We start from the raw sequence: 57,403 nt of genomic DNA on the forward strand, positions 1-57,403 counted from the left end.
GCTCAGGCGTTGAGGGACCACAATGTTTCACTAAGTGTTTCACAATGGGACACAATGTTTTTCCTTCGACAAGCTCACGTACCAGCTTTTATAGCGCAAAGAAAACACCGAATTTCACAGATTATCACGAAATATAGAACTGTTGAGGAAAACATAGAACGTGTCAAGCCACCAAAAAATCGCACCAGCCTTCGTCAGGCTCAGGCAACGACGATTCGTGGGTTCGAGCGGTAAAACGATACGTAAAGTGGTGAACGTCACGAAGTCTTAATACTTAATACTCTAATCTTAATACCTACTCAAAAATATGCGGAAAACCCGTAATGGTATGTCGATTTTTTTTCAAAACTTCGCCTCGATGGGGGCGGGCGGGATGGGGAGCGATTCCCACGTACGAAATTCCCAGAAATAAATTTTACGGAAAAACCGTATTTTTCAAAGATTTTGAGATTGAAAGATTGAAAGATTGAAAGATTGAAAGATTGAAAGATTGAAAGATTGAAAAAAGGAGCTATTTCCCCTTTGCGACCATTGCGTAGATCTTTGCGAACTTTGCGGTTAGCGTTCGATTGGGCGACTTCGACAAGATCAAGCACTAGCTTTTAATCGCACAGAAAACGCAGAAATGCACAGAATTTGGTGGAAAATTTAGCTGTTGAGGAAAACACAGAACGCGTCGATACTTATAATTCGGACCGGCCTTCGACAGGCTTAGGCACCCACAATACGTGGGTTCAGTAGGGCAAAACGATACGTAAAATGGTAAACGTCGCGATCCCGATAGCTATCGGGTCTATCTTCTAACTTCTAGCTTCTAAAAAAGCCTTCGATACGATCAGGCATCAGCGATACGTGGGTTCAGGCGGGCAAAACGATACGTAAGGTGGTGAATTAATAGATGCTAATCGCTAACTGAACTAGTTTTCAGAACGCATGAAAAAGTTTCAAAAAGGTGCGGACAATCTTCCGCACAATCGTTCCAAAAAATTAAAAATTTGTCTAAGTAAAACTGCTTTGAAAATTCGACTGCAAATCTATTTTGCTTAAAATGCAAAGCGTATCTTTGCCCGATTTTAAAAAACACACGCCATGAAAGCCGGAATCGTAGGATTACCCAATGTTGGAAAGTCAACTTTATTTAACTGTTTATCGAATGCGAAAGCACAAAGTGCAAACTTTCCGTTTTGTACGATCGAACCCAATGTGGGAGTCGTAAACGTTCCGGACCCTAGAATTAACAAACTTGAAGAATTGGTGAAGCCCGAACGTGTGGTTATGGCAACAGTCGACATTGTTGACATTGCAGGATTGGTAAAAGGCGCGAGTAAAGGCGAAGGTCTTGGAAATCAGTTTCTTGGAAACATTCGCGAATGTAATGCCATCATTCACGTATTGCGCTGTTTTGACAACGATAATATTGTTCACGTGGACGGAAATGTAAATCCGATTCGCGACAAAGAAACGATCGATATTGAGTTACAGCTGAAAGATTTAGAAACTGTTGAAAAGCGTTTGGAAAAGGTAAAACGCGCGGCTAAAACTGGAAATAAAGAAGCACAAGTTGAGGAAGCTTTGCTAAATCGCATTCGCGAAACACTATTGCAAGGAAAATCGGCACGTACAGTTTCAGCGAACAACGACGACGAAGCTAAACTTTTAGAAGATTTTCAATTAATTACCACCAAACCGGTGTTGTACGTTTGTAACGTTGATGAAGGTTCAGCGGTTTCGGGTAACAAATATGTGGAGCAAGTTCGCGAGTTGGTTAAGGAAGAAAATGCCGAAGTTATTGTACTTGCGGTTGCTACAGAAGCCGACATTACTGAATTAGAGACCTACGAAGAACGTCAGATGTTTTTAGAGGATTTGGGTCTGAGTGAGCCTGGCTCGTCGGTATTGATTCGTGCAGCATACAAATTACTAAAACAACAAACCTATTTTACAGCTGGCGTTAAAGAAGTACGTGCCTGGACTATAAACATTGGCGCTACAGCGCCACAGGCCGCTGGCGTGATACACTCCGACTTTGAAAAAGGATTCATTCGCGCCGAAGTAATTGCGTTCGACGATTATGTAACCTACGGCTCGGAAGCGAAGGTAAAAGAAGCAGGTAAATTACGTGTTGAAGGAAAAGAATACATTGTTAAAGACGGCGATGTGATGCACTTCCGATTTAACGTGTAACTATTCGGCAAGATTTTTGCCACTATTTCGGCATGAAAAATCTTTTTTATTTCCTTTTGCTGACTACAGCATTAAGTTTTGGACAAAGCGCCGACAGTTTATATGCAGAAGTCGACAGCCGTGTTGCCAATTATCCCAAATCGTTTTCATCGGTTAAAGCTTTCGCTGAGCGGATTCAAAGCGATTATAAGATTCCAGAACTTCAAGCACGAGCTGCGTTTACATGGATTTCTAAAAATGTTGTCTACGATTTAAACTTGATGCGAACAGTAAAGCAAAAAGCTCCGGCTAGCTTTTCTTTTCGTACGGAAGCCGAGAAATTACAAAAGCAACGCGAACGAATCACCGCCGATGCCGTTCAAACATTAAAATCAAAAAAAGCGGTATGCCAAGGCTATAGCAGTTTGTTTTATGAGGTTTGTGATCAGTTGGGCATACCCGTGAAAATGATACCCGGCGCTTCGAAATCGATGTTAACTCATATTGGAAAACTTCCCGAAGACGAAGATCATGTTTGGAACAAGATTTATATAAACGATAAGTGGGAATTGGTTGACGTAACTTGGGCAGCAGGGATTATAACCGGGGAAAAACCAAAGTTTGAGTTTCGCTTTAATCCGGCGTATTTTTGTACTCCAGCAGAATTGTTTGCCTACACGCATTTTGCTGCTGCGCAAGCAGATCGAGATACCGAGCTCACAGCCCAAGAATTTGCTGATTTGCCTTTATACTACGGTTCCTACTTACTGGCAAATTTTGATTTAGAAACACCATCGACAGCTTTTTTAAAACCGCGAAGCAAAGACACCACGCTCCGACTCAATTTCCTTCCCGAAAATGCAAAAGTGGGCTTACGCTACTCGATGGGCAACGAATTTATTCCGCTTGAACTCACCTACTCCGACGATTACGCAACCACAACCCTACCGCAAACACCAACGGGCGGCTATGCTACTTTATATGTTAACGGCCGATCGGTAGTAAGTTGGCGGATTAAATAGATTATCTGCGAATTTTATACCCTTTTCATGAATGGGAAATCGGCGATTGGATGGAAAGTTAATAGATAATAAACACTAAACCTTTTTTCAAAATTTTTTTGTCTTTGCACTCACTTCCGCAGCACGGATTGCAGCAGAAAGACTTAACGAAAACGGCTACAAAACAACACCGAAAGCGGCGACCAACGGAAGCCCGTTTTCGGTGATTTGTTTTGAGACGGAGGCGGAAAAGGCTTGTCGCGGAAAGCCGGGTGCCGGCGCTGCTAAACTCATTTCAATGACGCACGAACGTCGCCGGCAGCTGCCCAAAAAACCTCCATTAACCTGAACTCGATTTAAAAATTAAAGTCAGAAAATATTTAAATGCTTGAATACGAGGCGCACGTTATTTGGGATACTGTAGTATCGCAAATAAATGCAACGAAGTAAGCGACCGTTTAAATATTTAGCGACCGCGATTCACACTGATTTTATACTGGTCAAAATCTAAATAAATTATGAAACCGCGATCTGACAAAGATTTTTAATCGAGCTCAGGTTATTTCTGTCAATATCGTTATTAATAACTTCTGAATTTTGAGATAAAATTTAGCAAGGCTTTCTAGTATATTAGCTATCTATCAGAAGTAACACATGTCAGAATCTACGCTTTATAACGAAGACAATATACGCTCGCTCGATTGGAAGGAACACATTCGAATGCGTCCGGGGATGTATATTGGAAAATTAGGCGACGGTTCCTCGCCCGACGATGGGATTTACATCTTACTTAAAGAGGTGATCGACAACTGTATAGACGAGTTTGTGATGGGCGCCGGAAAAACCATTGAGGTAACGGTGCGCGACAAACAGGTAACCGTGCGTGATTACGGTCGCGGTATACCTCTCGGAAAGGTTGTCGACGTGGTTTCGAAGATGAATACCGGCGGTAAGTACGACTCGAAAGCGTTCAAAAAATCGGTTGGTTTGAACGGTGTGGGTACCAAAGCGGTAAATGCCTTATCGAATTATTTTCGTGTAGAATCGGTTCGCGACAACCAACAAAAAGCAGCGGAATTCTCTGCCGGAAACTTGGTTTTAGAAGAAGAATTGCAAGAAACCACAAAACGCAAAGGAACCAAAGTATCGTTTGTTGCCGACGAAACCATCTTTAAAAACTACAAATACCGCCACGAATACATTGTTCGGATGTTGCGCAATTATTGCTACCTCAACACCGGACTCACTATTTATTTTAACGGTGAGAAATTTGTTTCGGAAAACGGACTAAAAGATCTTTTGGAAGAAGCTATTGGCGAAGAAGATCAGGTATATCCGATTATTCACTTGCAAGGCGACGATATTGAAGTGGCGGTAACGCATTCGAAAACACAGTATTCGGAAGAATATCACTCGTTTGTAAACGGACAAAACACGACGCAAGGCGGTACGCATTTGGGTGCTTTTCGCGAAGCCATTGTAAAAACCATCAAAGAGTTTTACAACAAGAATTTTGAAGCTTCGGACATACGGAAATCGATTGTTTCGGCCATTTCAATCAAAGTTGAAGAACCCGTTTTTGAATCGCAAACCAAAACCAAGCTCGGAAGTACGGATATTGGTCCGAATGGCCCATCGGTTCGCAGTTTTGTGAACGATTTTATTAAAACGAAACTCGACAATTTTTTACATAAAAATCCAGAAGTTGCCGACGCCTTACTGCGCAAAATCTTGCAAGCCGAGCGCGAGCGAAAAGAATTATCTGGCATTCGAAAATTAGCCAAAGAACGCGCTAAGAAAGCTTCGTTACACAACAAAAAATTACGCGATTGTCGGGTGCATTTAACCGATACCAAAAATCCGCGTTGTTTAGAAAGTACGTTGTTTATTACCGAGGGAGATTCGGCTTCAGGTTCGATAACCAAAAGTCGCGACGTAAACACACAAGCCGTTTTTAGCTTACGCGGAAAGCCTTTAAACTCGTACGGCATGACCAAAAAGATCGTGTATGAAAACGAGGAATTTAACCTATTGCAAGCAGCGCTGGATATTGAAGAAGATTACGAAAATTTACGCTACAACAACATTGTGATTGCCACCGATGCCGACGTGGATGGTATGCACATTCGCTTGCTGTTGATAACCTTCTTTTTGCAGTTTTTTCCAGAATTAATCAAAGAAGGGCATTTGTATATCTTGCAAACACCGTTGTTTCGGGTGCGAAATAAAAAAGAAACGATTTATTGCTATTCGGACCAAGAACGCATCGATGCCATTGAAAAGTTGAAACCAAAGCCGGAAATTACCCGATTCAAAGGATTGGGGGAAATCTCGCCAGACGAGTTCAAACATTTTATTGGGCAGGATATTCGTTTAGATCCGGTGATGTTAGATAAAGCAACGACCATCGAAACTTTATTGGAATTCTATATGGGAAAAAACACACCCGATCGACAAGAATTTATCATCAATAATTTGAAGGTTGAGTTGGATGTGGTGGAGTAGATTTAGTTGCTTGAATTGTAACACAAAGTGCCACAAAGTCGACACGATGTTGCACTATGAAATTTTAAATATCCGTAAATTATAATAGAATTTGGATATAGCCAAATGGAACAAGAAAACGAATTGAGCAATATTATTCTAGATTGTGCCTATAAAGTACACTCAAAGCTAGGTCCAGGTTTATTGGAAAACGTTTACAAGAAATGTTTGGCCCATGAATTAAGTAAACGTGGATTAAATGTTGTTGTTGAAAAACCCTATCCAGTTGTTTATGATAGTATAAAAATGGAGTGCGGCTATCGAGTTGATATTATAGTTAATAATATAGTTATAATTGAATTGAAAGTAGTGGAAGATTTTTCAAAAGAACATATCGCACAATGCTTAACATACTTACGATTGTCAAATTGTAAATTAGCACTACTCCTAAACTTTTATAAATGTTCGCTCAAAGATGGAATAAAGAGAGTAATCCTTTAATTTAAAAACTTTTACGGAATAGAACGTAAAAACATTGTGAAACATTGAGTAAACTTAGCGAAACTTTGCGCTACAAAAATAAAAATGAAAGACGAAGAAGAAGAAAAAAACCTAGGATCTGAATCAAACGAATCAGCCGGAAATGAATTAGAAACCAATGAAAATACTGGTTTTGAGGATATTCGCCCAGCTGTAAGTCCTCATTTTTACGAAAACAACGAAAATCCGGAAGACACGATTACCAAAGTCACCGGCATGTATAAAGACTGGTTCTTGGATTACGCCTCTTACGTAATTCTCGAACGCGCGGTGCCAGCCATTGAAGACGGTTTTAAGCCCGTTCAGCGCCGTATCATGCATTCGATGAAAGAACTCGACGACGGGCGTTACAACAAAGTAGCAAACATTGTTGGACATACCATGCAATACCATCCGCATGGCGATGCAAGTATTGGCGATGCCATCGTACAAATTGGTCAGCGTGATTTATTGATCGACATGCAAGGAAACTGGGGAAACATCCTCACCGGCGACGGCGCCGCAGCATCGCGATACATCGAAGCGCGAATTTCAAAGCTCGGACACGAAATTCTGTACTCGCCAAAAATCACCCAATGGCAATTGTCGTACGACGGACGGAAAAACGAACCCGTTAATTTACCCGTAAAGTTCCCGTTACTGCTCGCACAAGGAGCCGAGGGTATTGCCGTAGGTCTTTCTACGAAAGTGCTTCCGCATAATTTCAACGAGTTAATCGACGCTTCGATAAAAATCCTCAAAGGAAAACCGTTTACCCTCTTCCCCGATTTTCCGACAGCGGGAATTGCCGACGTTTCCAATTACAACGACGGTATGCGCGGCGGACGTGTGCGTGTACGTGCCAAAATTAGTCAGCTCGACAAGCAAACACTGGTAATTACACAAATTCCGTTTTCCACAAATACCTCTACCTTAATCGATAGCATCCTTAAAGCCAACGAAAAAGGTAAAATCAAGGTTAAGAAAATCGAAGACAATACGGCTGCCGAAGTCGAAATTCTGATTCATCTACCGCCGGGAGTGTCGCCAGACAAAACCATCGACGCGCTGTATGCCTTTACGGCCTGCGAAACTTCGGTTGCGCCTTTGGGCTGCGTTATTAGAGACAACAAACCTCTTTTTGTGGGCGTTTCGGAAATGTTGCGCGTATCAACTGCGCGAACAGTCGATTTGCTGAAACGCGAACTCGAAATACAACTCGACGAACTCGAACAAAAATGGCATTTCTCAACCTTAGAGAAAATCTTTATTCGCGAAGAAATGTACATTGATTTCAAATTGTACCAAGACCGCGAATCGCTATACCAATACATGTATAAACGCTTCGAACCGTTTCGAAATATGTTGGTACGCGACATAAACGACGATGATTTGCAAAAACTAACGCAAATTCCGATGATTCGTATTACCCGTTTCGATTCAGACAAAGCCGACGAACTTATCGCGAAACTTGAAGCCGAAATGGAACAAGTCAAATACGATTTGGAACACATTATCGATTTCGCCATCGCGTTCTTTACCCGATTAAAAGAAAAATTCGGAAAAGGTCGCGAACGCCAAACCGAATTGCGCAATTTCGATACTATTGAAGCCACAAAAGTAGTTTTGCGAAATACCAAATTGTATGTCAATCGCGAGGAAGGATTTATCGGCACCGGATTGAGAAAAGACGAATACGTTGGCGATTGTTCGGATATCGACGACGTAATTGTTTTCTTGCGCGACGGGAAAATGCTGGTCACTAAAGTCGACGAAAAGAAATTTGTTGGTAAAGACATCATTCACATAAGTGTGTTTGATAAAAACGACAAACGAACGATTTATAACTTGATTTATCGCGATGGTAAATCGGGTTCTGCCTTTGTGAAACGTTTCAATGTTTCGGGCGTAACGCGCGACAAAAACTACGATTTAACGCAGGAAAAGCCCGGATCACAAGTCTTGTATTTCTCGGCAAATCCGAATGGCGAAGCCGAAGTGGTTACTGTTTTGTTACGTCAAGTGGGCAGTATCAAAAAATTGAAGTTCGACCTCGATTTTGCAACGATTGCCATTAAAGGACGTGCTTCTAGAGGAAATACAGTAACAAAATATCCGATCAAAAAAATCGAACTCAAAGAGAAGGGAATTTCAACCTTGCGTCCGCGTAAAATCTGGTTCGACGAATCGGTGCAACGACTAAACGTCGACGGTCGCGGTGAATTATTAGGCGAATTCCGTCCGAATGACAAAATTCTGATTATCACGCAAAGTGGAAAATTGAAGGTTATAACTCCTGAACTAACCACGCATTTTGAGGAAGATATGATTGTTTTGGAGAAATGGATTCCCAAAAAACCGATTTCAGCGATTTATTTCGACGGCGAAAAAAGTAAGTATTTTGTGAAGCGTTTCTTGGTTGAAACTGAAAATAAAGAAGATAGTTTTATCAGTGATCATCCGAACTCGCAACTGGAGTTGGTCGCAACAGATTGGCGTCCTATGGCAGAGGTAATTTTCGCTAAAATAAAAGGCGTTCAAAAAGAACCGATTATGTTGAATTTCGAAGAATTTATTTCCGTGAAAGGATTTAAAGCGCTTGGAAATCAACTAACAACCGACAAAATTAAACAAGTAAACTTGCTTGAATCATTGCCGTACGAACCAGAGCCAGAACCCGAAGAAGAAACAAAAACTGCAGATGAAAGTTTGTTCTCAGAAGATATTAAAACCGATTTAGATGACGACGGGCAAATTATTTTACAGTTAGAGTGATGTTTTTTAGTAGCTAGTCCCGCCTTTCGCTCTTAGTCCTCAAAAAATACGGTTTGTTCAAACGCTATCCGAGCGGCTTCTGAGGTCGCCACCCGCCTAGCGTTTCACAATACCGTATTTTTTTGCGGGCTAACCACTGCAGTCGGGGCTATGAAATACGTGCACAAACGTTTCGTTTCTAACCTACCGATCGTTTAAAGTTTTTAAAAAAGCTATCAGTTGTTTTTGTTCCTGAATCGTTAAATTTAAAGGATCCGAAGGCAACGTTTGGTTATCTACTTTTAAACCCACTCCTACTCCACCGCCCCGATTGTAAAAATCAACCACCTGCTCCAAGCTGCTGTAAACGCCATTGTGCATGTACGGTGCCGTTTTAGCAACATTGCGAAGTGTCGGCGTTTTAAACGCATTTCGAAGTTGTGGTAACTGATGGATGGCATATCTTCCTAAATCCGGACTTAATTGCTTGTTCGCAGCTGTTGCTGGCGTTCCGATTACTTCCTGCTCTGTTTTTGCAAATACCGGCGGTACCGTACCGTTAAAAACGGGAATAAAATGACAGGTTGCGCATTTTGCCTTTCCTGCAAAGACATTAAAACCAGCACGTTCCTCGGCATTCATGGCAGTCGTTTCACCTCGAAAATACCGATCGAAAGCACTGTTAAAAGCCGTTAAGCTGCGCACGTAACTCGCAATGGCAACTTGTATTTTTGCTGGATCTAGTTGCTCTTCCTTAGGAAATGCCGCCTTAATAAGCTTTGCATACTTTTTCGAAGCATTTACCTTCTTTGAAAATACAGCTAAATCGCCGTGCATTTCGTCTTTATTGGTAATAACATCCTTACTTTGCTTTTCCAAATCGCTCTGACGCAAATCCCAAAACTGTGCATTTTGTAATGCTGCGTAAGTCAATGTCGGCGTATTTCTTGGCAGCGATTTACCGTGTAAACTTACATTTGTTTTCAAACCGTCGGTAAATGCGCGTTCGGGCTGATGGCAAGAAGCGCAATTCCGATTTCCGTTTCCTGCGAGATCGGTATCGTAAAACAATGCTTCGCCTAACTGTGCTTTCGCTTCGCTGTACTTATTCTGTAAATCCGGAATAAATGCATCGACATTGAAAGCGTTTGGTGCCAGAAAACTTGCTACCGATTGATTTACGGCGGCGTTTCTATCGACATCGGCAACGCGTTGCTCCATCTTTAATTGCTGCAGTAGAACACCTATTGGTTGTACAAAACGCAGTATGAATTCGGCACGATCAAAGGAGTTAAAATCGTTGTGTGCACGACAGTAACTCTGCGATTCACGCACCTTCTTTTCCAACGCAGTAAACGTAGGCGAATCGAACTGTTGTTTTAAAACCAAAAACGATTGTAGAGTAGCCGCTGCTTCGGGAATCGAGTGCTGTGCAAGTGGCGAATCGAATCCCGTAATACCAAGAGCAATCAACCGATTTACATTTAATTGGTGCGCATCAAACAACTGCTCTTTCGTAATCGGAATTTGTTCAAACTGTCGCTTCAATTGCAATAAATTTCCATTCAGGATTTTTAATTCGGCAATCAAGGCTTTTCTGTTTTCAGCCAAATACTGTGGAAAAATCAACTCTTCAATTACTTGAAAACCGTTTGGTGGTAAAAATTTATTTTCTTCTACTTCAAGTTCGTCGAGCGCTGGCCCGTTTATAAATCGTGCCGTATCTGGAGCAAAATACTCTATTGCCCACTCCACTTTTTTATAGAGCAGTCGGTTTTTCTTAAACTGCGCTTGAAACTCTTTACTGCTGTTATTTGCAGTCTCGACCAATTGTAAAAATCGCTGGTTGGCCTCAATCAATTGCGTCAGTTGAGCAACCAATTCGGCGTTGTTTTGCGGTTCCGACTTCTCACAACTCATACTCATTACGAGCAAGAAAAGCGATAAATACTTTAAAAAAAGTACAACTGTCTTTTTCATGTTTAAAATTGAAAATACGTTTGAAAATCTAAGTAATTGCAATCGGAACCTGCTTGTAAGTCCATTTAACATTTGTTAATACTTTTCAAGCACCATCCGATTAAATGCAAAAGCGGACCACTTTTTACAAGTCGTCCGCCTTTTTTTCACAACAAGTTCCTACTAATATTCCACATTTCGGATAATCACGGTTTGTCCACCTTCTTTATTGGTGTTCGTTCCGCTGCCATCGGCATTCAAAAATGCATCTTTTTGCCAAGTGTGTGGGTGAATGTTTACGAAAAATGTATTTGGAACACCAATAACATCGCTAATGTCTTCCATCGCACCGTATTCCCATGAGCCAAAACGCATTTCGCCCGATTGGTTGTAGGTGGCGTTCCAAGCTGCGTCGGTACGCTTGTGATTCATGGTTAACCAAGGTTTGTTATTTTTTGTTCTGATGTTGTATTGCCAGATGTACGAATCGTGCTGAGCTGCAGCATAATAACTGTCGCCATCTTCTTGGATGTAAACATAGTTCTCGGTAACGCAGATGTTATCCGGATTGATGATGCCAGTGCCCGGCGTGCTATCGCCTTCCACAACCAATTCTAGCTTACCTTTTAATGGATCGTTATCATTCAAAACGATTTTATACACACGTCCCCACATGGTGTATCCTTCAACTGGATTTCCGCCACTGGCTTGTCCGGTTGCGGTGAAATAAATTTCGCGGTTGTTCTTCGCACTTCCTTTGCGGTAATCAACGTCTTCCACACGAGAAAAACGAATGGCGCCCAACTCGTTTACCTTGGTGTTAATTTGTGCACCGGTTAACGTACGTGCGTTTGGAATTTCCACGAAGCTTACATCGTACGAATTTCCTACAGTCATCGACATTTCCACTTGGTTGCCGTCGTTTCTTTTCAAGGCGTACAATTTTCCGTTTACTAAATCGCCCACTGTGTTAGAAACATACATGATCACCTGACCTGCCGAGGCATGGTTTGTTCCGTACGACTGATCTTCGCCGATGACAATCACGGTTCTATTCGGATAAGCACGTTTGGTTAAAGGCACTGCATTTTCCATAGAAGCACGTCCTAAAGCAGGCAAAACACGGTCTTGACGACTTTTCTCGCTCGATGGACTAAAAGGATTGATACCGTGTACTAACGATTCTTCGCCACTTTCTCCAGCGGTTAAGAAAATCGGACCGAAACCGTGCAATTCTGGAGTAGCCAAAGTTGCCGAACACAAGCGCGTAATTCCGCCAACGCCATCAACAATGTATTCGCCTTTTACGGGTTTCAAAGTTTCGTCGAAGGTAACGCGCGAAACCGATTTCAAAATTTCGTGGTTTGTAATCATTAAATACCCCGTTCCGTTTGGGTCTTTCATAAAACCAGCACCGTCGGGTTGTGCACCATACACAAACGTTGGTGATTGTGCTAATTGATCTGTACTGGAAATCAACGAAGTAATTTCTAGATTTTCGAATCCGGGCATTGCAGTAACCAATGGTGGCGTGGTAGATTCGTAGCTGAAATCAATTTTTCTGTTAACCGATTTACCGTTGTCATCATCTTGACAAGACGTAATAGCCAGACCTGTAAGTAGGGCAAGACTTGTAATTTTTACTGTTTTCATAGACTTATTTGAATGTTTGCAGCAAAACTACTTCGCGGATTGTGGGCGGGAGTTAGCGCGATATTTTAAAAAGTTTAAGAAAACACCACTTTTATATTTGGATAAGGTTAAGATGTAATGAAAGAGTTAAGAAGATGGAGAAGAAAAAAATGAGGTAAAAAGTACTAATCCAAAAAATAAATTGTACTTTTGGGTATGGAAGAACGTTTGAAAGATAGTGGTTTAGAAGTGCATGAACCGGCAGCCGTTTACAATTATATGCAAACACGCCTGCCCGATTTTAATTTCATGGAACGTTTATACAATTTAGTTAGCTTAACTGAAGATACGCTAGCTTATTGGTTGAGCATTACGCCAAAAACCATTCGAACCTATCGGAAAAATCGAGATTTAAAATTAAAAGCCAACACCAAAGAACAAATCGTGATGTTACTCTTGCTTTACAAACACGGCGAAGAACTTTTTGGAGATGTAAAAACCTTCGAATCGTGGCTGGCTGCACCTAACATTAGCTTGGGAGGAGTGGCGCCGCAGCAGTTCTTGAACACTGTTAATGGCATTCGCCTTATCGATAACAAACTCACAGCGCTTGCCTTTGGCGAAAATGCGTAATGATTACGGTTTACAACATTCGTTTAGAGAAGTACGCGGGCACTTTAGAGGCTTCGGGTCGTGCTAACAGATGGAACCGACAAGATGAATTTGTTTTATACGGCGCTTCGCATATTTCGTTAGCCGCATTAGAACTACTGGCGGGAACATCGTTGAAACCGCTAGCAGGAAAATACGTTGTTTTAGAAATTGCCATAGATGTAACCGATTATGCGCGAGTAGATCCTAAAAAACTACCTGAAAATTGGCGTCATGTTGATGCTTACGCCGATTTACAAAAGCTCGGGAGTCGGTGGTATCAATCCAAAAAAGATTTGGTTTTACAAGTACCTTCGGCCGTTGTACCTTACGAATACAACTATTTAGTTGATACAAAACATCCGGATTTTAACATGCGTTGCCAAATACTGCGCCAATTGCCGTTTGATTTCGATAACCGATTTGTAGCGAAGAACGAGAATAAGTAACGCAACTGAAAACGTATTTCGGGATTGCTCGTTACAGGGCGAACGATTGCCGCATTAGGTATTGCAGCGGTTACAAGTGACTGCAAAAACCGATGGCAGCCCGAAAAGCGAGCGGCGACTAAAAGAAGCCGATTGCTTGACAGGCTGCCACGGTTTTTGAAGTTGCTTGTTTGAGCGAAAAGACCGACGGCGCTTTACGTATTTCCACCTAACGTCTGGCGCCGGAATGCCTAAATAACTATTCTTCGTCTTTGCTAACCGATTTTTTACTGCGATTCATCTTCATGTTTAGCACTTCAACGAGCAGTGAAAATGCGATGGCAAAATACAAGTATCCTTTAGGAATTGGTGTTACGTGACTTCCGAAAAACTCGGCGTTGGCTAAGTGTGCCGCTTCGGTAACGAGCATGAAACCGATGAGCACCAAAAACGACAAGGCCAAAATTTGGATTGATGGATGTTTGTTGACGAAAGTCCCGACGGGAACTGCGAACTGCATCATGACCAAAACTGAGATTATTACGGCGGTTACCATGATGTAAAGTGCCCCTTCGACGCCGTTTGTCATACCAACAGCGGTAAGAATTGAATCGAACGAGAACACAATATCGATCATGATGATTTGAAAAATAACGTTGCCAAACGACTTGGCTGCCGACTTTTTCAACTCTTTTTCCTCCTCGCCCTTTTCATCTACTTTTTCGCGAATTTCGTTGGTTGATTTATACAGCAGGAAGAGTCCGCCGAGCAATAAAATGATGCTTTGGCCAGTGATACTCATGCTGATGTGTTCGGTATTTATTGTGAACCACGGCTCTTTCATGGCAATGAGAAAGCTGATTCCGAACAACAAGGTGATACGCATAAACATGGCGAGAAACATACCGATTTTCGTAGCTTTTTTACGCTGCTCGGCAGGTAACTTTCCGGTGGTTATGGAAATGAAAATGATGTTATCGATACCGAGGACGATTTCGAGAAACGTTAGTGTTAACAGGGCAATCCATGCGGCCGGATTCGAAAGTAATTCTAGAATCATTAAAGCAAAATTTAGTTTTAGTTATCAAGTAAAATAGCGGTTCCGATACTTTTGTTTTGGCTACCTACGAGACCGAATTCAAAGGTATAGGAATTTTTGGTAGTTGAAAGAATACGAATGACTACGCCTTTTTGTTCTTGGCGATTTTTGGGATTCTTCTTTTGCAGGATGTACTCGCAATCGTTCACCCAGCGCACCGACGAGGTATCGGTTTTTCCTTTGTAGGTCTCGATTTCGATACTGTCTTTACGCACAAAAACAGTGGTTTGTTTTTTTCCGTTCTCTTCGTAGGTAAATGAAAATTTACCGTTTTTGAAGTCGGCACAATTGCGTTCGGCGTTGTAACAGCTGCTGAACAGGCAAAGAATAAGAAGGAGTACAATACAATTAGTTTTCATTCTTTTTGTGTTTTTCTATTTCGGAATCGGTGAAATGTTTGACGGCTTTTTCGCGTTCAAACTTCTCGGCGTTGTATGATTTACTTGCGTTTTTAGCGATGGAAAGCGTTTGCCAAGAATCGGAAACAAGCATTTTTGCCAAAAAAACGATTTGCCCGATGTGATACGGATAATGCGCAAGTTGTCTCAGCAAGGCTTCTTCGACGGTATGCCCTTCGTTTCTGATGTACACAATGCGTTGCATGTCGGCGCTTGACAGTGCGTTTACCGTATTGAAAAACACATCCCAACCTTGATTCCACGCTTCCCAGAGTTCGGAAGGCGAGGTAATTTGCGATTCAAATTCGGCATCGCGGTTGCGCCACGGTTTTTCGCCGTCGGATTCAAGAAAATCGGTAAATCGCGATTTCATATTTCCCGACAAATGCTGCACAATGATAGCAATGCTGTTCGATTCGGGTGTGGGTACACTGAAAAGAGCTGTTTCGGGAATTTGGTTCATTGCTTTCTCTGCCAGCGTTTTGTAATAGAGAAATTGCTTTTTAAGGGTGTCGAGTGTTTGCATCAGTCTAAACTTTTAACGATGGTCATAACCCCTTTAAAAATAAGAAACATTCCAACAACACAAATGATGCATCCTACAGCTAAAATAACGGGAAACAGGGGTTGTTGTTGATTTTTGAACGAAAAGTGAATAACTGTTGGACCGACAAACAGGCACGGAAGCGACCACAAGAGTTTCCCGACTCCTTTGTACAGAATTTCTTTATTTACTGCCATTTTCTTTGGTATAATCGACAGCTTTACGCACGCTGCCTTTGGTTAGGAGTAAGTCTTTTGCTTCATCGTACGAAATACCGGTTTCTTCGACGATCATTTTGGTGCCGCGATCAACGAGTTTGTCGTTACTCAATTGCATATCTACCATTTTATTTCCGCGAACACGTCCGAGTTGAATCATGCTGGTGGTCGACAACATATTGAGTACTAACTTTTGTGCAGTCCCGGCTTTCATGCGCGAGCTGCCGGTAACTACTTCTGGTCCGACAACCACCTCGATCGGAAATTGGGCTGCACGTGCTAACGGACTTCCCGCATTACAAGTGATGCAAGCCGTTATCAATGCGTTTTCGGCGGCTGTTTTTAAGCCAGCAATCACGTAAGGTGTGGTTCCCGAAGCGGCAATTCCTACCACTACATCTCCGGGTTTAGCACCTTCTTGCTGTAAATCGATCCAAGCCTGCGAGGTATTGTCTTCGGCGTTTTCGACAGCTCGACGTATGGCCTGATCGCCGCCGGCAATGATCCCATTAACTAAATCGAACGGAACACCAAACGTTGGCGGACACTCGCTGGCATCAACAATACCTAATCGCCCGGAAGTTCCGGCACCGATGTAAAACAAACGACCACCGTTTTTCAAGCTTGTAACTATTTGTTCGACTACTTTTTCAATTTGTGGAAGAGCTTTGGCAACAGCGGCTGGAACCGACTGATCTTCTGCATTAATAATCTGCAAAAGTTCGGCAACCGACTTTTTTTCGAGGTCGGAGTATTTGGAGGATCGCTCGGTTACTTTATCGAAATCCATAACGGTTGTTATTTGAGTCGGAGTTGTTTTCTAATCTTCTACTTCAATGTGATTTTTGGCATATCCGCGCCACTTTTCGATACACAAACGCATATCTTCGGGTAACTCGGTGTCGAAACGCATCATTTCGCCGGTAGTTGGGTGCACAAAACCGAGCGTTTTTGCGTGTAGTGCTTGTCGCGGCAAGATTTTAAAACAATTGTCGACAAACTGCTTGTATTTTGTAAAGGTCGTTCCTTTTAAAATCAGATTTCCGCCGTAGCGCTCATCGTTAAACAGCGTATGTCCCAGATGTTTCATGTGCACCCGAATTTGGTGTGTCCGCCCCGTTTCGAGTGTACACGATACCAAGGTTACATACGTTAAACGTTCAATTACCTTATAATGTGTAATGGCTGGTTTTCCGATTTCTGGATCGGCGTAAACCGACATTTGCATGCGATCGCGCGGATGTCGAGCAATATTACCAACTATGGTGCCTTCGTCTTCTTTAACAATTCCCCAAACCAAAGCGATGTATTCGCGCTCGCTAGTTTTTGCTTCAAATTGCTTGGCCAGATGTGTCATAGCCGTTTCGGTTTTGGCAATAACTAGGAGTCCGCTGGTATCTTTATCAATTCGGTGCACGAGTCCAGGTCGTTCGCTGCTGTTGAGCGGTAAATTTTGGAAATGAAACGCCAAGGCATTTACTAGAGTTCCGGTGTAATTTCCGTGTCCGGGATGTACTACCAGGCCAGCTGGTTTATTAATAAGTAAAAGAGCATCGTCTTCGTAAACGATATCGAGCGGAATATCTTCCGGGTCGATACGGTTTTCAAATGGTGGATGCGGTAACAAAATGCGAACCACATCGAGTGGTTTTACGCGATAGTTAGACTTTACGGGAATATCGTTAACGTAAATATCGCCGTTATCGGCTGCTTTTTGAATTTTATTTCGGGTCGTATTGGCTACGACTTGCATCAGAAATTTATCGATGCGCAATAATTCTTGTCCTTTTGGGACTTCAAATCTGAAATGTTCGAATAAACTATCTTCTTCTTCGATTTCAGCTATTTCGTCTATACTCATGGCAAGCTATCTATTTGTTCCTGAGTATCTTCTTCGTCTTCAAAACCACCGCTTCCATCGCCAAGCACGAGGTCGATTTTACTTCCTTTGAGAATTTTCTCTCCAGCTTTCACGATTTTTCCGTTGCATTTCACTTCCAGAACCATGTCTTTTCCGATGTACGGTTTGTAAGTGAGTGAACCTAATGTAAGTCCGGCAGACTGGAGCGTACTTTCGGCGTTACGCAGCGTTTTCTCTACCAGTTCGGGCATACGAATGGTGCTGTAACCTCCGGAATTGATTTTTAAATAGATTTTACGATCCGACTTTACCTTCTCACCAGGCGCGGGATCTTGTTGAACAACTGAGAACTTAGGAAAATCTGGATTAAAGTCGACTGTATCGAGAACCACGTAATCTAAATCGGCATCGTCTAGTACTTCTTCTGCTTGTTCGGTACTCATTTTAGATAAATTGGGTACAGCAATTTCTTCGCCGTGATTGGTGGAGAAATCCAGGTATTGCAGCAAGAGAAATCCGACAGCTATGGTGATGATAAATGCCAGAAAAAGCTGACCGAAAAACGTTTTTGAAGTTAAATATTCCCGAAGGGTCATGCGCCAAATTTTAGTTGCAAAGATACAGAATGAACTACTGAAACGGATGTGAAAAAAATGATATTTTTGTTTACGCGTTTGGAAGAAAAAATTGAGCGTTTAACACGTATTTTCCGAATCGTAGCGCAGCGTTTTTGTTGTGTTTTTTTTAAGCGTATTAATCTTCAATTACAGACGAATGAAAAACATCGCCGTTATAATGGGCGGATATTCAAGCGAATACCAAATCTCAATAAAGAGTGGCAACGTAGTTTACGAAACCTTAGATCGACAGAAATACCGGCCGTACCGGATAGTAATCACTGCCGAACGTTGGTATCATATTACCGATGACCATAGAGAGATTGCTGTAAATCGCGGTGATTTTAGTGTGGAAATAGACGGGGAAACGATTTTTTTCGACGCTGTTTTTAACGCCATTCACGGAAGTCCGGGTGAAGATGGGTTGTTGCAAGCGTATTTTGAGTTGTTGGGCATTCCGCAGAATTCCTGTAACTATTATCAGGCGGCACTCACGTTTAACAAGCGTGATTTATTAGCCGTTTTGCGTCCGTACGGAATTAAAATGGCAAAATCGTTTTATGTAAACAAAGGCGATGATGTTGATTATGAAGCGATTGTTGACACGGTTGGCCTACCTTGTTTTGTAAAACCGAATAAATCGGGAAGTAGTTTTGGAATATCGAAAGTTAAGGACAAAGCGGCTTTGCCAGAGGCGCTTGAGGTTGCTTTCGCAGAAGATCACGAAGTTTTAATCGAATCGTTTTTAGATGGAACGGAAGTTTCGATTGGCGTTTTACGAATTGATGGCGAGGTAAAAGCTTTGCCGATTACTGAAATTGTTTCAGAAAACGACTTTTTTGATTACGAAGCTAAGTATGAGGGAAAATCGCAAGAAATTACACCGGCGCGCATTTCTGAAGAAGTTGCCGAAAAAGTACGCGCTGCTGCTATAAAAGCGTATACGATTTTAGGAATGAAAGGATTTTCAAGAAGCGAGTTTATTTTGGTGAATGACGAGCCGTATATGCTGGAAATGAACACCATTCCCGGACTAACGAAAGAGAGTTTGATCCCGCAACAGGCTGCTGTAGCTGGCATTTCGTTACAAGATTTATTTACAAACAGCATTGAAGATTCGATGCGTTAACTGATTCACAGCCATGAGAAAAGCTATTTTTCCGGGATCTTTTGATCCGATAACGCTCGGACATTACGATATCATAAAACGGAGTTTGCCTTTGTTTGACGAAATAATTGTTGCCATTGGTGTAAATGCAGAGAAAAAGTACATGTTTTCGTTAGAACAACGACTCGATTTTATTCAAATAGCGTTTGCAGACGAACCAAAAGTGCGCGTAATTACGTACGAAGGTTTAACGGTATCGCTTTGCAAGAAAGAAAAAGCGGGTTTTATTTTGCGTGGACTCCGCAATCCGGCTGATTTTGAATTTGAAAAAGCGATTGCACATACGAATCGGAAGTTATCTAAAATAGAGACAGTTTTTTTATTGACTGCTGCAAATACTTCGTACATCAGTTCGAGTATTGTGCGAGATGTTATTCGAAATGGCGGCGATTATTCGGTACTAGTACCCGATTCGGTACGGGTTTAAATATACGTTAGGTGGTAACGATTGCCCGCAGCAGGGATTGCAGTGAAAAGCCTTTTTAGGCCGCCGCGGTTTCGCGGGCTAATAACCTGAGTTCAATTAAAAATCTTTGTCAGATCGCTTGAAATCAACAAATTGTAAAATAAAACAGCAATCTAAATGAACAGCTGCCACGCTAAACAGATAAACGGCTGCCTACTTCGTTTGATTTTTTTGCGATACTACAGTATCCCAACAAAAATCCGCCTTGTATTCAACCATTTATCTGTTTTCTGACCACAATTTTTATATCGAACTCAGTTTAAAAAGCTTGTAGCGGAAAGCCCGGTGCCGACCGCTATGAATTTGTGTTGAAGAAGGATTGTTTGGGAGGCAGCTGCCCTACTCTTCAAAAAGTAATTTAATATTTTCGTAGGAATTTTTTAAGGCTTCGGCGCAGGCTTGAGCGTCTAACCAGGCTACTTTTTCAATGCCTTCTTCGGCTTGCGGAATAAGTTTCTGAACGCTAGAACTTCGCATTTCGTACCACTGCGTAACTTTGAGTTTATAGCGTCCGTTTCGCTTAAAAATGTGATAGGTTTTTTGAAGTTTATCGGTGATAATGAGGTTATCGATTCCGGTTTCTTCTTGCACTTCGCGAATGGCGGCAATTTCGTTGGTTTCGCCCTTTTCGAGTCCGCCTTTAGGTAAATCCCATTTGCCGTTTCGGAAGATGAAAAGCACTTCATTTTTTTTGTTATACACTAAACCACCTGCGGCTTTATGCACAGGTAATTTCGATTTCAGGGTTTTGAGCATTTCTTTTTCGTCGGGATGATATAGAAAGGCTTTATCGACTTTACCTTGAAAGAGTTTTACGATAAGTTTTTTAATATCAACGCTTTCCAGCAAAAACAGATCGAAATCGGTTTCTTTTTGGGTTTGGTTTGTCAAAAAAAGAGGTTTATCGTTGACAAAAACTTTATACATTTGTGCTATGGTTTTTAACAAAGAAACAGCCGCCAAGACAGCCGAGCTTTTGCTGCAAATTAATGCAATTAAATTGAATCCGGGAAATCCGTTTTTATGGTCTTCGGGATGGAAATCGCCTATTTATTGCGACAATCGTGTGACTTTATCTTTTCCTCCGATTCGGAATTATCTAAAAGAGGAGTTCGCTAAAAACATTGAAAAGCAATTTGGAAAACCTGACGTGATTGCTGGGGTTGCTACGGGAGCCATTGGCATTGGTTTGTTGGTTGCCGAGGCATTAGCGTTGCCTTTTGTTTATGTGCGTCCGGAGCCAAAAAAGCACGGCAGACAGAACCAAATCGAAGGATTTTTGCAGAAAGGGCAACATGTGGTTGTTATTGAAGACTTGATAAGTACGGGAAACAGCAGTTTAATGGCTGTTGAAGCTTTGCGCGAAGCGGGAGCTCAGGTAAAGGGAATGGCTGCGATTTTTGATTATGGTTTTGATGTTGCGAGAGCAAATTTCAAAAAATCGAATGTCGATTTATTTACCTTAAGTAATTACGAGCATTTACTACCCTTGGCAGTTGCCAAACGATACATAACTGAAACCGAAGAACAAACTTTAGTCGAATGGCGCGTTAATCCTGCCGGCTGGGGAATGGAAGTGGAATAAAAAATACCTTTATGAAATTAGAAAGCCCTAGAACCGAAGTTGGAAAATCAGCTCAATATTTGTTTGATTCGTTAACCGACATTAAAAATTTTGAAAAATTAATGCCTGAGAGCATTGCAAAATTTGAAGTTACCGATGCCGATAGCTTTATTTTTGGATTGAAGGGCATGCCTGAGATAAAGTTGCGTTTGAAAGAAAAAACGGCGCCTAGTCATATTGTTTTAGGTGCTGCGAGCGACAAATTGCCTTTTACTTTGCGTGCAGCCATCGAAGACTTAGGTGCTGATAAAGCAGGCATTCAACTGTTTTTTGAAGGCGAATTCAATGCCATGATGGCGATGATGGTTAAAGGACCGATTCAGAAGTTTATCGATACATTGTCGGAAAACATGTCGAAACTTTAGTACATCATTTTTACTTCTTTGATACCGTAGGCCCGAATTTCGTCGTTTTCGTGCTTAAGTACTAATTTACCTTCGGGAGAAACCCCTAGTATAAGTGCGTTAAAAAGATGGTTGTTTACTTGGTAAACGGCCGGCTTCTGGTATTTCATCAAAACACTGAGATATTTAGTTCGAATTATGGCTTGCGATTCTGCATTGCTGTTTTCGAATAGTTCGATTATTTGATCACGTATTTCAAGCATCAATACCGTATCGTCTTCAATGTCAACACCATTTAGCAGCAAAGAAGTGGCAGAAGGCAGCTCGTTGAAATTGCTTTGTTTGACGTTTATTCCGATTCCCACGATAAAAGTCGGATTTCCTTGATTGTCGTTTAGCTGTTCGATTAAAATGCCACCGAGTTTCCTGCCGCCTGCCATAATGTCGTTTGGCCATTTTATTTCACTTGCTAGACCGAATTTGTTTAAGCTTTGATGAATTGCAACAGACACGAGCATTTGAAATTCGAAATCGTGTTCAAATTTTTCGACAGGCTTTCTTACCAACAAACTAAATGTTAACGACTTACCGGCTTCGGCCAGCCAAGTTGCGCCCATTTGCCCGCGTCCGGCGGTTTGTTCTACGGTGTAAACTAGCGTAAAGTTGCCAACAAAAGTTTGTTTGGTTTGTTGTTTTAAAAAGCTGTTGGTCGAATCTATGGCATTTAGTTTGATAACTGTTAGCTTGTTGCTCATGAACGTCGTTTAATCTTGTGTTAACGACCGAAAGTAACAACAAAAATTGGTAAATTTGCGCACTTACACTTAAAGAATAGATGGCGAAAAAAACTACGGGTAACGACGAATTACTAGCAGAGATTATTAAAGGAATCGAAGAGGTTAAAGGAAACGATATTGATATTTTGGATTTGCGCGCAATAGACAACTCGGCCTGCGACTACTTTGTAATTTGTAATGGAAACTCAAACACACAGGTAAACGCCATTGTAAACTCAGTTCAAAAAACGGTATCTCGTGCTTTGAAAGACAAGCCTTGGCATGTTGAAGGATCAGAGAATGCCGAATGGGTGTTGATGGATTACGTGAGCATAGTAGTTCATGTTTTTCAGAAGCACATTCGCGAGTATTACAACATTGAAAGTTTATGGGGCGATGCCAAGATTACTTCTATTCCCTCTAATTATTAAAGAAAAAAAGGCTTATGTCTAAGGAAAATAATTCGCAGCCGCGAAAAATTAAGTTTAACCCTATGTGGCTATATGCCATATTAGTTGGGTCTTTAGTTTTTGTCTACGTAACGGGTAATACTAGCGTTAAAGATCCATCAAAAATTAGTACTTCTACATTCCGTCAATACCTAGAAATGGGGCTTATTGATCGCGTTGTAGTTTACAATAAAACCGAAGCAGAGGTGTATTTAAATGCAGCAGCCTTAAAGCAGGCCGCATTTAAGGATGTAGCCAAAGGAGTTTTTGGTGCACCAAACGGACCGCATTTTTATTTGGACGATATTGGTGATGGGGAAACATTCCAAAAAAATCTGGAGAATGCAGTTGCAGCGAAAAAGCTTAAGGATTACAATTTTGAAGTACGCAGTGACTGGGGAGAAATTCTATCTATACTGTTCCCAATTCTTATAATCATTATTTTTTGGTTATACGTTATGCGCCGGATGTCGGCTGGTGGTGCTGGCGGACCGGGCGGACAAATTTTCAACATTGGAAAATCTAAAGCGCGTTTGTTCGATGAGAAGAGCGATATTAAAATCACATTTAAAGACGTTGCTGGTTTAGAAGGCGCGAAGGAAGAAATTCAAGAAATCGTTGAATTCTTAAAAAATCCAGAACGCTATACAAATTTAGGAGGGAAAATTCCGAAAGGTGCATTATTGGTTGGACCTCCGGGAACCGGTAAAACCTTACTCGCGAAAGCAGTAGCTGGCGAAGCTCGTGTACCGTTTTTCTCGCTTTCAGGTTCAGATTTTGTGGAAATGTTTGTTGGCGTAGGTGCGTCGCGCGTTCGAGACTTGTTCAAACAGGCAAAGGAAAAATCGCCCGCAATAATCTTCATTGATGAAATCGATGCTGTAGGTCGTGCTCGAGGAAAAAATTCATTTAGTGGCGGAAACGATGAACGTGAAAACACGCTGAATCAGCTCCTTACGGAAATGGACGGTTTTGGAACAAATAGCAACGTAATTGTTTTAGCAGCTACAAACCGCTCCGACGTTTTGGATAAAGCTTTGATGCGCGCCGGACGATTCGACCGACAAATCTTCGTTGATTTACCGGATATCCGTGAGAGAAAAGAAATTTTCGAAGTGCATTTGAAGCCTTTGAAAAAAGTTGAAGATTTGGATACTGATTTCCTTGCCAAACAAACGCCTGGTTTTTCAGGAGCCGATATTGCTAATGTTTGTAACGAGGCAGCATTAATTGCCGCTCGTAAAAACAAACCTGCGGTAGACAAACAAGATTTCTTGGATGCGGTTGACCGTATTGTTGGCGGTTTGGAGAAGAAAAATAAAATTATTACTAAAGAGGAAAAACGCGCCATTGCCATTCACGAAGCCGGACATGCAACAGTGAGTTGGATGCTTGAGCACGCTGCACCCTTAGTGAAAGTTACCATTGTACCTCGCGGACAAAGTTTGGGTGCAGCTTGGTACTTACCAGAAGAACGACAAATTGTCAGACCCGACCAAATGCTCGATGAAATGTGTGCTACCATGGGCGGAAGAGCTGCCGAAAAAGTAACATTTGATACGATTTCGACTGGAGCTTTGAGCGATTTAGAGAAGGTAACACGCCAGGCGCGAGCTATGGTAACCATTTTTGGTTTGAATGATAAGATTGGAAATGTAACCTATTACGACAGTTCTGGGCAAGCAGAATACAGCTTCTCTAAACCTTATTCGGAAGATACCGCCAGGGTGATCGACAAAGAAATTAGCGATTTGATTGAGTCGCAATACCAACGTGCCATTGCTATTTTGGAAGAGAATAAGGAAAAACTTTTTCAATTGGCCGACATTTTAATTGAACGCGAAGTGATCTTTAAAGACGATTTAGAAGCGATTTTTGGTCAGCGCCAATGGCAAACTGCCGAAGAAGCTGATAAACAGCTGTAAGTATACATCTTCCTAATTTTATAAAAACTTGTTTCAATCGGTAGTTGAAACAAGTTTTTTTTATCTTTGAACGCAACGAACTTTTGCGAGCAGTAAAGCCAGATGAGTATTTTTAAAAAGTTTTTTAATTCCAGCACCGACAACTCCGGAGAAACTCCAGGAGACGATCTAACCAATCTGCACGCCGGACTGACAACCGACGAGCTTTTCACATTGAAATTCCGCAAAAACGGAGGCAAGTTTCTATATTGTGAAAATATGGCTGAAGTTAAAACGCATTTTGAAGATATTTTGGAAGAAAACGATTGGTTTGAACAGGAAGCCATGTGTTTTGAACCCAAGCTGTTTTCGCTTTTGGATGAGAATAAAATTCCACACGAAAAAACTGTAAATCCCAAATTTTTATTAGCTAGCTGCGAAAATTTAATTGCCGAAGAGGGATCGGTATTGTTATCTTCCAACCAAATTAAACATCACAAACCACAGGAACTTCCTGCGAATTTTGTCATTTTTGCGACTACTTCTCAACTGGTTCAAACAAAATCAGACAGCTTGCGCACTATCAAGCAGCGCTACGACAAAAACTATCCGAGCAACATCATGGCTTTTACGTATTTTGAAAAGTCAAAAGAAGAAGATTTTCTTCACTACGGAAGCGTTGCTAAAAATTTGTATTTGCTTCTTTTAGAGGACGCTTAGTATGAACGAAACGTTGCAGCGGGCGCTATCAGGAGCGGTGTACATCTTGCTCCTACTCTCGGCTGTATTGTATTCTACCGAAAGTTTCTTCGTATTATTTTACTTTTTTTTACTTATAGCGGTTTTCGAATTCTCGAAACTCGTTCGCATCCATTCATTGGTTCCTGCACTTTTAGCGAGTTTAATTTATGGCAGCTCTGCGTACATGCTTGTTTACAAGGTAAATATACAGTACGTCGATATTGTTGTTCTCGGAATTACGCTATTTGTTTCGTTAATCAGTATGATTTTTCTATTCGATAACAAACACACCGAGCTGCGTCGCGTAAGTAAATACATCTTTTTAATTGGCTATATCATTTTGCCCTTTATAAGTATAATGAACATAACTGCTTTGGGTGAAGAAGATCCGAATTCAGTGTATTTGCTAAAAACGTACAAGCCAAAAATATTAATCAGTGTTTTTATTTTGATTTGGACGAACGATACTTTTGCTTACATCGTTGGAAAATCTATTGGGCGCAACAAACTTTTTGAACGAATTTCTCCTAAAAAAACGATAGAAGGCTTTCTCGGAGGTCTTTTCTTCTCGTTACTGGCTGCTTTTTTGATTTCGAAATTTTACATGCAACCAAAACCAATTCATTTCCAGAAGTCTTTAATCATTTGGGGAATAACTGCGGTTTTAATCAGTGTTTTCGGAACAATTGGCGACTTAATAGAATCGAAATTCAAGCGAATTGCCGGTGTTAAAGACAGCGGAAACATCATGCCCGGACACGGCGGTATACTCGATCGGCTCGATAGTATTATATTTGTCGCACCATTTATATTTTTACTGTACAAAATTCTCCCAAAATGATTGTATCATTCCACAAAGAAGGCGCAAAAATTATCTTAATCTCCTGCATGATTGTTGTGGCGGGAATACTCGTGGCTGAAGCCGTTTTTCCGAATATTTATCTGAGAAAAGGCATCCAGAGCTTTCTTTTGATTTTTCTGATATTGATTCTTCAGTTTTTTCGAAACCCTAACCGAAGCTTAATTCCTACCTTAGATACCATTACTGCACCAGTAGATGGAAAAGTTGTAGTTATTGAAGAAGTATATGAACCTGAAATTTTTAAATCGAATCGATTACAAGTATCTATTTTCATGTCGCCCATAAACGTACACGTGACGCGTTATCCGATAGGCGGAAAAATCACGCACAGTATTTACCATCCTGGAAAGTACTTGGTTGCTTGGCATCCGAAAGCAAGTACAGAAAACGAGCGAACAACTGTAGTTATTGAAAATGAAGTGCTGGGAGAAATCATGTACCGACAAATTGCCGGTGCTTTAGCTAAACGTATTGTGAACTACGCCAAAGAAGGTCAGATGGTGCTTCAAGGATCGGATGCTGGATTTATAAAATTTGGAAGTCGCGTTGATTTATTCTTGCCCCCAGGCACTCCCGTTCAGGTTAAAATCGGAGATGTGGTAAAAGGAAATAGAACTGTAATTTTCAAAAAATAATGTCGGACTTATCTTTAGAAGAACGATTTCAACAGGCTTTTCAGAAAGCTTCGGAGATGCGTCAGGCCGATTTGCCTCCAGACGTTCAATTGCGTTTATATTCGTTTTATAAACAAGCTACTTTTGGAAATATAGACCGAAGTATGCAAACGGATTACGATTTGCGAAATGCTTTTAAAACGAACGCTTGGATGCAGATAAGATCTATGAGTGTTGAAGATGCCATGAAAAATTACATTCAAGTTGTTGAAGATATTCTAAAAAACGAATTATGAAATCTTTTACACGAGCAGTTATTCTAGCAGTTATTTTCAGTTCTTGTAACGAGAAAAAGCTCATTGAAGTTGAAGTTCCACTACCTGAAAAAGAAGTAAAAGCTGCCTTATCTAGCCCAGATGATGTAAGAGCAGAGCCCGGAACCTTTGAGTTGGCGAAATTACCCTACGCCTATAATGCGTTAAGCCCATCGATAGACGCAAGCACGATGGAAAATCATTATTCAAAGCATTATTTAACATACACGAACAACCTCAATAAAGCCATTAAAGGAACAGAAATGGAGCAGCTTACTATAGAAGAAATTCTGAAGAAAGCGAGCTCGGCTGATGAAAATCTGCGAAACAATGCGGGAGGATATTACAACCACAGCTTATTTTGGGAAATCATGGGACCAAAAGGAGGCGGACAACCGAAAGATACGCTTGCCTTAGCGATTTCGAGAGATTTTGGTTCGTTTGAGAATTTTAAAAACGAATTTAGCAATCAAGCAACGGCTGTTTTCGGTTCGGGCTGGACGTGGTTGAGCGTTGATAAAGCGGGAAAACTACAAATATCTACGACTCCAAATCAGGACAATCCATTGATGCCGGGCGTTTCGGTTAGCGGAACACCTATATTGGCATTAGACGTCTGGGAACATGCCTACTATTTGCAATATCAGTACCGTAGAAGAAATTACATCAATGCGTTTTTTGAAGTAATCAATTGGCAGAAAGTAAACGAAAAATACGAGGAGGCGATAAAGAAGTAAATCCTATTTCCACAGTCAAAATGAAATAAAAAATGCCGTGACAATTCGTTTATCACGGCATTTTTATTTAAAAGAAATTAGCTTCTAGCTTAAGCGTTCTTCCAAAACAGCAATCTTCGCTAAAGCATCGGCTTGTTTTTGACGTTCCATGGCAATAACCTTTTCGGGAGCACTGCTCACAAAACGTTCGTTTGAAAGTTTAGCTTCAACCGATTTTAAAAAGCCTTTATAATATTCGAGCTCCTCTTGCAATTTGGCACGTTCGGCTTCTAAATCGATTTTTTCGCCTAGAATTACATAGTATTCGTTGGTTTTGTATCGGAAAGAAGCTGCATTTTCCGGCTTTTCTACCACGTACTCTAATGAAGAGATATTGAGCAATTTTAAGATTACTGAATCGGTTTTATCACTGATATTTTCTTTGTTAATGACTTGTACTTGAATCGCGTCTTTAAAAGGTAGATTGCGATCTTTTCGAATTGTACGAAGTCCGCTAACGATTTCAAAACAAATATCGAATTGCTGTAATAAATCGCTGTTTTCACCTTGAATTTTAGGCCAAGTATTCACAATTAGTGCCTCTTCTTTTGTTCGTTCCTTGATAGCATGCCAAATTTCTTCAGTTAAGAAAGGCATGAATGGATTTAGAAGTCGCAGATTATCTTCCAGCAAATCGATTATTGCATGTAAGGTTTGGCTGTCAATGGGTTGCTGGTAGCCCGGTTTTACTATTTCAAGCAACCACGAACAGAAATCGTCCCAAATGAGTTTGTAAGTGCTCATCATAGCATCGGAAATGCGGTATTTACTGAAGTGATCGTCGATTTCAACTACGGCTTGCGACAATTTTGCACGATACCAGTCGACAGCAATTTTACTAGCGGCCGGTTGTTGAATATCTTCTGAAACTTCCCAACCTTTAATCAATCGGAATGCATTCCAAATTTTGTGCGCAAATGCTTTTCCTTGGGCGCAGTAGGCTTCATCAAACAAAATATCGTTACCGTCGGATCCGGCTAAGAGCATACCTACACGCACACCGTCGGCACCGAATTTCTCGATAAGTTCTAGCGGTTCCGGAGAGTTTCCGAGTGATTTCGACATTTTTCTGCGTTGCGTATCGCGAACAATACCTGTGAGATAAACTCCGGTAAAGGGTTTTTCTCCAACAAATTCGTAACCGGCAATAATCATACGAGCTACCCAGAAAAATAAAATCTCAGGCGCTGTCACCAAATCTTGGGTCGGATAGTAGTATTTAAACTCTTCGTTATTCGGATTCATTATTCCTCCGAAAACTGAAATAGGCCACAACCACGACGAAAACCAGGTGTCGAGTGCATCTGGATCTTGTCGTAAGTCTGTTCGTTGCAAATTGTTGTTTCCGGTAGCTATTCGCGCGAGTTGCAAGGCTTCGTCCCAGTTTTCAGCAACAACAAAATCTTGCTTGCCGTCGCCATAGAAATAGGCTGGTATTTGTTGTCCCCACCACAATTGTCGTGAAATATTCCAGTCGCGAACATTCTCCAACCAATGGCGGTAAGTATTTTCGAATTTCTTTGGATACAAATTAATTTCATCCGATTCTAAAACTGCCTTTAATGCTGGTTTAGCGAGATCTTCCATTTTCAAAAACCACTGGTCGGAAAGACGTGGCTCGATTACGGCTTTGGTTCGTTCAGAAGTTCCCACTTTATTTTGGTGGTTTTCTACTTTTAGCAACAAACCTTTTTCTTGTAGTTCTTTTTCGATGGCTTTTCTAACGTCAAAACGATCTTTGCCGGCATAGTGCAAACCAAAGCTGTTTAAAGTAGCGTCTTCATTAAAAATATCGATGACTTCCAAATTGTATTTATCCCCGATGTTCTTGTCGTTAATGTCGTGCGCTGGCGTAACTTTCAAACAACCTGTACCGAATTCAATATCAATATAATCGTCGGATATAATGGGTACTTCGCGGTTAGCAATCGGAACAATAACGGTTTTTCCGATAAACTTTGCGTAGCGCTCGTCGTTTGGATTAACGCAAACCGCGGTATCTCCAAAAATGGTTTCCGGACGCGTAGTTGCTACGGTTAAAAAGTCGTCGCTGTCCGTAAATTTATATTTTAGGTAAAACAACTTCGATTGTTGTTCTTCGTAAATCACTTCTTCGTCGGAAAGTGTCGTTTTAGCTTCCGGATCCCAGTTTACCATGCGATAGCCGCGATAAATCAGGCCTTTTCGATACAAATCCACAAAGCATTTGATTACGGAAGCCGACATATCGGGATCCATCGTGAATTTTGTACGATTCCAATCGCAGGATGCACCTAACTTTTTAAGTTGTTCGAGAATCACTCCGCCGTACTTGTGCGTCCAATCCCAGGCATGTTCAAGGAATTCCTCACGGGTAAGGTCGTTTTTATTGATGCCTTCGGCTTTCAGTTTAGCGACAACTTTTGCTTCGGTAGCAATCGATGCGTGATCGGTTCCGGGCACCCAACAAGCGTTAAAACCCTTCAAACGTGCACGTCGGATGAGTACGTCTTGGATTGTATTGTTTAGCATATGTCCCATGTGCAACACGCCAGTCACGTTTGGTGGTGGGATCACGATGGTATAGGCTTTTCGGTGATCGGGCACAGAGTTGAAATAACCGTTTTCCATCCAATACTGGTACCATTTTTCTTCAATTGAAGCGGCGTCGAACTGAGTTGCTAATGCAGACATAAACTAAATTTGTTTTCGCGAAATAATCTTTACTAACACAGGTTTTGTTGAAAGAACGAGCTTTTAGCTGCTTAAATAGACATTATAGAGCTGAACTTAATCAAAACAAAGCATTTTTTTCTAAAACCAGACTTTATGGTCTGATTTTTGGAAGTGGCAAAAGTACGATTTTAAGAATAAAATTTTAACTCTTATTCGATACAAATAGCGCAAGAACTTTTACATTTACGACACTAAAAAATTACATCATGAAGCACTTTACCTCAACTTTACTCCTACTGTTTATCGCGGTAGCAGGTATGGCGCAAAAAGGGCCGAGAATTGAATTTGAAGCCAAAGATAATACAATCGATTACGGTGAAGTTTCAAAGGAAACCGACAACGGTATTCGAACATTTGTTTTCACAAATACTGGAGATGAACCTTTGATTATTACGAATGTGAAGTCGACTTGTGGATGTACCGTTCCGACCAAGCCAACTGATCCCATCTTACCGGGAAAATCAGATAAAATTCAAGTAAAGTACAACATGAATCCCGGGCCGATTCGCAAAACAATTACTGTAGAATCGAATGCAGTAAATTACGAAGGAGGTATCATTGCCCTGAAAATAAAAGGAGAGGTTATTCCGCCAAAGCCTCAGCAAAGTGTACTCGAAAAAAAGAAAAGTATGTTAGAAAAATAAAAACTTAAGCCGCTTTTTGAGCGGCTTTTTTATTAGATTTTAACAATTCTGATTTCTACACGGCGATTTTCTTCTTCCTCGAGTTCCGATTTTTCAGGTATTTTATGAATGGGCCTACTTATGCCGTAGCCTTTGTAGGTGAGTCGTTTTCGATTGATTCCTTTTTGAATCAGGTAATTGAAAACGGCATGAGCTCTTGCTGTCGAAATGTCGCTTACATCGCGTTCTTTCTGACAACAAATATGACCTTGAATTTCGATGTGTAAATTCGGATTTTCTTCTAAAATGCACAGCAATTCTTCGAGAGTAGGAACCGATTTTGGTAACATTTTTGCGCTGTTGTTGAAGAAATTCATGCCCGGAAGCTTGATGATATCGCCGACTTTTGCGTTGAGTGTCGACTTTCGAAATTCTGATAATTCCGACTTTACAGCAACTTTTTCGGGAAGTTTATAAACGATACTTACCTTGCGGTTGGCACTTTGTTCCGGCAATTGTTCAAAACGCTCGCCGTAGGATTTTATCGTAGTTTTATCGGGAACGCTGAATTGAAGTTCGCGCAGGGCGTTTTGTACTGCTCGAATGCGTTTCATGGCTAGCGTGTCGTTGTACGCATCGCTTCCCACATGATCACAATAACCTTTTAGCTCTACAATTATCGCGTCTTTGTGCGATTGCGTAAACAACTGTAATGTTTGTTTAGCCTGCATGTTAATATCGTATTTATTGAAATCGAAATAAATGTCGACTTCCTGTGCCATGCAGCTTCCGCAGAATAAAAGCAGATAAAAAAATAGTTTCATCAGTTTGCTATGATTTCAAATTCGACTCTACGATTTGCGGCACGTTCCTGTTCGTTTTTTTCCGGAATGGGATAGATAGGTTGCGTGACACCAAGGCCCTTGTACGACAAACGCGATTTATCTATACCGTTCATTTGCAAAAAATTAGAGATTGCTTTTGCCCGTTGTGTGGAAAGGTCGCGCGTATCGTTGGGCATGCAACAAATATGACCTTGAATTTGAATCTTCAAACTGGGTTTGGCTTGCATGACCGTAAGTAATTCATACAAAGCGGCACGAGATTGCGGTTCGATTATAAAGGTATTGATTTTAAACTCCAGATTTCGAAGTTTGAGCTTTTCACCTGCTTTTGCGTTGTATATCGTTTTCATTGTCACAGTGTCGAGCACAATTTCGTTAACCGAGCCATCGATATTTTTAAAACGAAGTACTTCAGGGAATTTAAGTAGCGAAGTTGGAACAACCGCAGCAATAGGTTCTGGTGATTTTGGTTTTAGACCTAAAATTTCTTCTTCCCGAGGGATGTCGGCTTCTTTAAGGTATAGAATAGAAACCTTTCGATTGAGAGCATTTTCGCCCAGACCTTGTGCAAATTTTTCTCCGAAATTGTTGGTTCTGAAATCGGTTCGTGTAAGAATTCGATTATTTAGAATATCGACTACGGTTTGCACGCGTGCTTTAGCTAGTTTGTTGTTGGCTTGTGCCGAACCTACTTCGTCGGTAAAGCCACTGATCGAGACAATTTTAACTGTGGTATTTTTTTGGATAAACTGTTCGAGGCGATTTTGTTCGACGGGTTCGAAAGTAGCTTTTCCTGTTTTGAAATAAAAGTCGATGCGTTCTTGCGCTTTCGCAGAAGAAAAAACGAGTAGTAAAAAAGTGATGTATGAGGCGAACTGTTTCAAAACTATTTGTTGAAATTTACTATCAAAGGTAGTTAAATTGCTGAGGATGGTTTCGATTTTAGCCAAGAAGCTTGCTGGATCATCTCGGCGAGTATAAAAGACAAGCGTTTCATTTAATCTGTATTTCTATAACGTGGATTCTGTTAATTATTGCGTTGATTTTTCGGTAAAAACCGAACGTTTTGTAAAGACGTTACTTCGCAATAGGGATGGAAGCGATATCCTTTTAGTGGAGCGAAGCGGAACTAAAAGATACAGCGGACAGCCCGGGCGCGGCGGTTTGCTCGTTATTGACAAAGCACTTTTGCCGCGTATTGCCCAAAAATGAAATAGAATAGTTATTTAAAGATGCATTTGCTGGATTGCTTATAATGAGAGCTTATTAGTAACTAAGAAAAATTCTCGTTCACTATTTTGCATGTTGAACTCACGTTATTTAAGAAAGTAGGTGGCAAAATTGTACTGGTTTAGGACGAGTAGAAATTATGCGTAAATTGTTGTCCAGAAAGTTGTCTGTATTGTAAACGAGCTAGAGGTATGAAAAGAAGAGATTTTTTACAAAACGCTTTGTTGGGACTTCCGCTTTTAATGTTCTCTCAACGCCTTTTAACATCGTGTGAATTAGAAAGCAATGAAAAAAACGGCAATGGAAAGCGTGTAGTTGTGGTTGGTGGAGGAATTGCTGGACTTGCAGCAGCAAAAAAGTTGCAATCGAAAGGATTTTCGGTAGTGCTTTTGGAAGCAAATTCAAAAGTTGGAGGTCGAATTAGCACTAACAGGTCTTTGGAAATTCCATTCGACGAAGGTGCGAGTTGGATTCATGGACCTAACGGCAACCCAATTACCGAACTTGCCCAAAAAGCTGGGGCAGAAACATTTCTAACGAACGATGACTTAGTTTCAGTTTTTGATGTTTCGGGCGAAAGATATAGCGATTTACTTTTGGAATCTGCTGAAAATCAGTTTAATGATGCTTTGGAACAAGTAACCGCTTTAGGCGCTGAAAATCAGAGCTTTAAAACGGTATTCGATACGCTTTATCCGAATTTAACAGCGGATAGATTATGGAATTACTTCCTATCAGCCTATTTAGAGTTCAATACAGGAGCAGACATTGCGCAGTTGTCATCAAAGTACTTCTATGATGATGATGAGTTTGCAGGTGCAGATGTAATTATTACCAATGGTTTCGACCGGATTACGAATTTTTTATCTGAAGGACTCGATATTCGATTAAACAGTCGGGTACAAATAATAGACTACACTTTAGCTAAAAGTGTAGTTGCCACTGCAACCGAGATCTTTGAAGCCGATTATGTTTTAGTAACGGTACCTTTGGGTGTTTTAAAAAGTAATGTGCTCAACTTCGCTCCTCCTTTGCCTCAAACGAAATTGCAGGCTATTGCTGATTTACAAATGGGACTTGTAAATAAATTTTTATTAAAGTGGGATCAGGCATTTTGGAACACGGATTTACAATTTATAGGTTATACGCCGGAAGAGAAAGGGAAATTTAATTACTTTTTAAATGTCACAAAATACAGTTCGACACCCGCATTAATAACTTTTACTTATGGTTCATATGCTGCGGTTAGTGAATCATTATCGGATGCCGAAGTTATTTCGGAAATAATGACACATTTAAGAAAGATTTACGGGGAATCAATTCCAAATCCGACTAACCTCTTGCGAACCAAATGGGGACAGAATCCGAACGCATACGGCAGCTACTCGTTTGTACCCAATAACTCCGACTCAGAGGCTTACGACACGCTTAGCAAATCGGTTGAAAACAGGTTATTTTTTGCCGGTGAACACACTCACAGGGCGTATCGCGGATCGGTTCACGGCGCATATCTCAGTGGAATCCGCGAAGCAAATCGGATTTTAAACTTGCAGTAATTGTGATGATAAACAAAGGTTGAAATTACGCCTTCTCTTTACTGAGAACCTGAGTTCGATTAGCATAAAAAAGGTCGGAATTGCTTCCGACCTTACTATACACTGTTGTGGTATTTTTTCTTATTTGAAATGACTTACGAAACATCGACTGTTTTCTCGGCAGCAATTTTCAAATACGTACCGTTTACCAGTTTTTCGCGAACGGCTTCGAAAGCATCTAAAGTTTGGTTGATGTCTTCCATAGTGTGCGAAGCTGTTGGAATCATACGCAATAAAATGATGCCTTTAGGAATCACCGGATACACTACAATCGATAAGAAAATATTGTAATTCTCACGTAAATCGTTTACCAACATCATAGCCTCTGGAATACTACCGTTTAGGTACACCGGAGTCACGCAGGTATTGGTATCGCCGATATCAAAACCACGAGCTTTTAAGCCGTTTTGCAAGGCGTTTACGTTTTCCCAAAGCTTGTCTTTCAACTCGGGCATGTTGCGCAGCATTTCCAAGCGCTTTAATGCTCCTTTGGTTTGAATCATCGGTAGCGACTTCGCGAACATCTGCGAACGCAAATTGTATTTTAAATAATCGATAATATCTTGATCGGCAGCAATAAAAGCACCGATACTTGCCATTGATTTTGCGAAAGTCGAGAAATACACATCAATACCGTCTTGAACTCCTTGCTCCTCGCCTGCTCCTGCTCCCGTTGCACCTAAAGTACCAAAACCGTGCGCATCATCTACCAACAAACGGAAGTTGTACTTCTCTTTCATTGCAACGATTTCACGCAATTTTCCTTGCTGACCGCGCATTCCGAAAACACCTTCTGTGATGAATAAAATTCCACCACCGGTTTCCTGTGCAAGTTTTGTGGCACGTTGCAGGTTTTTCTCCATGCTTTCCACATCGTTGTGCTTGTAGGTAAAACGTTTACCCATGTGCAAACGCACACCGTCGATGATACAAGCGTGTGCATCAACGTCGTAAACAATTACATCGTTTTTGGTTACCAGAGCGTCGATTGTCGACATAATCCCTTGGTAACCGAAGTTCAATAAATACGCAGCTTCTTTCTTTACGAAAGCGGCTAATTCGCGTTCTAACTGTTCGTGATAATCGGTTTGTCCGCTCATCATTCGTGCACCCATTGGGTATGCAGCACCGTATTCGGCAGCGGCTTCCGTATCGGCTTTTCTAACCTCAGGATGGTTCGCCAAACCAAGGTAATCGTTAATACTCCAGTTTAAAATTTCTTTTCCGTGAAACATCATTCGCGGACCTAATTCGCCTTCCAATTTTGGAAAAACGTAGTAGCCTTCGGCTTGCGAGGCCCACTTTCCTAGAGGACCCTTATTATTTTGGATTCGTTCAAACAAATCTTTAACAGCGCTCATACGTGTTTGTTTTAGAAGTTGCAAAAGTAGTTGATTTTAAGCGGTAAAAAAAGTGGTTTTAACAGTGAAATGGGAAGTTTGTTGCATAAAACGCCCTCCTCAACTGAAAAATAGGAACACAGAGAAAGTGCACAGGCAAAAACAGATTCAATTCTCTGTGATTGTAGCTGCTTTTACTGAAATTATAAATCTGATTTACAGATACTTATATAATTGTTAGGATCTACTATTAAAAATTAATTTTTGAATAGCGCTTCCAAGACTTCGGCGTTGGTCGCATTTGGCAAAGACAATTGTAGCAATTGTGCGAGTGTAGGCGCAATTTCGGTAATGACACACTTTTCGTGCGATTTACCAGCGGTAATTCCTTTTCCAAAAAAGATAATCGGCACATGCGTATCGTACGAAAATACAGATCCATGTGTCGTGCCTGTCGTGTGATCTTCCAAGGTTCCGGGCGATTCTAAAATAACCAACTCACCGTTTTGTTTGGTATCAAAACCGTTCGCTATGAGCTGCAAATACGGATCACTGCCCGACGATGCTAAAATTTCTTCTTCTGTGTAAACGCGCAGCACCCAGGATTCTTTCATCACAAAATCCCGAACTTTATTTTTGGCATCGGTCAAGGAAATACCCGCTCCTGCCAGCGCATCTTTGTCGAAAAAGATATTTTGGTTACTGCAGTTTGCAATAACATCTTTACCAAAAGTTTCTAATCCAAAAGCTTCTAATTTGCTGACGAAATCTTTCGAACTTACGTTTTCAACTTCGTATTTATGATCTTTCAAAAATACCGGATTTTCCGCTCCAGCATGGTCGGCAGTTAAAAATACCAAATACTGACCCTTCCCTACTTTCTCATCTAGATACTTCAATAATTTTTCCAGAGAAGCATCTAAACGCAAGTACGTATCCTGCAATTCAATCGAACGCGGCCCGGTGATGTGTCCCACGTAATCGGTTGCCGAATAACTGATTGCCAGAAAATCGGTGTGATTGTCTTTTCCCAATTGCTCGGCATCGATCGCAGCAAGCGCAAAATCGGTTAGCAAGTCGTTTCCAAAAGGCAGTGCGCGCAAAATTTGTGCACCACTTTTTTCGTACATACTTTTCAAATCGTACGGAAACGTTGCCGAATTAGCCTTAAAAATTTTCCCTTCGTACGGGTTTTCATCGGCTAAACTCTCGTCGTATTGCGCCAAGGGTTTCAACGGATTCCAAGCGTTTTGCACATATTTTAAGAAATGCTTTTCTTCGTTAAATTTCGTTGCCCAAGCTGGTAATTCATTTCGGTAAAAAGTACTGCTAATAAAAGCTCCTGTTTTGCTGTACCAAAATGCACAGTCGGCAAAATGTCCGGCCGGCAAAATGGCTCCGCGATCTTTCATGCTCATACCGATTACTTTCCCTCTGAAATTTGTAGACAATTTTAATTCGTCGGTAATGGTAGTAGCTTTTAGGTTTCGTGGCGACATTTTACCTTCCGCCTCATCGCCGGCTCCTAACGTGCGAACACTGGCGTCGTCGGTACAATACATGTTCTTTTTAATCGACTTATTATACCAATCGTTTCCAACAATTCCGTGAAAACGCGGCGTAGTTCCCGTGTAAACCGATGCGTGCCCCGGACCTGTGTACGTAGGCATATAGTTGAAGTGCGCGTTATAAAATGTGAATCCGTTCGAGGTTAATCGCTTAAATCCTCCTGAACCAAAATCATTCGCAAATCGATATAAATACTCGGTTTTCATTTGGTCGACTACAATGCCAACTACTAATTTGGGTCGGTCTTGCGCTTTCGCGGAAAAGAAAGTCGTTACCAGCAATAGTGCCCAAACGAATGGCTTAGAATGAAATTTGTGCGACACGTTTTTGTTCATGATGAAATTCTGCTAAAATTTGATTAAATACTTCGGAAACGGGTAAAATTTGATCGATTAACGCACTTACCTGTCCGATTTCGAGTTCGCCATCGTGTAAATCGCCTTCAAACATTCCGCGTTTAGCACGTGCGCGCCCCAGATGCGCTTTAAGTTGTTCGACCTGGGCTCCTTGCGCATACAACTCTTGTATTTCGTGATAAAATTTGTTTTTAATTAATCGAACGGGCGCCAGTTCTTTGAGAGTGAGTTGTGTATCGCCTTCAGCTGTTTGTGTAATGATTTGCTTGAAATTATCGTGCGCCGAGCTTTCTACAGTTGCTGCAAATCGCGATCCCATTTGAATTCCATCGGCACCTAAGGCCATAGCCGCCAACATACCACCACCGGTAGCAATTCCGCCAGCGGCAATGAGTGGAATTTTAATTGCTTTCCGCACGGTCGGAATTAAGGTAAATGTGGTGGTTTCCTCACGTCCGTTGTGTCCGCCGGCTTCAAAACCTTCGGCAACAACCGCGTCGACTCCTGCTTCTTCTGCCTTGAGCGCAAACTTCGAACTACTTACCACATGTACTACTTTAATGTTGTAGCTTTTTAGAAGTGCGGTAAACAATTTCGGATTTCCAGCTGAGGTAAAAACAATCGGAACTTTTTTATCGATAATTATTTGAATGATCTCCTCGACATTCGGATAAAGCATCGGAACATTAACACCGAAAGGTTTTGAAGTGAGTTGTTTCGCTTTATCGATATGCTCTTTTAAGACATCGGGATACATCGATCCGGCACCAATGAGGCCCAAACCACCGGCATTAGAAACGGCGGCGGCTAATTTTGCTCCGCTATTCCAAATCATGCCGCCTTGAACAATCGGATATTGAATTCCGAATAGCTGACAAATAGGATTCATTTAATTTTTGATAAGTTTTTTGATGGTAGTGCTTCCGTTTTGATGAAACACGACCAGATAAATTCCCTTCGACCAGGTTGCGGTATCCAAACTGGTATTTTCGGTTACCACAACTTGATAAATACGTTTTCCTTCGACAGTAAATACCTCTAAATGAGTCGTTTCTTGAATCTGACTCATCGAAAGTTGGTTTGAAAACGGATTTGGGAAGACTTGTACGGTATTTTTAGTAAAATCGGTTGTGGTTAAACCGTTTTGCAAGGCGTTTCCAAAATTCGGAATGCCGTAACCAATTGTATTTTGCGGATTTGTAGCAGAAGAAGCTGTATTTCGGATCAAATCCATGATTTGTTGATTGGTGAAGTTAGGAAGCGCCTGCCACAAAGAAGCAATCATTCCTGAAACGATAGGTGCTGAAAAGGAGGTTCCGTTCGCGCCAGATACGCTGCCTGTTGGTCCGATTACAGCGGCGGTAACGCCACGAGCTACTACATCGGGTTTTATCCGATTGTCGGCTGTAGGACCCACGCTTGAAAACGACGCCAGATTTCCTTGATTATCGACTGCACCGATGGTAAAAGCATGCTGTGCGTCGGCTGGTGCGGAGATGTTTGGCGTGCTTGATCCGCCGCTATTTCCGGCAGAAACGACAACAATCATACCGCGAGAAAAAGCGATATCGGCTCCTCGAGAAATGAACGCAGTTTCACCGTTCATATCGGCAAAAGTGTAGGAATAGTTGGCGTTGTCGTATTGAAAATAACCTAAAGAAGTGTTGATCACGTCGACACCCAAACGATCGGCTTCCTCGGCGGCTTCAACCCAAAGCGATTCTTCGACAGGATTCTCGGAGGCCACATCTTCGGTAACAAACAAGTAGTATTCGGCATCGGGAGCGGTTCCTGCGTATTGGTTTTCGATGAATCCGCCCATAGTCGACAAAACGGCGGTACCGTGACTGCTGTTGTTGGCAACTTCGGTGTTGCGAGTAACGTAGTTGTACGTACCCAAAATACGATTGTTGTTTACTAAACGTTCGAAAGGCGCGGCAGTAAACACACCGGGAAACCCAGAATCGAGTACGGCAATGATTTTTCCGGAACCTGTGAAATTGGATTGATGCACGACTTGGCCGTTGATTTGCAGGATTTGTGCGTTGGCAAAACCGTAGGAAAAATCGGTTAAAGCCTCGGCATTGTGTTTGTTTACTAGGTTTTGTTGAAACCTACCAGAGGCGTTTAAATTGCTGTTGGCAAAATCGATTTCCGAGACAAAACTTAGGTTTTGGAGCGCATTGATATCATCAACACTTCCGCGAACATGCACGGCATTAAACCAGCGCGATTTAGCAAGTACGCTGATGCCCGGACTGTTGTCTACAGCGGAGATGTAACTTTCGGAAATCGGCACGTCTTTGCTGTCGAGCGCGATATTTTGTTGTGCTCGGCGGTTTAGTGCACGTTCGGTGAAAAAACTCAACGGATTTGCGAAGAAGCTTTCTGTGTCTGGTTTATCGGCAAAATACACCCACGCGTCTTCTTGGGCAAAGGCGTTGCTGACAGAGAATACCAAAAATGCGAGAATTGCTTTTTTCATCACTTCATAGCGGCAGGTTTCGGTTGCCGTTGTTGTAACACCAAAATTAGTCAAATACTATTTACGATGCGGTTTGATTTAGGGTGTAGCGAAAAACTTAACAACTGTATTTTGTTTTATAACCGGAAAGACGACAAAGATTTATGTAAGTTCAGCTAGCACTATGCATTTGAGGTGATAGCTTAATAGACGCGATGTTTAGTGATTGAAGTTGTAAAGTGCTGGATTATACTGGCGTATTTCGCTTTTTAGCTTTTTCAATGCAATCGTCCATAACCACATAAGTTTAGTGGACCACATAGGCACAGAGGCTTGATAGATGGATTACGACCATGATACACGAAATTAGCTGACCACATAGGCACAGAGGCTTGATAGATGGATTACGACCATGATGCACGAAATTAGCTGACCACATAGGCACAGAGGCTTGATAGATGGATTACGACCATGATACACGAAATTAACTGACCACATAGGCACAGAGGTTTAGTAGATGGGTTGCGCTATTGAAGTGCGTTAGCTTTTGATTGAATTAAGCACTTTTTTAATCTTCTATCTTTTCACTTTTTTAGCTTTTTTAGCTTTTCACATTTCCGCACGCAAAACCACAATAATTTAACTGACCACACAGGCACAGAGGTTTAATAGATGGGTTGTGACCATGATGCACGAAATTAGCTGACCACATAGGCACAGAGGTTTAGTAGATGGGTTGCGCTATTGAAATGCGTTAGCTTTTGATTGAATGAAGCACTTTTTTAATATTCCATCTTTTCACTTTTTTAGCTTTTTTAGCTTTTCTAGCTTTTTTAGCTTTTCACATTTCCGCACGCAAAACCACAATAATTTGGCTGACCACATAGGCACAGAGATTTGATAGATGGGTTGCGACCAAGATGCACTAAATTAGCTGACCACATAGGCACAGAGGTTTAATAGATGGTTAGGAATGATGGGGCAGGTTCTTGCAAGGGGATTGTGCAAAGAATAGCTTAGACGTAAGCCGTTTATCTATTCATTCACAATGTTTTGTGTCTCTTGCAGTCGAAGAGTAAGCAACCGCAATGCTCAGCTAGAATCAGTGTGCGTATGTCTTCTTGTGGCTTTGTAGGTCCGTCGATTAAGATTTCTTGTCGTTTCTTTATATCGGCTTTTAATTCGTTAAGTCGTTCATTTTTTTCTTTATGAGTAAATTCGCTCCAATCCTTGTGGTTGCTTTCTATCTCATTGCACAGGTTATGGCATTCAACGATACTATCGTTTATGATTTCAATCCATAATTTCTTGTTCGTTCTGAACAGTGAATAGGATAAATCTATCCAGTGCATTAGGTCTATGCCTTTGACTCCTTGTTTCGTTAGACATTCAGAAGCTCGCTGAAAATCGTCCAGCAGAAAATACAAAAGTCCAATTTCATAACCACTAATGGTATCGTGAAACTCAGTGTCAATAGTTGATAATTCGTCAGCAATATGGTTTACCTGCGCACCATTGTTTAATTTCCATTCAGCTAACGCTAGATTGTAAAGGCTTCGTTTTTCTGTGTCGAATTCTGTTGCTGATTGAGTGAAGTAATCTTTTGCAATTTGAAACTCGTCCATTTGAAAATGACAGTAACCTATAATATGCAAAATGTCATTGCATTTTCCAATTTGGTAGGCTTTGGTCAAAAATGGGATAGCTTCTTTAAACTTCCTCTGGTCTAATAGCATATATCCATAGAGATAGTATGGGTAGTACGATTTGGGATTTAGCGCTATGCACTCTTGTTGAATTTGTAAAGCTCGTTCTATAGCACGGTCTTCTTTCCAATACCATTCTTTTTCTGACCACTCAAAGTGAAGAAACTAAGAAAAGTTGTGTGTTGATTTAACTGTCTTTTTTAGGTTATATGCCCTTTCAAAATAGTCGAAGTCTTCTTTGTTTGACTTTTGGTTGTAATTTTCGAAATAAGCAATAGCCAAAGAATTTAATACGTCGAGATTATTAGAGTCTTTCTCCAACTTTTGAAGTAATTCTTTTATTTCTCTAGCTGAATTAGCTGTCATTTAAAACTGTGTAAAACTATCGCGAATTTCCTTTTAGTATTGCCGCCATTGACGACTTAAGCGAAACTACAACTTTTCCTTGAGAGAAACGCAAGTAATTACAAAGTTATAAGCTATGGAGATAAAGTTAGCTCTGGAAAGACTGCGGCTGCGGTAAGCTGTTGTTTCTATTGTAATCGATAGCTATCGGTTGAAATATCCATATAAATCTTAGCAACCAAAAGCTATCGAAATAGGACGAATTATTGCGTTGAAAAAAGAAAAAATCTTTATTAATCAAAACTGAGTAAGATGACTTCAAAAACGCCATTTAAAGTGCTCTCAAATTTAAAATTTCGATCCCTTATCAAGAAACAAACCTCGCTTAAAGCACTGATTTGACATTGAATTTTACAGTTTTTCAGATCTTTCTTTGAAAATGAGTGGTTGTGTAATGCTTCACGCTGTACCAGCAGCTACTTTAGTTTAAATGTCTTAGCAATCTTTTTAAAGATTTCTAAGTTTTGTATTTGATCATTTGAAGCTTGCCCGACCAATATATAATATTCCGACTTGTTATATAATATGACTTGATAAACAATCTCATCTTGGGAATCAGCATTTTTACCATTTGCTATGATTTCAAAGCCATTTAAATTATCTATCACAATTGGGTTCACTTCTTTGATTTTACTCAGCTCTCCGTTAGGAAGTTTCTTCAATCGTTCAATTGAGTGCTGTTTGTGATTAAATTCTGAAAATTTACCTACCGAAGTACTTACTATAAAAATCCCTTTATCGGTAGGCAAATTACCATCTTCACTATAGAGTAAAGAGCCAGATAAATACTTAACAAATTTGTAATCAGTTTCTTTGATATCAATCGAAAATTTCACTGCATCAAATGGATTATCGTTTTGATTATCATTATAGATTGTAGAAAAAAGAGATTTTTTAATTTCACTTTCTATCTCTTTGGACGAATCAGGATAAATACCGTTTATCATAATGGTCTTATTTTCGTCACCAAACATTAAAATCTGTTTTAAATATGTAGTTCCATATGCAGCTTGACTGACCTGTAGGAAGGTAGCCTCTTTTCCTTTGAAGTCCACTTTCTCTTTTAATTTCAAAATCATTCCTTTAGTTTTCAAAGCTTCGGCAGTAAATCCTTTACTTACAATAAAATAGGAAGAAGGTATCTCAGTAATCATAATTGAGGATCCATTTTCAGCATTTTGAAATCCGCTAAAGTTTGATGCACTTGTAAAGCCGTCTGGCGGAATTAAACTGAATTTTGTTCCTAAAACTGACACATGTTTCTGAGCATTTGTATTTTCAAAGCAGAAAACTAATAGTGTTAGAATGAATAAAATTTTTTTCATGATTTATCGATATTGTTCGTTTGTGATTGCTTATAATATTCTGAATTTTATAAATAGTAGATACTTGTTTCGATTTTTCAATTACTAAATAAAAAAAATGCTGTTTTATTCTCGCGAATTTACACACTTTCCTCCTCCCAGAACTACCTACTTATAAGTATTTTTCCCACCAAACAACACTAACGTCTCCCCTAGCCCGGATGGCAGCGGCAGCCCGTAAGAAAAATACGGCTACGTGAACCGTGTTGCGCTGGCGACCTAAGAAGCCAGAAGCAAGACGTGTGAACGTGCCGTTTTTTTGCGGACTATAGCGAACAGCCGGAGGAGCTGCGAAAAAGATTTCGAAATTGAAAGATTGAAAGATTGAAAAAAGCGAAAAAAGCGAAAAAAGCGAAAAAAGCGAAAAAAGCGAAAAAAGCGAAAAAAGTGAAAAAAGTGAAAAAAGTAAAAAAGTGAAAAAAGTGAAAAAAGTGAAAGAATAGAAAGAATACAAAGAATACAAAGAATACAAAGAATAGAAAAAGTAGAATTCCGAGAGCTATTGTAAGGGAAAAAGCCTTCGACAACTGCTTGGTTCACAACGCGAGAGGACTCGCGCGGCAGCGAAATGGGTAAAAGATTTCGAGATTGAAAGATTGAAAGATTGAAAGATTAAAAAAAGCGAAAAAAACGAAAAAAAACGAAAACAGTGAAAAAAGTAAAATAAGAAAAGAATGTAAAAAACGAAAAAACCGCTTTGCGAACTTTGCGAAAATCTTTGCGCCCTTTGCGGTTAAAGCCTACGAAAAGTGGGTTCGGGGATGGCATAATGATACATAAAGTGGTGAACGTCACAATTCCGATAGCTATCGGAACTAGCTTCTCGTGTCTATCCCGATAGCCATCGGGACTCGTCTCTAATACCCCTACCCCGCAATTACCCCACTTCCCAACAATTCGTTCCCTGAGTACCAAGCCACAAATTGTCCGGCGGTGATGGCCGATTGCTTTTCGTCGAATAAAACGTAAAGTGCGTCTTCGCGTTGCCACAATTGCGCTTTTTGTAACGGCTGACGGTAACGAATACGCGCCTGAACATCGAGCGTTTCGTGCAATTGCAAACGCAAATCTTCGCGAACCCAATGCACCTCTTTGTTGGCAACTTTCAAAGCCTTACGCCACAAACCGGGATGCTGTTGTCCCAAACCGGTGTAAACGATATTTTCGACCACATCGGTGCCAATAATGAATAAAGGTTCTTTGGTTCCACCTACGTTCAATCCTTTACGCTGACCTACCGTAAAGTAATGTGCGCCTTGATGTGTGCCCACTACTTTTGGAATGCCTGCTGCTAAATCGAACGGCGCAGCTTCGAGCACCAAAGTGTCGGAATTGTCGGAATACGAGCGTTCAAATACCGGATCGTCGGCCATTAACTGCACAATTTTACCTGGTTTTGGCTGTAACTTTTGCTGCAAAAATTCGGGTAATCGTACTTTACCAATAAAACACAAACCCTGCGAATCTTTTTTACCCGCCGTAACCAAACCTTGCTGCAAGGCTATTTCACGAACCTCGGCCTTTTGTAGGTGTCCGATTGGAAACAAGGCTTTAGCTAATTGCTCTTGCGAAAGCTGACACAAGAAATACGACTGATCTTTATTGGCGTCGGCGCCAGCTAAAAGTTGAAAAACTTCTTTTCCGTTAACAGTTGTGCTCGACTTTTGGCAATAATGACCCGTAGCTACGAAATCGGCTCCTAAGTCAAGAGCGATTTTCAAGAAGATATCAAACTTAATCTCGCGATTACACAATACATCTGGATTGGGTGTACGGCCGTTCTCGTACTCAGAAAACATATAATCTACGATGCGCTCGCGGTATTGTTCACTTAAATCGACCGTTTGGAACGGAATGCCGAGCTTTTGCGCTACCAGTAAAGCATCGTTTGAGTCTTCTAACCACGGACACTCATTTGAAATGGTCACCGAATCGTCGTGCCAATTCTTCATGAAAAGTCCAATAACCTCGTATCCTTGTTGTTGCAACAAATAGGCCGCCACACTCGAATCAACACCACCAGACAGCCCAACTACTACTTTCTTCATACCTAAAATTCCTGCTGCAAATATACGGTGCTTCCCATTAACGTCTTTTGCAGATGCCCATTTTAGCAAAAAATTGGCTGCTCGTTTAGTGGTGTATCAACGCGATTACTTTACTTTTTTGGCGACCGTTTTCTTGGTTATTGGGTATTTCTCGCGCTTATCTAGCTTGCCGTCTTTATAAAATTCCCAATAGCCTTTCTTTTCGCCTTTAACAAACTTGCCTTTCGACGCTAGTTTACCGTCGCTTTCGCGGAAAATGGCATCACCGTCGTACTGATCATTTACATAGATGGTTTCTTCCAAAACAATGCCTTCTTCGGTGATTTTCTTGTACGTACCGTTTTTCTGACCGTTTTTATATGACGATTCTTCCGCGGTTTTACCCGACAGATAATACACTTTGCGAATGCTGTCGAGCTTGTCGTTCTTGTAAAACTCTTCCAAAGCTACGACGGTCGACTTCGGGTGATAGTATTTCCACAAACCTTCCTTCTTTTTATTAACCGTTTTGCCTTCCGAACTTAAAAAGCCGTTTTCGTAAATTTTAGTGTAGGCTGTTTTACCTAAATCAGAAAAAACGCGCTCGGCGGTAACAGTTGAATTCTTGTCGTCTGCAAAGAATTTAAAGGTACCTACCTCTTTTCCGTCTTTGAAGTTGCCTTCGTAACGAATGCGTTTCGATGTTTCATAAAAGCCTCGCCACAATCCTTGCTTCAGTCCTTTTGCATCAGTACTGTTAATTTGTTGTGCACTTAACATTTGTGTAACTATCAAGAAAACAGCTATTAACCTCATATACATGTTGATTTTACGTGCAAATATAACCTCAAAACGCGGTGCAGAGTAAAATATTTCGCAGCGGTTGCGTCTGTTAAAAGCAATTTCACTAAAGATTAACGGAGATGGTTAAATTACTCCTAAAAGTGTTTAATCTTCTTGAACAAAAGTTAAACAAAAGGATTTTCTTTCCTAGTTTTACCCCATCAATAAATCAATAACTATGAAAAATTTACGAAAATTTGCAGCCATTGCATTAGGTGCTCTTGCACTGACAACGTTTAACTCGTGCGACGATTCCGACTCAAACGGAGAAAGCAGAAATATTGCTGAGGTTGCAACAGAGACTCCCGAATTGAGCATTCTTGTTCAAGCATTAACAAGAGCGGGCTTGGTTGACGATGTAAGTGGAAACACGAAATTAACTGTTTTCGCTCCAACAAATCAGGCGTTTCTTGACTTCTTACAAGCAAATGATTTCCCAAATCTAGAAGCTGTTCCTGTAGATGTATTACGCGAAGTATTACGCAACCATGTTCTTGTTGGATCATTGCGTTCAAATCAATTAGAAACAGGTTATTATAAAACACTAGCAACGGGAGCTGCATCTACTACATCAACAATCTCAATGTTTGTTAATGCTAACAATGGTGTAGTACTTAACGGTGGAGTTACAAACGGTGGAGCAACCGTAACTACTGCAAACGTGCGTGCTAAAAACGGAACTATTCACATCGTAAACAGTGTAATTGGTATTCCAGATGTAGTTGATTTAGTATTGGCAAATCCAAATTACAGCTCATTGCGTTCGGCTCTTACACGTAACGACCAGCCAGATTTCGTTACATTGCTAAGAACTCAAGTTGGAACTGCTCCAGCTCCTGTAACCGTATTTGCTCCTGATAATGATGCGTTTGCAGCTTTATTAGGCGAATTAAACGCTCCAAACTTGGCTGCAATTAACGGTGCAACTTTAACAGCTGTGTTAAATTATCATGTGGTTGGAGGCGCCAATGTTTTAGCGGGAAGCTTACAAAACAATCAAACAGTAACTACTGCAGGCGGTGGAACTTTCACCATTCAATTGCCAACTTCTGGAGCTCAGATCACCGATGGAGATAACCGCGTAACTAAAATTACCGCTACCGACATTCAAGGTAACAACGGCGTAATCCACCAAATTGATCGCGTATTATTACCATAATTTCCTTCATATATTTTCTTGGAAAAGCTGCCTTCGGGCGGCTTTTTTACTTTAAACCTGCCTTCGAGATTAAAAAAGTGAAATTCGTCGTACAAGCATATTATAGTCGACATTCTTTTTTGGGCGCCCGGGCACGCTTTCGCCTTTACTCCTCGCCCATTACGCTTCGCTACTTGGGCTGTGGGGTACCGGCTCACTCGTTGGCGCGGCAATCGTTACCAAAAAATCCGTATTACTAAAACATAACGTTAGATAAATATGGTTTTTAATCTGACGAAATAATACAAACAAAAATTGCGTTACTTAATTGATTTGAAAATACTTACTTGAGGTAATATTGCAATATTATGTTTAAAAAATTGCAAAGCTTCAAATCTAAATAACCCAGCAATTTTCAAACAAAGCTGCGCAGCAAAGCACTAATTAACCCAAACTGCTATTTCTATTGATTGCATTTGAAACGCTATTAAACCTAAACGCACCTGAGGCCAATAGCTGAAGCAGCCGCAGCTAATCGTTGGCGCGGCAATCGTTGCCAAAAGATCGATTTATTGGAAGAATAAGGTTAAGGAAAATAGACATTAAATCAAACGAAATTGCCTAGTGCAAATTTTTATTAAAGAATTGATTTAATGGCATTTATTCGAGGTAATATTGCAATATTACGTTTTAAAAATCGCAAAGCTCCAAATAAAAATTTACTAGCCTTTTCCTGCTAAAACTCAACCGTAAAGCATCGATAAAGCCAAACTATTATTTTTTGAATGATTTCGAAACGCTATTAAACCATAAAGCCCGCAAGGCCAATAGCCGAAGCAGCTGCAGCAAATCGTTAGCGCGAAAAATCGTTGGCAAAAAATCGTTACAACTGCAAAATCGGCGTTGCACGATGCCGCTCAAAAACTTACTTTTGCGCATGCAACACAACGTACTTATTTTAGATTTCGGCTCGCAATACACGCAACTAATTGCACGCCGCGTTCGCGAATTAAACATCTTTTGCGAAATTTTTCCCTATAACCAACCGCCTGCAAATCTCAAAGATTTTAAAGCTGTAATTCTATCCGGTTCGCCGTTTTCGGTTCGTGCCGACGATCCACCGCATCCCGATCTTTCAGAAATTCGCGGAAAAGTGCCGCTACTTGCCGTTTGCTACGGCGCACAATATTTAGCACATTTCAACGGTGGAGAAGTGGCGCCATCAAACATCCGTGAATACGGCCGTGCAAATCTGTCGTATCTCAAAGAAAACGAAGCATTTCTCGCTAACATCCCCGCAAATTCACAAGTGTGGATGAGTCATTCCGACACCATAAAATCTTTGCCAACAAACGGCGTTCGCCTAGCAAGCACACACGATGTTGAAAATGCAGCGTTCCGTATCGAAGGCGAGCAAACCTACGCCATTCAATTTCATCCGGAAGTATATCACAGCACCGATGGCATGCAAATGCTGAAAAATTTCTTGGTCGATATCGCGAAAATCGAACAAAGCTTTACGCCAAACGCCTTCGTCGAAGAGATTGTTGCCGAATTGCAAACTAAAATCGGTTCCGATCGCGTAGTTCTTGGACTTTCGGGCGGTGTCGATTCTACCGTAGCCGCCGTTTTACTCCACAAAGCCATCGGTAAAAATCTGTATTGCATTTTTGTAAACAACGGACTTCTGCGCAAAAACGAATTCGAAAACGTGCTCAAACAGTACGAGCACATGGGCTTGAATGTTAAAGGTGTCGATGCCAGCGCGCAATTTCTCGATGCTCTTGCCGGAATTAGCGAACCGGAAGCGAAGCGAAAAGCCATCGGACGCGTTTTTATCGAAGTATTCGATCAAGAAGCACACAAAATCGAAGACGTAACTTGGCTTGCACAAGGAACTATTTATCCCGACGTAATTGAATCGATTTCGGTAAAAGGACCGTCGGCAACCATAAAATCACACCACAACGTAGGTGGTTTGCCCGATTATATGAAACTTAAGATCGTCGAACCCCTGCGGATGTTATTCAAAGACGAAGTTCGTCGCGTGGGCAAAACGTTGGGAATTGATGCCGCGCTACTCGGTCGCCATCCGTTTCCAGGACCGGGCTTGTCGATTCGCATTTTAGGCGACATCACACCTGAAAAAGTCAACTTATTGCAGGAAGTCGATGCAATTTTCATCGATGGATTAAAATCGTGGGGCTTATACGACAGCGTTTGGCAAGCCGGAGCTATACTACTTCCCGTAAATTCGGTTGGTGTTATGGGCGACGAACGTACTTACGAAAAGGTAGTGGCGCTGCGCGCGGTGCAATCAACCGACGGAATGACCGCAGATTGGGTACATTTGCCATACGATTTCTTAATGAAAATAAGTAACGAGATCATCAATAAAGTAAAAGGAGTGAATCGCGTGGTGTACGACATTAGTTCAAAACCACCTGCAACCATAGAATGGGAATAGTTTTTGCCAATAAATTTTATATGAAAAAAGTATTGTTTGTATTCGTTTTGTTCTTTTCGCTACTTGCTCAAGCGCAAAGCATCAAAAAACATCAGGTAAAGGCGGGTGAAACCGTAACCTCAATAGCAAAAGACTATAAGGTAACTCCTGCCGATATCTATCGTTTAAATCCAGATGCTAAAGCCGGACTTAAACCCGAAATGACATTACTCATCCAAACAACAACCGAAGTAAAAGTTAAAGCCGAAGCTCCCAAAAAAACTGAGGATACTCCAAAAAAAGTTACTGAAAAATCGCACACAGTGAGCAGCGGCGAAACCATTTACAGCATCGCCAAAAAATATGGCTTATCGGAAACCGAGCTCTTAGCAGCCAATCCGGATGCAAAAAAAGGTATACAACCAGGTGATATACTTGTACTCAAAGCAGAAAAAAAGAACGGTAAATCAGCTGAAAAAGCAACAACTAAAACCGAAACCAGCTTTCACATCGTTGAACCGAAAGAAACCAAATACGGCATCGCTAAAAAATACGGCATGAGTGTTACGGATTTGGAAGCCTTAAATCCGGAAGTTAAATCGGGTTTACAAATTGGTTTTCGCCTAAAAATAAAACCCGGAACGTATGTAGAGCCCGAACCAACACCAGCTCCAGCTCCTGAAAAACCTGTCGAAAAAGAAGTTAAAAAAACGATCACGGTCGCTCCAAAAGAGACACTGTACGGACTTTCTAAAAAATACAAAACAACGGTCGACGAACTTATTGCATTAAATCCTGAATTGAAAAACGGCTTGCAGGAAGGAATGTCGCTCGTAATTCCCGATGAAGAAAAATCCGAACCCTCAAAAATTGAAATTAAATCGGCAAACAAATCCGTTAAGCTTGCCGTGTTGATTCCGTTTAATTTAGATAAAATTGCCGTTGATTCTATCCCATTGGTTAGCAATAAATTGAAAGCAGATCGTTTTCTAAATATGACGCTCGATTTTTACAGCGGTGTCGCAGCAGCCATCGATTCATTAAAACAAGACGGTGTAACTGTCGACGTAAGTTACTTCGATAGCGGCGAAAGCAAGCAAAGTTCGAAAGTTGCCGAATTAATTAAATCCGAGAACTTGGCTTCGTACGACGCCGTTATTGGTCCGTTTTACCAAAATCATGTGGAAAAAACCTGCGAACTCCTCGCAAAATCAAAAACGTTGGTCGTTTCGCCTTTAAGCAAAGATTACGACAAGAAATTTAAAAATTTGGTGCAAACCATGCCCGATTCAAATGTACTCCGAGACGAAACTTTGGAATTCCTTTACGAAAAAGACGCCAAGATTTTAGCGATCGTTGAACCAAAGAAGGTAGCGCTAACCAATTATCTTAAAGCCAATTACAAAGACATTGTCTTCATTCCGCTTACCGAAAAAGGTGGTGTTACCAAAGAATTGATTCAACCACTACTCCATTCCACGAAAGTGAATTACATCATTTTCGAAAGCGAAAGAACAGGCTTAGCGCTAAACTTTATTAATGCGTTAAATGCACTGGCGACCACGCATAAAGTAACGCCGGTAACGCTCGACAAAAACGAAACCTTTGATTACGAAGAAATTTCTATCGAAAAATTAGCAAAATTGGGCTTAATTACACCTTCAGTAACCACCGAATTAACCGAAGATGTACCGTTTCGTGCAGCTTATCGCAGCAAGTACAAAAGCAACCCAACGCAATTTGCCATTCGCGGTTTCGACCTGATCATCGATCTTGTAAATCGTTTAGCAACTACCGAAAATGAGAAAGAGCTGTTTCAAGGCGAAACCAACGGACTCGAAAACCGATTCAAATACGAGAATACCAAAACAGGTGCGCGCAATTCGGGCATTTACATATTGCAATACCAACCCGATTTAACGGTTAAAACCATCAACTAATGACTAGCAAAGTAACTTATCAAGGACAGTTGCGAACCAGCTCGGTGCATCTTGCCTCGGGTAACGAAATTACCAGCGATGCGCCAATCGACAATCACGGAAAAGGCGAAGCTTTCTCACCTACAGATTACCTGGCCAATGCTTTAGCTGCATGCATGTTTACGGTTATGGGCATTAAAGCTATCGAAATGCAAATCGACTTGGCGGGCAGTTACGCAGAGGTTACTAAAATCATGGCTGCAGAACCGCGTCGGATTGGCGAGATCGTCGTTGAGATGTATTTACCTCAAAATCTGGATGAAAAGAGTAGAATTATTCTTGAACGAACCGCAAAAACTTGTCCGGTTCATCATTCTTTACATCCCGATTTAATTCAGAACATCCGTTTTCATTATACTTTGTAAATGTTGGAAGCACCCAACAAACAGCACTTACTCGAGTTGGCGCATGCTAAAATGCCGTTCGGAAAGTACCAAGATCGCTATTTGAGCGAATTGCCCGAGTATTATTTAGTATGGTTTCAACAAAAGGGATTTCCAGCTGGGAAACTAGGACAACAACTGCGCGAGGTCTTGGAAATCAAAGTAAACGGACTCGAACCGTTGTTGCGAAAATTAAGAGCCGATTTTCCAAAAAAATAGCTCCGAAATTGTGTACTTTTGCCACGTTTTTTTACGAAACCGCAACTACAACACAACAACTACATTATCATGAATCAAACCAAGTACGTCTTTGTTACCGGTGGCGTTTCCTCTTCATTGGGGAAAGGTATTATCGCAGCGTCGCTTGCTAAATTACTGCAGGCGCGTGGGTATCGCACGACGATTCAGAAATTTGACCCGTACATTAACGTCGATCCCGGAACGCTAAATCCGTATGAACACGGAGAATGTTTCGTTACCGACGACGGTGCCGAAACCGACCTCGACCTCGGACACTACGAACGTTTTCTCAACGTTCCAACCTCGCAAGCAAATAACGTAACAACCGGACGTGTGTACTTGTCGGTTATCGAAAAAGAACGCCGCGGCGAATTCTTAGGAAAAACGGTACAAGTGGTTCCGCACATCACCAACGAAATCAAAGAGCGTATGCAATTGCTCGGAAATACCGGCAATTTTGATATCGTTATTACGGAAATTGGTGGAACCGTTGGAGATATTGAATCGTTGCCTTACATCGAGTCGGTGCGTCAATTGGTTTGGGAATTGGGCGAATCGAACGCTATTGTGATTCATCTTACCTTAATTCCGTATTTGGCTGCTGCAGGCGAGTTGAAAACCAAACCAACGCAACACTCGGTTAAAACCTTAATGGAAAGCGGAATTAAAGCCGACATTTTGGTTTGTCGTACTGAACACGAATTATCCGACGAACTCCGCAGCAAACTCGCACTTTTCTGCAACGTGAAACGCGAAGCTGTAATCCAATCGATTGATGCTTCAACAATTTATGAAGTTCCGAATCTCATGTTGGAAGAAGGACTAGACGTTGTGGCGCTACGCGAATTGAATTTACCACCAAAGTCGATTCCGGATTTAAAGAATTGGAATGTATTCTTACACCGATTAAAGAATCCGAAACATGTGGTAAATATTGGTTTGGTTGGAAAATATGTAGAATTACAAGACTCGTATAAATCAATACTCGAAGCCTTTATTCACGCTGGAGCGGCAAACGAAACGAAGGTTAATATCGTTTCCGTACATTCAGAGCATGTTGACTCACATAACGTAGCTACAAAACTTGCCGGACTCGACGGAATTTTAGTCGCGCCAGGTTTTGGAGAACGCGGAATCGAAGGGAAAATCGAAACCGTACGTTACGCGCGTGAGAAGAAAATTCCGTTTTTGGGAATTTGCTTGGGAATGCAAATGGCGGTTATCGAATTTGCACGAAATGTCGCCGGACTTAAAGATGCGAATTCAACCGAAATGAACCGAGGAACGGCATTTCCTGTCATCGATTTGATGGAAGAACAAAAAACCATCACCGAAAAGGGAGGAACCATGCGTTTAGGTGCGTGGAAATGCGAATTGAAAGAAAATTCTCTGGCAGCAAAGATTTACAAAACTACTGCCATTTCGGAACGACACAGACACCGTTACGAATTTAACGGCGATTACCAAGAAGTCCTGCAACAGCACGGCTTAGTTACTTCGGGCGTTAACCCAGATACGAACTTGGTAGAAATTATCGAATTACCCGAACATCCGTTTTTTATTGGTGTTCAATACCATCCTGAATATAAAAGTACCGTTTCCAATCCGCATCCGCTTTTTGTAGCGTTTGTAGAAGCAACGGTCAAAGCAAAACAAAAGTAACTCACGATTTTTAATCAATGGAAGAAAAAAAGTTAGACCTCAACACCATCATCGGCTTCGCCTTAATTTTCGGCTTGCTGTTTTGGATCATGTATCAAAATCAGCCTACAGCGCCCGAAGCTTCAACTAAACCAAAAACCGAGCAAGCGCCAACAAAAGCATTACCTGCAACGACGGCAGCAGCAACTACAGCAGCCGACAGCAGTGCATACTCGCAAAAATTTGGTGTCTTTGGAAACAGTGCTGCCCTAGCCCAGCAAAATGCCAAAAAAGAAGTGCAGCTCGACAATGAGGTTCTTTCTTTGAAAATTGCACTTAAAGGCGGACAAGTAACCGAAGCCACTTTGAAAAACTACGAGCGTTTCAAAAAAGGCAGTGGCGAACTTGTTCGTTTGATTCAAAACAACAATGCGAACTTCAATACGAAGTTAATCACGTCGGATAATAAAATCATCAATACGGCCGATTTATACTTTGAGCCACAATTGCTAAAAAGTGGCGATAACCAAATACTTTCGCTAAAAGCCAATACAGCAAACGGCGGTTTTCTTGAGTACCGTTATAGCCTAAAACCAAAAGATTATTTGGTTGGATTCGACCTAGTTTCACAAGGATTAACCAGCGTTTTGTCGCCTAAGCAAGCGGTGGAGCTCGAGTGGAATTTGAAAACGTTCCGCAATGAGAAAAGCGTTTCATACGAAAATCGTTATGCTGAAATCTACTACCAATACGAAGATGACAAAACCAGTTACGTAGGTCAAGGCAACGATGCTACCGAAAATCCGGAATCGGTGAAATTTGTAGCATTCAAACAGCACTTTTTCTCAAGCATATTGTTAACAGACAAACCGTTTGCAAAAGCCGATTTACTGTCAAATAATCTTGTTAAAGACGAAGAAGTTGATACGCTTTTCACCAAAGATTTCAAGGCTAAAATTGCCCTTAAAGCGCAGGCAGGCGAAATCAACCAAAACATGCATTGGTATTTTGGTCCGACCGACTACAAATTGTTAAAAACGTATGAGCGTGACTTAGAGTACATTGTTCCGCTTGGTTGGGGGATTTTCGGTTGGATAAACCGTTATTTCTTTATTCCGGCTTACGATATTTTATCGGGCTTTTTGGCACAAGGCTGGGCAATTATCTTATTCACCATACTAATAAAATTGGTGTTGTCGCCCATTACGTATAAGTCGTTTTTATCTCAGGCGAAAATGAAAGTTTTACGTCCGGATATTGCCGAACTGAACGAGAAATTCAAGAAAGATCCGATGAAGCGCCAGCAGGAAACCATGAAATTGTATTCGAAAGCGGGCGTTAACCCAATGGCAGGTTGTATTCCGGCGCTGTTACAAATGCCGATATTTTACGCCTTGTTCCAATTTTTCCCGGCTGAGTTAGCTTTGCGTCAGCAAGGATTCTTGTGGGCAAACGACTTATCCTCGTTCGATGCTGTTATACAATTGCCGTTTTACATTCCGTTGTACGGAAATCACATCAGTTTGTTTCCTATTCTTGCATCAATTGCTATTTTCTTTTACATGAAAATGACAACAGGCGATCAGGCCATGCAACAACCGCAACAAGAAGGCATGCCGGATATGGCGAAGATTATGAAAATCATGATTTATATATCACCGGTAATGATGTTGATTTTCTTCAACAACTACGCGTCGGGCTTGAGTTTGTACTACTTTGTTTCTAACGTGCTTACTATTGGAATTATGTTGGTTATCAAGAATTATATTGTAGATAACGATAAGATTCACGCACAAATTCAGGAAAACAAACAGCGCGAGCCAAAGCAGCAAAGTAAATTCCAACGCAAGTTGCAAGAAATGATGGAAGCTGCCGAAGCTGAAAAAGCTAAGAAGAAGAAATAATAATTTTTAAAAGTTAATCTAAACCGCTGCATTTCGTAGCGGTTTTTTTATGGCGTTCCGGCGGCATTCGTTTGGTGTAAGTTCAAAGCCGCCGTCGGGCTTTCTGCTGCGCCCGAGGCTTTAGCAGAACTGACCGAAGGTAATCCCTAACGCGAAAATCGTTACTATACGTTTTGTTCTCGTTTTAAATTTGGTTGTACAGTTGGCGAAAGAATTTCTTGGAA

The 57,403-nt window shown here is 41.1% G+C and carries 51 protein-coding genes; 28 read left to right on the plus strand and 23 right to left on the minus strand.

All coding sequences use genetic code 11. The annotated features are described in order from the left end of the window. The 6 genes from Q0064_RS08565 to Q0064_RS08590 form a co-directional block, all read left to right on the plus strand. Positions 1-234: hypothetical protein (locus tag Q0064_RS08565; protein ID WP_298147199.1), on the plus strand; the 234-nt coding region annotated here is incomplete at its 5' end. Positions 235-1,089: 855 nt separating this feature from the next. After that, on the plus strand, positions 1,090-2,184 hold the full coding sequence (gene ychF, locus Q0064_RS08570) for a redox-regulated ATPase YchF (RefSeq protein WP_094486646.1): 1,095 nt from the start codon (positions 1,090-1,092) through the stop codon (positions 2,182-2,184). 32 nt (positions 2,185-2,216) lie between these two features. After that, complete coding sequence (locus Q0064_RS08575) at positions 2,217-3,185, plus strand: transglutaminase domain-containing protein (protein WP_298147203.1); 969 nt, start codon at positions 2,217-2,219, stop codon at positions 3,183-3,185. A 633-nt stretch (positions 3,186-3,818) separates the two neighbouring features. Then, positions 3,819-5,669, plus strand: coding sequence for a DNA topoisomerase IV subunit B (locus Q0064_RS08580; protein ID WP_094486956.1), 1,851 nt, complete (start codon positions 3,819-3,821; stop codon positions 5,667-5,669). A 105-nt stretch (positions 5,670-5,774) separates the two neighbouring features. Then, positions 5,775-6,149, plus strand: coding sequence for a GxxExxY protein (locus Q0064_RS08585; protein ID WP_298147206.1), 375 nt, complete (start codon positions 5,775-5,777; stop codon positions 6,147-6,149). A gap of 84 nt (positions 6,150-6,233) precedes the next feature. Continuing rightward, on the plus strand, positions 6,234-8,942 hold the full coding sequence (locus Q0064_RS08590) for a DNA gyrase/topoisomerase IV subunit A (protein ID WP_298147209.1): 2,709 nt from the start codon (positions 6,234-6,236) through the stop codon (positions 8,940-8,942). A gap of 183 nt (positions 8,943-9,125) precedes the next feature. Here the strand turns inward: Q0064_RS08590 and Q0064_RS08595 are convergent, their stop codons facing one another. Together Q0064_RS08595 and Q0064_RS08600 are read right to left on the minus strand one after the other, a co-directional pair. Continuing rightward, complete coding sequence (locus tag Q0064_RS08595) at positions 9,126-10,901, minus strand: cytochrome c peroxidase (RefSeq protein WP_298147212.1); 1,776 nt, start codon at positions 10,899-10,901, stop codon at positions 9,126-9,128. Between the two features lie 162 nt (positions 10,902-11,063). Continuing rightward, positions 11,064-12,533 carry an alkaline phosphatase PhoX gene (locus tag Q0064_RS08600; protein ID WP_298147215.1) on the minus strand — a complete coding sequence of 490 codons (1,470 nt, stop codon included), beginning with the start codon at positions 12,531-12,533 and terminating at the stop codon, positions 11,064-11,066. A 195-nt stretch (positions 12,534-12,728) separates the two neighbouring features. Here Q0064_RS08600 and Q0064_RS08605 point away from each other — a divergent pair, with 195 nt between their 5' ends. Next, positions 12,729-13,145 (plus strand): antitoxin Xre/MbcA/ParS toxin-binding domain-containing protein, encoded by a 417-nt coding sequence (locus tag Q0064_RS08605; RefSeq protein ID WP_298147218.1) that lies wholly within the window; start codon positions 12,729-12,731, stop codon positions 13,143-13,145. After that, on the plus strand, positions 13,145-13,612 hold the full coding sequence (locus Q0064_RS08610) for an RES family NAD+ phosphorylase (protein ID WP_298147221.1): 468 nt from the start codon (positions 13,145-13,147) through the stop codon (positions 13,610-13,612). Before Q0064_RS08605 ends, Q0064_RS08610 begins: the two co-directional genes overlap by 1 nt. 238 nt (positions 13,613-13,850) lie before the next feature. Here the strand turns inward: Q0064_RS08610 and Q0064_RS08615 are convergent, their stop codons facing one another. From Q0064_RS08615 to Q0064_RS08645, 7 genes are read right to left on the minus strand one after another with little or no spacing between them, the layout of a single operon-like run. Beyond that, positions 13,851-14,651, minus strand: a complete 801-nt coding sequence (locus tag Q0064_RS08615) for a TerC family protein (RefSeq protein WP_298147224.1) — start codon at positions 14,649-14,651, stop codon at positions 13,851-13,853. Positions 14,652-14,668: 17 nt separating this feature from the next. Further along, on the minus strand, positions 14,669-15,049 hold the full coding sequence (locus Q0064_RS08620; protein WP_094486946.1) for a DNA topoisomerase IV: 381 nt from the start codon (positions 15,047-15,049) through the stop codon (positions 14,669-14,671). Continuing rightward, positions 15,039-15,614, minus strand: a complete 576-nt coding sequence (locus Q0064_RS08625) for a DUF1572 family protein (RefSeq protein ID WP_298147228.1) — start codon at positions 15,612-15,614, stop codon at positions 15,039-15,041. The genes Q0064_RS08620 and Q0064_RS08625 overlap by 11 nt, the downstream gene beginning before the upstream one ends. Continuing rightward, complete coding sequence (locus Q0064_RS08630; protein WP_094486944.1) at positions 15,614-15,829, minus strand: DUF6095 family protein; 216 nt, start codon at positions 15,827-15,829, stop codon at positions 15,614-15,616. Before Q0064_RS08630 ends, Q0064_RS08625 begins: the two co-directional genes overlap by 1 nt. Continuing rightward, positions 15,816-16,640 (minus strand): N-acetylmuramic acid 6-phosphate etherase, encoded by an 825-nt coding sequence (gene murQ, locus Q0064_RS08635; RefSeq protein ID WP_298147233.1) that lies wholly within the window; start codon positions 16,638-16,640, stop codon positions 15,816-15,818. The genes Q0064_RS08630 and murQ overlap by 14 nt, the downstream gene beginning before the upstream one ends. Positions 16,641-16,670: 30 nt before the next feature. Beyond that, complete coding sequence (locus tag Q0064_RS08640; RefSeq protein WP_298147238.1) at positions 16,671-17,711, minus strand: RluA family pseudouridine synthase; 1,041 nt, start codon at positions 17,709-17,711, stop codon at positions 16,671-16,673. Continuing rightward, complete coding sequence (locus tag Q0064_RS08645) at positions 17,708-18,307, minus strand: PASTA domain-containing protein (RefSeq protein WP_298147241.1); 600 nt, start codon at positions 18,305-18,307, stop codon at positions 17,708-17,710. The genes Q0064_RS08640 and Q0064_RS08645 overlap by 4 nt, the downstream gene beginning before the upstream one ends. Before the next feature lie 178 nt (positions 18,308-18,485). Here Q0064_RS08645 and Q0064_RS08650 point away from each other — a divergent pair, with 178 nt between their 5' ends. Both Q0064_RS08650 and coaD read left to right on the plus strand, forming a co-directional pair. After that, positions 18,486-19,457 carry a D-alanine--D-alanine ligase gene (locus Q0064_RS08650; protein WP_298147243.1) on the plus strand — a complete coding sequence of 324 codons (972 nt, stop codon included), beginning with the start codon at positions 18,486-18,488 and terminating at the stop codon, positions 19,455-19,457. Positions 19,458-19,470: 13 nt separating this feature from the next. Further along, positions 19,471-19,923 carry a pantetheine-phosphate adenylyltransferase gene (gene coaD, locus Q0064_RS08655; RefSeq protein ID WP_298147245.1) on the plus strand — a complete coding sequence of 151 codons (453 nt, stop codon included), beginning with the start codon at positions 19,471-19,473 and terminating at the stop codon, positions 19,921-19,923. A 378-nt stretch (positions 19,924-20,301) separates the two neighbouring features. Here the strand turns inward: coaD and Q0064_RS08660 are convergent, their stop codons facing one another. Next, positions 20,302-20,889, minus strand: a complete 588-nt coding sequence (locus Q0064_RS08660; RefSeq protein WP_298147248.1) for an NUDIX domain-containing protein — start codon at positions 20,887-20,889, stop codon at positions 20,302-20,304. Positions 20,890-20,896: 7 nt separating this feature from the next. On the opposite strand from Q0064_RS08660, the gene pyrE reads away from it, so the two are divergent. After that, positions 20,897-21,547: an orotate phosphoribosyltransferase gene (gene pyrE / locus Q0064_RS08665; RefSeq protein WP_298147251.1), complete on the plus strand. Its 651-nt coding sequence runs from the start codon at positions 20,897-20,899 to the stop codon at positions 21,545-21,547. Positions 21,548-21,558: 11 nt separating this feature from the next. Next, positions 21,559-21,951, plus strand: a complete 393-nt coding sequence (locus Q0064_RS08670) for an SRPBCC family protein (protein WP_298147254.1) — start codon at positions 21,559-21,561, stop codon at positions 21,949-21,951. Here Q0064_RS08670 and Q0064_RS08675 read toward each other — a convergent pair. Continuing rightward, positions 21,948-22,685: a biotin--[acetyl-CoA-carboxylase] ligase gene (locus Q0064_RS08675; protein ID WP_298147257.1), complete on the minus strand. Its 738-nt coding sequence runs from the start codon at positions 22,683-22,685 to the stop codon at positions 21,948-21,950. The genes Q0064_RS08670 and Q0064_RS08675 overlap by 4 nt on opposite strands. Before the next feature lie 80 nt (positions 22,686-22,765). Here Q0064_RS08675 and rsfS point away from each other — a divergent pair, with 80 nt between their 5' ends. From rsfS to Q0064_RS08710, 7 genes are all read left to right on the plus strand, one after another. Next, a complete protein-coding gene (gene rsfS / locus Q0064_RS08680) occupies positions 22,766-23,137 on the plus strand; it encodes a ribosome silencing factor (protein ID WP_094486935.1) in 372 nt (123 codons plus the stop codon). A 14-nt stretch (positions 23,138-23,151) separates the two neighbouring features. Beyond that, positions 23,152-25,080 (plus strand): ATP-dependent zinc metalloprotease FtsH, encoded by a 1,929-nt coding sequence (gene ftsH, locus Q0064_RS08685; protein WP_298147261.1) that lies wholly within the window; start codon positions 23,152-23,154, stop codon positions 25,078-25,080. Positions 25,081-25,182: 102 nt separating this feature from the next. Next, positions 25,183-25,779 carry a lactate utilization protein B/C gene (locus Q0064_RS08690; protein WP_298147264.1) on the plus strand — a complete coding sequence of 199 codons (597 nt, stop codon included), beginning with the start codon at positions 25,183-25,185 and terminating at the stop codon, positions 25,777-25,779. Position 25,780: 1 nt separating this feature from the next. After that, entirely contained in the window at positions 25,781-26,641 is an 861-nt protein-coding gene (locus tag Q0064_RS08695; protein WP_298147267.1) for a phosphatidate cytidylyltransferase, read from the plus strand. Continuing rightward, on the plus strand, positions 26,638-27,297 hold the full coding sequence (locus Q0064_RS08700) for a phosphatidylserine decarboxylase family protein (RefSeq protein ID WP_298147270.1): 660 nt from the start codon (positions 26,638-26,640) through the stop codon (positions 27,295-27,297). The genes Q0064_RS08695 and Q0064_RS08700 overlap by 4 nt, the downstream gene beginning before the upstream one ends. Continuing rightward, a complete protein-coding gene (locus tag Q0064_RS08705; protein WP_298147273.1) occupies positions 27,297-27,572 on the plus strand; it encodes an acyl-CoA-binding protein in 276 nt (91 codons plus the stop codon). Before Q0064_RS08700 ends, Q0064_RS08705 begins: the two co-directional genes overlap by 1 nt. Beyond that, a complete protein-coding gene (locus Q0064_RS08710; RefSeq protein WP_298147276.1) occupies positions 27,569-28,327 on the plus strand; it encodes a superoxide dismutase in 759 nt (252 codons plus the stop codon). The genes Q0064_RS08705 and Q0064_RS08710 overlap by 4 nt, the downstream gene beginning before the upstream one ends. Positions 28,328-28,411: 84 nt before the next feature. Here the strand turns inward: Q0064_RS08710 and Q0064_RS08715 are convergent, their stop codons facing one another. Next, a complete protein-coding gene (locus tag Q0064_RS08715) occupies positions 28,412-31,039 on the minus strand; it encodes a valine--tRNA ligase (protein ID WP_298147279.1) in 2,628 nt (875 codons plus the stop codon). 248 nt (positions 31,040-31,287) lie between these two features. Here Q0064_RS08715 and Q0064_RS08720 point away from each other — a divergent pair, with 248 nt between their 5' ends. Next, positions 31,288-31,725, plus strand: coding sequence for a DUF1573 domain-containing protein (locus Q0064_RS08720; protein ID WP_298147281.1), 438 nt, complete (start codon positions 31,288-31,290; stop codon positions 31,723-31,725). 32 nt (positions 31,726-31,757) lie between these two features. Here the strand turns inward: Q0064_RS08720 and Q0064_RS08725 are convergent, their stop codons facing one another. Then, positions 31,758-32,528 carry an OmpA family protein gene (locus Q0064_RS08725; protein ID WP_298147284.1) on the minus strand — a complete coding sequence of 257 codons (771 nt, stop codon included), beginning with the start codon at positions 32,526-32,528 and terminating at the stop codon, positions 31,758-31,760. Then, positions 32,528-33,433: an OmpA family protein gene (locus Q0064_RS08730; protein ID WP_298147287.1), complete on the minus strand. Its 906-nt coding sequence runs from the start codon at positions 33,431-33,433 to the stop codon at positions 32,528-32,530. Before Q0064_RS08730 ends, Q0064_RS08725 begins: the two co-directional genes overlap by 1 nt. Before the next feature lie 537 nt (positions 33,434-33,970). Between Q0064_RS08730 and Q0064_RS08735 the strand changes: the two genes are divergently transcribed. Beyond that, on the plus strand, positions 33,971-35,335 hold the full coding sequence (locus Q0064_RS08735; RefSeq protein WP_298147290.1) for an FAD-dependent oxidoreductase: 1,365 nt from the start codon (positions 33,971-33,973) through the stop codon (positions 35,333-35,335). 134 nt (positions 35,336-35,469) lie between these two features. On the opposite strand, the gene Q0064_RS08740 is transcribed toward Q0064_RS08735, so the two are convergent. The 9 genes from Q0064_RS08740 to Q0064_RS08780 all read right to left on the minus strand — a co-directional run bounded on the left by Q0064_RS08740 (position 35,470) and on the right by Q0064_RS08780 (position 47,421). Next, entirely contained in the window at positions 35,470-36,735 is a 1,266-nt protein-coding gene (locus Q0064_RS08740; protein WP_298147293.1) for an aminotransferase class I/II-fold pyridoxal phosphate-dependent enzyme, read from the minus strand. A 236-nt stretch (positions 36,736-36,971) separates the two neighbouring features. Continuing rightward, a complete protein-coding gene (gene pafA, locus Q0064_RS08745) occupies positions 36,972-38,606 on the minus strand; it encodes an alkaline phosphatase PafA (RefSeq protein WP_298147296.1) in 1,635 nt (544 codons plus the stop codon). Next, a complete protein-coding gene (locus tag Q0064_RS08750; protein ID WP_298147299.1) occupies positions 38,584-39,528 on the minus strand; it encodes a nitronate monooxygenase in 945 nt (314 codons plus the stop codon). The genes pafA and Q0064_RS08750 overlap by 23 nt, the downstream gene beginning before the upstream one ends. After that, the gene (locus Q0064_RS08755; protein WP_298147301.1) at positions 39,529-41,178 is read right to left on the minus strand and encodes a S8 family serine peptidase; all 1,650 of its coding nucleotides are present in this window, start codon (positions 41,176-41,178) and stop codon (positions 39,529-39,531) included. 968 nt (positions 41,179-42,146) lie between these two features. Continuing rightward, complete coding sequence (locus tag Q0064_RS08760) at positions 42,147-42,839, minus strand: hypothetical protein (protein ID WP_298147303.1); 693 nt, start codon at positions 42,837-42,839, stop codon at positions 42,147-42,149. 135 nt (positions 42,840-42,974) lie between these two features. After that, on the minus strand, positions 42,975-43,175 hold the full coding sequence (locus Q0064_RS08765; protein ID WP_298147305.1) for a hypothetical protein: 201 nt from the start codon (positions 43,173-43,175) through the stop codon (positions 42,975-42,977). A gap of 455 nt (positions 43,176-43,630) precedes the next feature. Beyond that, positions 43,631-44,539 (minus strand): hypothetical protein, encoded by a 909-nt coding sequence (locus Q0064_RS08770; protein ID WP_298147307.1) that lies wholly within the window; start codon positions 44,537-44,539, stop codon positions 43,631-43,633. A gap of 905 nt (positions 44,540-45,444) precedes the next feature. Next, positions 45,445-46,626: a tRNA 2-thiouridine(34) synthase MnmA gene (mnmA, locus tag Q0064_RS08775; protein ID WP_298147331.1), complete on the minus strand. Its 1,182-nt coding sequence runs from the start codon at positions 46,624-46,626 to the stop codon at positions 45,445-45,447. A 105-nt stretch (positions 46,627-46,731) separates the two neighbouring features. Continuing rightward, positions 46,732-47,421 (minus strand): hypothetical protein, encoded by a 690-nt coding sequence (locus Q0064_RS08780; RefSeq protein ID WP_298147310.1) that lies wholly within the window; start codon positions 47,419-47,421, stop codon positions 46,732-46,734. Between the two features lie 205 nt (positions 47,422-47,626). Here Q0064_RS08780 and Q0064_RS08785 point away from each other — a divergent pair, with 205 nt between their 5' ends. The 7 genes from Q0064_RS08785 (at position 47,627) to yidC (ending at position 57,179) form a co-directional block, all read left to right on the plus strand. Beyond that, the gene (locus Q0064_RS08785) at positions 47,627-48,607 is read left to right on the plus strand and encodes a fasciclin domain-containing protein (protein WP_298147313.1); all 981 of its coding nucleotides are present in this window, start codon (positions 47,627-47,629) and stop codon (positions 48,605-48,607) included. A gap of 916 nt (positions 48,608-49,523) precedes the next feature. Further along, positions 49,524-51,053, plus strand: coding sequence for a glutamine-hydrolyzing GMP synthase (gene guaA / locus Q0064_RS08790; RefSeq protein WP_298147316.1), 1,530 nt, complete (start codon positions 49,524-49,526; stop codon positions 51,051-51,053). 20 nt (positions 51,054-51,073) lie between these two features. Continuing rightward, positions 51,074-52,972, plus strand: a complete 1,899-nt coding sequence (locus Q0064_RS08795; protein WP_298147318.1) for a LysM peptidoglycan-binding domain-containing protein — start codon at positions 51,074-51,076, stop codon at positions 52,970-52,972. Then, positions 52,972-53,376, plus strand: coding sequence for an OsmC family protein (locus Q0064_RS08800; protein WP_298147320.1), 405 nt, complete (start codon positions 52,972-52,974; stop codon positions 53,374-53,376). Before Q0064_RS08795 ends, Q0064_RS08800 begins: the two co-directional genes overlap by 1 nt. Continuing rightward, positions 53,377-53,613: a DUF3820 family protein gene (locus Q0064_RS08805; RefSeq protein ID WP_298147323.1), complete on the plus strand. Its 237-nt coding sequence runs from the start codon at positions 53,377-53,379 to the stop codon at positions 53,611-53,613. Between the two features lie 69 nt (positions 53,614-53,682). Beyond that, entirely contained in the window at positions 53,683-55,296 is a 1,614-nt protein-coding gene (locus Q0064_RS08810) for a CTP synthase (RefSeq protein WP_298147326.1), read from the plus strand. A gap of 17 nt (positions 55,297-55,313) precedes the next feature. Continuing rightward, positions 55,314-57,179: a membrane protein insertase YidC gene (gene yidC / locus Q0064_RS08815; protein ID WP_298147328.1), complete on the plus strand. Its 1,866-nt coding sequence runs from the start codon at positions 55,314-55,316 to the stop codon at positions 57,177-57,179. The last annotated feature ends 224 nt before the right edge of the window (positions 57,180-57,403 follow it).

The sequence above is a fragment of the Flavobacterium sp. genome (genome assembly GCF_027490375.1).
Lineage (GTDB): Bacteria > Bacteroidota > Bacteroidia > Flavobacteriales > Flavobacteriaceae > Flavobacterium.

Bases quoted from the DNA above. Each gene is read 5' to 3' on its own strand.
- ychF (WP_094486646.1), top strand. From the start codon at position 1,090: ATGAAAGCCGGAATCGTAGGATTACCCAATGTTGGAAAGTCAACTTTA.
- Q0064_RS08575 (WP_298147203.1), top strand. From the start codon at position 2,217: ATGAAAAATCTTTTTTATTTCCTTTTGCTGACTACAGCATTAAGTTTT.
- Q0064_RS08580 (WP_094486956.1), top strand. From the start codon at position 3,819: ATGTCAGAATCTACGCTTTATAACGAAGACAATATACGCTCGCTCGAT.
- Q0064_RS08585 (WP_298147206.1), top strand. From the start codon at position 5,775: ATGGAACAAGAAAACGAATTGAGCAATATTATTCTAGATTGTGCCTAT.
- Q0064_RS08590 (WP_298147209.1), top strand. From the start codon at position 6,234: ATGAAAGACGAAGAAGAAGAAAAAAACCTAGGATCTGAATCAAACGAA.
- Q0064_RS08595 (WP_298147212.1), bottom strand. From the start codon at position 10,901: ATGAAAAAGACAGTTGTACTTTTTTTAAAGTATTTATCGCTTTTCTTG.
- Q0064_RS08600 (WP_298147215.1), bottom strand. From the start codon at position 12,533: ATGAAAACAGTAAAAATTACAAGTCTTGCCCTACTTACAGGTCTGGCT.
- Q0064_RS08605 (WP_298147218.1), top strand. From the start codon at position 12,729: ATGGAAGAACGTTTGAAAGATAGTGGTTTAGAAGTGCATGAACCGGCA.
- Q0064_RS08610 (WP_298147221.1), top strand. From the start codon at position 13,145: ATGATTACGGTTTACAACATTCGTTTAGAGAAGTACGCGGGCACTTTA.
- Q0064_RS08615 (WP_298147224.1), bottom strand. From the start codon at position 14,651: ATGATTCTAGAATTACTTTCGAATCCGGCCGCATGGATTGCCCTGTTA.
- Q0064_RS08620 (WP_094486946.1), bottom strand. From the start codon at position 15,049: ATGAAAACTAATTGTATTGTACTCCTTCTTATTCTTTGCCTGTTCAGC.
- Q0064_RS08625 (WP_298147228.1), bottom strand. From the start codon at position 15,614: ATGCAAACACTCGACACCCTTAAAAAGCAATTTCTCTATTACAAAACG.
- Q0064_RS08630 (WP_094486944.1), bottom strand. From the start codon at position 15,829: ATGGCAGTAAATAAAGAAATTCTGTACAAAGGAGTCGGGAAACTCTTG.
- murQ (WP_298147233.1), bottom strand. From the start codon at position 16,640: ATGGATTTCGATAAAGTAACCGAGCGATCCTCCAAATACTCCGACCTC.
- Q0064_RS08640 (WP_298147238.1), bottom strand. From the start codon at position 17,711: ATGAGTATAGACGAAATAGCTGAAATCGAAGAAGAAGATAGTTTATTC.
- Q0064_RS08645 (WP_298147241.1), bottom strand. From the start codon at position 18,307: ATGACCCTTCGGGAATATTTAACTTCAAAAACGTTTTTCGGTCAGCTT.
- Q0064_RS08650 (WP_298147243.1), top strand. From the start codon at position 18,486: ATGAAAAACATCGCCGTTATAATGGGCGGATATTCAAGCGAATACCAA.
- coaD (WP_298147245.1), top strand. From the start codon at position 19,471: ATGAGAAAAGCTATTTTTCCGGGATCTTTTGATCCGATAACGCTCGGA.
- Q0064_RS08660 (WP_298147248.1), bottom strand. From the start codon at position 20,889: ATGTATAAAGTTTTTGTCAACGATAAACCTCTTTTTTTGACAAACCAA.
- pyrE (WP_298147251.1), top strand. From the start codon at position 20,897: ATGGTTTTTAACAAAGAAACAGCCGCCAAGACAGCCGAGCTTTTGCTG.
- Q0064_RS08670 (WP_298147254.1), top strand. From the start codon at position 21,559: ATGAAATTAGAAAGCCCTAGAACCGAAGTTGGAAAATCAGCTCAATAT.
- Q0064_RS08675 (WP_298147257.1), bottom strand. From the start codon at position 22,685: ATGAGCAACAAGCTAACAGTTATCAAACTAAATGCCATAGATTCGACC.
- rsfS (WP_094486935.1), top strand. From the start codon at position 22,766: ATGGCGAAAAAAACTACGGGTAACGACGAATTACTAGCAGAGATTATT.
- ftsH (WP_298147261.1), top strand. From the start codon at position 23,152: ATGTCTAAGGAAAATAATTCGCAGCCGCGAAAAATTAAGTTTAACCCT.
- Q0064_RS08690 (WP_298147264.1), top strand. From the start codon at position 25,183: ATGAGTATTTTTAAAAAGTTTTTTAATTCCAGCACCGACAACTCCGGA.
- Q0064_RS08695 (WP_298147267.1), top strand. From the start codon at position 25,781: ATGAACGAAACGTTGCAGCGGGCGCTATCAGGAGCGGTGTACATCTTG.
- Q0064_RS08700 (WP_298147270.1), top strand. From the start codon at position 26,638: ATGATTGTATCATTCCACAAAGAAGGCGCAAAAATTATCTTAATCTCC.
- Q0064_RS08705 (WP_298147273.1), top strand. From the start codon at position 27,297: ATGTCGGACTTATCTTTAGAAGAACGATTTCAACAGGCTTTTCAGAAA.
- Q0064_RS08710 (WP_298147276.1), top strand. From the start codon at position 27,569: ATGAAATCTTTTACACGAGCAGTTATTCTAGCAGTTATTTTCAGTTCT.
- Q0064_RS08715 (WP_298147279.1), bottom strand. From the start codon at position 31,039: ATGTCTGCATTAGCAACTCAGTTCGACGCCGCTTCAATTGAAGAAAAA.
- Q0064_RS08720 (WP_298147281.1), top strand. From the start codon at position 31,288: ATGAAGCACTTTACCTCAACTTTACTCCTACTGTTTATCGCGGTAGCA.
- Q0064_RS08725 (WP_298147284.1), bottom strand. From the start codon at position 32,528: ATGAAACTATTTTTTTATCTGCTTTTATTCTGCGGAAGCTGCATGGCA.
- Q0064_RS08735 (WP_298147290.1), top strand. From the start codon at position 33,971: ATGAAAAGAAGAGATTTTTTACAAAACGCTTTGTTGGGACTTCCGCTT.
- Q0064_RS08740 (WP_298147293.1), bottom strand. From the start codon at position 36,735: ATGAGCGCTGTTAAAGATTTGTTTGAACGAATCCAAAATAATAAGGGT.
- Q0064_RS08750 (WP_298147299.1), bottom strand. From the start codon at position 39,528: ATGAATCCTATTTGTCAGCTATTCGGAATTCAATATCCGATTGTTCAA.
- Q0064_RS08760 (WP_298147303.1), bottom strand. From the start codon at position 42,839: ATGCTATTAGACCAGAGGAAGTTTAAAGAAGCTATCCCATTTTTGACC.
- Q0064_RS08765 (WP_298147305.1), bottom strand. From the start codon at position 43,175: ATGACAGCTAATTCAGCTAGAGAAATAAAAGAATTACTTCAAAAGTTG.
- Q0064_RS08770 (WP_298147307.1), bottom strand. From the start codon at position 44,539: ATGAAAAAAATTTTATTCATTCTAACACTATTAGTTTTCTGCTTTGAA.
- mnmA (WP_298147331.1), bottom strand. From the start codon at position 46,626: ATGAAGAAAGTAGTAGTTGGGCTGTCTGGTGGTGTTGATTCGAGTGTG.
- Q0064_RS08780 (WP_298147310.1), bottom strand. From the start codon at position 47,421: ATGAGGTTAATAGCTGTTTTCTTGATAGTTACACAAATGTTAAGTGCA.
- Q0064_RS08785 (WP_298147313.1), top strand. From the start codon at position 47,627: ATGAAAAATTTACGAAAATTTGCAGCCATTGCATTAGGTGCTCTTGCA.
- guaA (WP_298147316.1), top strand. From the start codon at position 49,524: ATGCAACACAACGTACTTATTTTAGATTTCGGCTCGCAATACACGCAA.
- Q0064_RS08795 (WP_298147318.1), top strand. From the start codon at position 51,074: ATGAAAAAAGTATTGTTTGTATTCGTTTTGTTCTTTTCGCTACTTGCT.
- Q0064_RS08800 (WP_298147320.1), top strand. From the start codon at position 52,972: ATGACTAGCAAAGTAACTTATCAAGGACAGTTGCGAACCAGCTCGGTG.
- Q0064_RS08805 (WP_298147323.1), top strand. From the start codon at position 53,377: ATGTTGGAAGCACCCAACAAACAGCACTTACTCGAGTTGGCGCATGCT.
- Q0064_RS08810 (WP_298147326.1), top strand. From the start codon at position 53,683: ATGAATCAAACCAAGTACGTCTTTGTTACCGGTGGCGTTTCCTCTTCA.
- yidC (WP_298147328.1), top strand. From the start codon at position 55,314: ATGGAAGAAAAAAAGTTAGACCTCAACACCATCATCGGCTTCGCCTTA.